Annotated in this window: 50 protein-coding genes, 5 pseudogenes, 2 CRISPR repeat arrays and 1 riboswitch; of the genes and pseudogenes, 17 read left to right on the forward strand and 38 right to left on the reverse strand. The window is 45.7% G+C overall.

Annotation, left to right across the window (positions count from 1 at the left end; genetic code table 11):
* Positions 1-290: 290 nt before the first annotated feature.
* Positions 291-1175: a CRISPR direct-repeat array (repeat unit 30 nt; unit sequence ATTTCAATACATCTCATGTTGTGGTCAAAG).
* 17 nt (positions 1176-1192) lie between these two features.
* A pseudogene (locus ASL14_RS05395) lies at positions 1193-2312 on the reverse strand (IS3 family transposase).
* A 119-nt stretch (positions 2313-2431) separates the two neighbouring features.
* Positions 2432-3582: a CRISPR direct-repeat array (repeat unit 30 nt; unit sequence ATTTCAATACATCTCATGTTGTGGTCAAAG).
* Positions 3583-3900: 318 nt separating this feature from the next.
* Here ASL14_RS05395 and ASL14_RS05400 point away from each other — a divergent pair.
* The 6 genes from ASL14_RS05400 (at position 3901) to ASL14_RS05425 (ending at position 10927) form a co-directional block, all read left to right on the forward strand.
* Positions 3901-4608 (forward strand): response regulator transcription factor, encoded by a 708-nt coding sequence (locus tag ASL14_RS05400; RefSeq protein ID WP_134910736.1) that lies wholly within the window; start codon positions 3901-3903, stop codon positions 4606-4608.
* Position 4609: 1 nt separating this feature from the next.
* Positions 4610-5554, forward strand: a complete 945-nt coding sequence (locus ASL14_RS05405; RefSeq protein ID WP_134910737.1) for a sensor histidine kinase — start codon at positions 4610-4612, stop codon at positions 5552-5554.
* Between the two features lie 94 nt (positions 5555-5648).
* Positions 5649-6572 (forward strand): ABC transporter ATP-binding protein, encoded by a 924-nt coding sequence (locus ASL14_RS05410; RefSeq protein ID WP_044644763.1) that lies wholly within the window; start codon positions 5649-5651, stop codon positions 6570-6572.
* The gene (locus tag ASL14_RS05415; RefSeq protein WP_134910738.1) at positions 6565-7260 is read left to right on the forward strand and encodes an ABC transporter permease; all 696 of its coding nucleotides are present in this window, start codon (positions 6565-6567) and stop codon (positions 7258-7260) included. Before ASL14_RS05410 ends, ASL14_RS05415 begins: the two co-directional genes overlap by 8 nt.
* 123 nt (positions 7261-7383) lie before the next feature.
* Positions 7384-7528: riboswitch (FMN riboswitch) on the forward strand.
* A gap of 172 nt (positions 7529-7700) precedes the next feature.
* A complete protein-coding gene (locus tag ASL14_RS05420; RefSeq protein ID WP_134910739.1) occupies positions 7701-8648 on the forward strand; it encodes a DMT family transporter in 948 nt (315 codons plus the stop codon).
* 239 nt (positions 8649-8887) lie between these two features.
* Positions 8888-10927, forward strand: coding sequence for a methyl-accepting chemotaxis protein (locus ASL14_RS05425; protein WP_134910740.1), 2040 nt, complete (start codon positions 8888-8890; stop codon positions 10925-10927).
* A 112-nt stretch (positions 10928-11039) separates the two neighbouring features.
* Here the strand turns inward: ASL14_RS05425 and ASL14_RS05430 are convergent, their stop codons facing one another.
* Both ASL14_RS05430 and ASL14_RS05435 read right to left on the reverse strand, forming a co-directional pair.
* On the reverse strand, positions 11040-12521 hold the full coding sequence (locus tag ASL14_RS05430; protein WP_134910741.1) for a carboxylesterase/lipase family protein: 1482 nt from the start codon (positions 12519-12521) through the stop codon (positions 11040-11042).
* Between the two features lie 210 nt (positions 12522-12731).
* Positions 12732-13295, reverse strand: coding sequence for a GbsR/MarR family transcriptional regulator (locus ASL14_RS05435; protein WP_134910742.1), 564 nt, complete (start codon positions 13293-13295; stop codon positions 12732-12734).
* A 517-nt stretch (positions 13296-13812) separates the two neighbouring features.
* Between ASL14_RS05435 and ASL14_RS05440 the strand changes: the two genes are divergently transcribed.
* From ASL14_RS05440 to ASL14_RS28770, 3 genes are read left to right on the forward strand one after another with little or no spacing between them, the layout of a single operon-like run.
* Complete coding sequence (locus ASL14_RS05440) at positions 13813-15036, forward strand: quaternary amine ABC transporter ATP-binding protein (protein ID WP_134910743.1); 1224 nt, start codon at positions 13813-13815, stop codon at positions 15034-15036.
* Positions 15011-17101, forward strand: coding sequence for an ABC transporter permease/substrate binding protein (locus tag ASL14_RS05445; protein WP_189338231.1), 2091 nt, complete (start codon positions 15011-15013; stop codon positions 17099-17101). Before ASL14_RS05440 ends, ASL14_RS05445 begins: the two co-directional genes overlap by 26 nt.
* Before the next feature lie 14 nt (positions 17102-17115).
* The gene (locus tag ASL14_RS28770) at positions 17116-17604 is read left to right on the forward strand and encodes a glycine betaine ABC transporter substrate-binding protein (RefSeq protein ID WP_237171612.1); all 489 of its coding nucleotides are present in this window, start codon (positions 17116-17118) and stop codon (positions 17602-17604) included.
* 97 nt (positions 17605-17701) lie between these two features.
* Here the strand turns inward: ASL14_RS28770 and ASL14_RS05450 are convergent.
* The 6 genes and pseudogenes from ASL14_RS05450 to ASL14_RS05475 form a co-directional block, all read right to left on the reverse strand.
* A pseudogene (locus ASL14_RS05450) lies at positions 17702-18924 on the reverse strand (ABC transporter permease).
* A 1-nt stretch (position 18925) separates the two neighbouring features.
* Positions 18926-20290 carry an HlyD family secretion protein gene (locus tag ASL14_RS05455; protein ID WP_134910744.1) on the reverse strand — a complete coding sequence of 455 codons (1365 nt, stop codon included), beginning with the start codon at positions 20288-20290 and terminating at the stop codon, positions 18926-18928.
* A gap of 23 nt (positions 20291-20313) precedes the next feature.
* Positions 20314-20898, reverse strand: coding sequence for a TetR/AcrR family transcriptional regulator (locus ASL14_RS05460; protein WP_134910745.1), 585 nt, complete (start codon positions 20896-20898; stop codon positions 20314-20316).
* A 267-nt stretch (positions 20899-21165) separates the two neighbouring features.
* Entirely contained in the window at positions 21166-22533 is a 1368-nt protein-coding gene (locus ASL14_RS05465) for an ABC transporter substrate-binding protein (protein ID WP_134910746.1), read from the reverse strand.
* A gap of 121 nt (positions 22534-22654) precedes the next feature.
* Entirely contained in the window at positions 22655-23476 is an 822-nt protein-coding gene (locus ASL14_RS05470) for a carbohydrate ABC transporter permease (protein WP_025685222.1), read from the reverse strand.
* Entirely contained in the window at positions 23473-24438 is a 966-nt protein-coding gene (locus tag ASL14_RS05475) for a carbohydrate ABC transporter permease (RefSeq protein WP_134910747.1), read from the reverse strand. The genes ASL14_RS05470 and ASL14_RS05475 overlap by 4 nt, the downstream gene beginning before the upstream one ends.
* Positions 24439-24630: 192 nt before the next feature.
* Here ASL14_RS05475 and ASL14_RS05480 point away from each other — a divergent pair, with 192 nt between their 5' ends.
* Positions 24631-25011 (forward strand): hypothetical protein, encoded by a 381-nt coding sequence (locus ASL14_RS05480; protein ID WP_223264206.1) that lies wholly within the window; start codon positions 24631-24633, stop codon positions 25009-25011.
* 70 nt (positions 25012-25081) lie between these two features.
* Here ASL14_RS05480 and ASL14_RS05485 read toward each other — a convergent pair whose 3' ends face one another.
* The gene (locus ASL14_RS05485; RefSeq protein WP_134910748.1) at positions 25082-25477 is read right to left on the reverse strand and encodes a PH domain-containing protein; all 396 of its coding nucleotides are present in this window, start codon (positions 25475-25477) and stop codon (positions 25082-25084) included.
* Positions 25478-25850: 373 nt separating this feature from the next.
* On the opposite strand from ASL14_RS05485, the gene ASL14_RS05490 reads away from it, so the two are divergent.
* The 3 genes from ASL14_RS05490 to ASL14_RS05500 all read left to right on the forward strand — a co-directional run bounded on the left by ASL14_RS05490 (position 25851) and on the right by ASL14_RS05500 (position 29431).
* Complete coding sequence (locus ASL14_RS05490; protein ID WP_134910749.1) at positions 25851-26642, forward strand: polysaccharide deacetylase family protein; 792 nt, start codon at positions 25851-25853, stop codon at positions 26640-26642.
* 86 nt (positions 26643-26728) lie between these two features.
* Positions 26729-27853 carry an amidase domain-containing protein gene (locus ASL14_RS05495; protein ID WP_134910750.1) on the forward strand — a complete coding sequence of 375 codons (1125 nt, stop codon included), beginning with the start codon at positions 26729-26731 and terminating at the stop codon, positions 27851-27853.
* 117 nt (positions 27854-27970) lie between these two features.
* On the forward strand, positions 27971-29431 hold the full coding sequence (locus ASL14_RS05500; RefSeq protein WP_134914405.1) for an oligosaccharide flippase family protein: 1461 nt from the start codon (positions 27971-27973) through the stop codon (positions 29429-29431).
* Between the two features lie 84 nt (positions 29432-29515).
* Here the strand turns inward: ASL14_RS05500 and ASL14_RS05505 are convergent.
* From ASL14_RS05505 to ASL14_RS05580, 16 genes and pseudogenes are all read right to left on the reverse strand, one after another.
* Positions 29516-29967, reverse strand: a pseudogene (locus ASL14_RS05505) (SRPBCC family protein).
* 167 nt (positions 29968-30134) lie between these two features.
* Positions 30135-31460, reverse strand: coding sequence for a prolyl oligopeptidase family serine peptidase (locus tag ASL14_RS05510; protein WP_134910751.1), 1326 nt, complete (start codon positions 31458-31460; stop codon positions 30135-30137).
* Positions 31461-31557: 97 nt separating this feature from the next.
* A complete protein-coding gene (locus ASL14_RS05515) occupies positions 31558-32442 on the reverse strand; it encodes an AraC family transcriptional regulator (RefSeq protein WP_223264207.1) in 885 nt (294 codons plus the stop codon).
* Between the two features lie 441 nt (positions 32443-32883).
* Positions 32884-33687: a histidinol-phosphatase HisJ family protein gene (locus ASL14_RS05520; protein WP_134910752.1), complete on the reverse strand. Its 804-nt coding sequence runs from the start codon at positions 33685-33687 to the stop codon at positions 32884-32886.
* 18 nt (positions 33688-33705) lie between these two features.
* Positions 33706-34821: an ABC transporter ATP-binding protein gene (locus ASL14_RS05525; protein WP_134910753.1), complete on the reverse strand. Its 1116-nt coding sequence runs from the start codon at positions 34819-34821 to the stop codon at positions 33706-33708.
* On the reverse strand, positions 34818-35414 hold the full coding sequence (locus ASL14_RS05530; protein ID WP_189338233.1) for a carbohydrate ABC transporter permease: 597 nt from the start codon (positions 35412-35414) through the stop codon (positions 34818-34820). The genes ASL14_RS05525 and ASL14_RS05530 overlap by 4 nt, the downstream gene beginning before the upstream one ends.
* Before the next feature lie 243 nt (positions 35415-35657).
* The gene (locus ASL14_RS05535; RefSeq protein ID WP_134910755.1) at positions 35658-36596 is read right to left on the reverse strand and encodes a carbohydrate ABC transporter permease; all 939 of its coding nucleotides are present in this window, start codon (positions 36594-36596) and stop codon (positions 35658-35660) included.
* Positions 36597-36678: 82 nt separating this feature from the next.
* Positions 36679-37851 (reverse strand): extracellular solute-binding protein, encoded by a 1173-nt coding sequence (locus ASL14_RS05540; protein ID WP_189338234.1) that lies wholly within the window; start codon positions 37849-37851, stop codon positions 36679-36681.
* A gap of 344 nt (positions 37852-38195) precedes the next feature.
* Positions 38196-39554, reverse strand: coding sequence for an aspartate aminotransferase family protein (locus ASL14_RS05545; RefSeq protein ID WP_134910757.1), 1359 nt, complete (start codon positions 39552-39554; stop codon positions 38196-38198).
* Positions 39535-40356 (reverse strand): phosphonoacetaldehyde hydrolase, encoded by an 822-nt coding sequence (phnX, locus tag ASL14_RS05550; protein WP_134910758.1) that lies wholly within the window; start codon positions 40354-40356, stop codon positions 39535-39537. Before phnX ends, ASL14_RS05545 begins: the two co-directional genes overlap by 20 nt.
* On the reverse strand, positions 40346-41455 hold the full coding sequence (gene phnW / locus ASL14_RS05555) for a 2-aminoethylphosphonate--pyruvate transaminase (RefSeq protein ID WP_134910759.1): 1110 nt from the start codon (positions 41453-41455) through the stop codon (positions 40346-40348). The genes phnX and phnW overlap by 11 nt, the downstream gene beginning before the upstream one ends.
* A gap of 11 nt (positions 41456-41466) precedes the next feature.
* Complete coding sequence (locus ASL14_RS05560) at positions 41467-41823, reverse strand: CehA/McbA family metallohydrolase domain-containing protein (RefSeq protein ID WP_134910760.1); 357 nt, start codon at positions 41821-41823, stop codon at positions 41467-41469.
* Positions 41790-42425, reverse strand: a complete 636-nt coding sequence (locus ASL14_RS05565; RefSeq protein WP_134910761.1) for a PHP domain-containing protein — start codon at positions 42423-42425, stop codon at positions 41790-41792. Before ASL14_RS05565 ends, ASL14_RS05560 begins: the two co-directional genes overlap by 34 nt.
* A complete protein-coding gene (locus ASL14_RS05570) occupies positions 42422-43402 on the reverse strand; it encodes a CehA/McbA family metallohydrolase (protein ID WP_134910762.1) in 981 nt (326 codons plus the stop codon). The genes ASL14_RS05565 and ASL14_RS05570 overlap by 4 nt, the downstream gene beginning before the upstream one ends.
* A gap of 265 nt (positions 43403-43667) precedes the next feature.
* Positions 43668-44462: a DeoR/GlpR family DNA-binding transcription regulator gene (locus tag ASL14_RS05575; protein ID WP_044647872.1), complete on the reverse strand. Its 795-nt coding sequence runs from the start codon at positions 44460-44462 to the stop codon at positions 43668-43670.
* 60 nt (positions 44463-44522) lie between these two features.
* Complete coding sequence (locus ASL14_RS05580) at positions 44523-45914, reverse strand: MATE family efflux transporter (RefSeq protein WP_134910763.1); 1392 nt, start codon at positions 45912-45914, stop codon at positions 44523-44525.
* 361 nt (positions 45915-46275) lie between these two features.
* On the opposite strand from ASL14_RS05580, the pseudogene ASL14_RS05585 reads away from it, so the two are divergent.
* Positions 46276-46829, forward strand: a pseudogene (locus tag ASL14_RS05585) (helix-turn-helix domain-containing protein); the annotation flags it as partial.
* Between the two features lie 179 nt (positions 46830-47008).
* Here the strand turns inward: ASL14_RS05585 and ASL14_RS05590 are convergent.
* Positions 47009-47485: a hypothetical protein gene (locus ASL14_RS05590; RefSeq protein ID WP_134910765.1), complete on the reverse strand. Its 477-nt coding sequence runs from the start codon at positions 47483-47485 to the stop codon at positions 47009-47011.
* Between the two features lie 125 nt (positions 47486-47610).
* Here ASL14_RS05590 and ASL14_RS05595 point away from each other — a divergent pair, with 125 nt between their 5' ends.
* A complete protein-coding gene (locus ASL14_RS05595; protein WP_134910766.1) occupies positions 47611-47835 on the forward strand; it encodes a hypothetical protein in 225 nt (74 codons plus the stop codon).
* Positions 47836-47856: 21 nt separating this feature from the next.
* Here the strand turns inward: ASL14_RS05595 and ASL14_RS27805 are convergent.
* The 4 genes and pseudogenes from ASL14_RS27805 to ASL14_RS05615 form a co-directional block, all read right to left on the reverse strand.
* A pseudogene (locus ASL14_RS27805) lies at positions 47857-48037 on the reverse strand (hypothetical protein); the annotation flags it as partial.
* 41 nt (positions 48038-48078) lie between these two features.
* Entirely contained in the window at positions 48079-48609 is a 531-nt protein-coding gene (locus tag ASL14_RS29485; protein WP_134910767.1) for an IS3 family transposase, read from the reverse strand.
* Positions 48519-48788: an IS3 family transposase gene (locus tag ASL14_RS28775; protein ID WP_237171614.1), complete on the reverse strand. Its 270-nt coding sequence runs from the start codon at positions 48786-48788 to the stop codon at positions 48519-48521. Before ASL14_RS28775 ends, ASL14_RS29485 begins: the two co-directional genes overlap by 91 nt.
* 128 nt (positions 48789-48916) lie before the next feature.
* Complete coding sequence (locus ASL14_RS05615) at positions 48917-49231, reverse strand: helix-turn-helix domain-containing protein (protein WP_223264208.1); 315 nt, start codon at positions 49229-49231, stop codon at positions 48917-48919.
* Here ASL14_RS05615 and ASL14_RS05620 point away from each other — a divergent pair.
* On the forward strand, positions 49160-49651 hold the full coding sequence (locus tag ASL14_RS05620; RefSeq protein WP_223264209.1) for a tyrosine-type recombinase/integrase: 492 nt from the start codon (positions 49160-49162) through the stop codon (positions 49649-49651). The two genes, ASL14_RS05615 and ASL14_RS05620, sit on opposite strands and share 72 nt — an antisense overlap.
* Before the next feature lie 47 nt (positions 49652-49698).
* Here the strand turns inward: ASL14_RS05620 and groL are convergent, their stop codons facing one another.
* The 7 genes from groL to ASL14_RS05655 all read right to left on the reverse strand — a co-directional run bounded on the left by groL (position 49699) and on the right by ASL14_RS05655 (position 55181).
* The gene (gene groL / locus ASL14_RS05625; RefSeq protein WP_044647879.1) at positions 49699-51330 is read right to left on the reverse strand and encodes a chaperonin GroEL; all 1632 of its coding nucleotides are present in this window, start codon (positions 51328-51330) and stop codon (positions 49699-49701) included.
* A 71-nt stretch (positions 51331-51401) separates the two neighbouring features.
* A complete protein-coding gene (groES, locus tag ASL14_RS05630) occupies positions 51402-51683 on the reverse strand; it encodes a co-chaperone GroES (RefSeq protein ID WP_025685233.1) in 282 nt (93 codons plus the stop codon).
* 402 nt (positions 51684-52085) lie between these two features.
* The gene (gene tatC, locus ASL14_RS05635) at positions 52086-52856 is read right to left on the reverse strand and encodes a twin-arginine translocase subunit TatC (protein ID WP_134910768.1); all 771 of its coding nucleotides are present in this window, start codon (positions 52854-52856) and stop codon (positions 52086-52088) included.
* Positions 52857-52968: 112 nt separating this feature from the next.
* Positions 52969-53220 carry a twin-arginine translocase TatA/TatE family subunit gene (locus ASL14_RS05640; protein WP_134910769.1) on the reverse strand — a complete coding sequence of 84 codons (252 nt, stop codon included), beginning with the start codon at positions 53218-53220 and terminating at the stop codon, positions 52969-52971.
* A 179-nt stretch (positions 53221-53399) separates the two neighbouring features.
* A complete protein-coding gene (locus ASL14_RS05645) occupies positions 53400-53882 on the reverse strand; it encodes a MogA/MoaB family molybdenum cofactor biosynthesis protein (RefSeq protein WP_013309212.1) in 483 nt (160 codons plus the stop codon).
* 113 nt (positions 53883-53995) lie between these two features.
* On the reverse strand, positions 53996-54484 hold the full coding sequence (gene moaC / locus ASL14_RS05650; protein WP_134910770.1) for a cyclic pyranopterin monophosphate synthase MoaC: 489 nt from the start codon (positions 54482-54484) through the stop codon (positions 53996-53998).
* Positions 54485-54503: 19 nt separating this feature from the next.
* Positions 54504-55181, reverse strand: a complete 678-nt coding sequence (locus ASL14_RS05655) for a 5-formyltetrahydrofolate cyclo-ligase (RefSeq protein ID WP_134910771.1) — start codon at positions 55179-55181, stop codon at positions 54504-54506.
* A gap of 273 nt (positions 55182-55454) precedes the next feature.
* Here ASL14_RS05655 and abc-f point away from each other — a divergent pair, with 273 nt between their 5' ends.
* Positions 55455-57413, forward strand: coding sequence for a ribosomal protection-like ABC-F family protein (gene abc-f / locus ASL14_RS05660; protein ID WP_134910772.1), 1959 nt, complete (start codon positions 55455-55457; stop codon positions 57411-57413).
* Positions 57414-57671: the final 258 nt, after the last annotated feature.

A 57671-nucleotide genomic window follows, 5' to 3' on the forward strand; every position in this document is an offset into this window, starting at 1 on the left:
ATATTGTGTAATGTTCAAAAAGGGATGTTTCAAATGCATCTCATGTTGTGATTAAAGGTAAGTTATCAGAGATCATGGTACGCCGCCATGCATATTTCAATACATCACATGTTGAGGTTAAAGTTACGGGCCACATGAGCTTTTATAATCTCACTCAGTAATTTCAATACATCTCATGTTAAGGTTAAAGTAAAAAAGCGAAATGCGAAATATCGCACAATCGCTTATTTCAATACATCATGTTGTAGTTAAAGGCGAAAGGACCATGAGTTAGCCGTTAGTTTCATCGCATTTCAATACATATCATGTTGTGGTCAAAGATTCCGTGGGATCTGTACAAGCAATTAAGTATCTTATTTCAATACATCTCATGTTGTGGTCAAAGACGTTTAAGGACAGCTAGACCACGATGCCCTACGAATTTCAATACATCTCATGTTGTGGTCAAAGACGTTTAAGGACGGCTCGACCACGATGCCCTACGAATTTCAATACATCTCATGTTGTGGTCAAAGACAGGCTTTTCAGGACGCGGGGCTTGTCTATTACAAATTTCAATACATCTCATGTTGTGGTCAAAGATCTTTCGTGGATCAGGCTACCGCCCGCTGTTCCATATTTCAATACATCTCATGTTGTGGTCAAAGTAAGTGTGGGTTCGATAGACACTCTGTAGCATTGTTATTTCAATACATCTCATGTTGTGGTCAAAGTTCGTTGAATTTGCGGTATGGTGGTAAGACCCTTGTATTTCAATACATCTCATGTTGTGGTCAAAGTTATTTGTCGGACACTTTGTAAATAGAATAACGCCAATTTCAATACATCTCATGTTGTGGTCAAAGGCGTGCCGATCAGCAGGAAATGATAGCCCATGGTGAATTTCAATACATCTCATGTTGTGGTCAAAGGACGGTTTCATCCAGTACCAGCAATTCGGAAAGGAAATTTCAATACATCTCATGTTGTGGTCAAAGCGAAAACGTGCAAGATTGTCAGCGCCTGGCTGCGCTATTTCAATACATCTCATGTTGTGGTCAAAGTCATCCAGCCATCGTTTTGGCGCCTGCTGTTGGTAAATTTCAATACATCTCATGTTGTGGTCAAAGTAGAACAGGGCTGGAGGTTATTGAAGAAGTTTTCTATTTCAATACATCTCATGTTGTGGTCAAAGTGGATTGTCAACAGTAAATCAAACAACTTTTTTAAGGGCTGTAAGGCGATACTGAATAGGCGTCATATAGCCTAAAGTTCCATGAATACGATGTTTGTTAAACCAGTTGACATAATCATATAATTCCAGTTCCAGATGACGAAGGCTCTGAAAGTTCATCTGGTTCACGAACTCTGTTTTCATGATTTTATAAGTGGCTTCGGCCACGGCATTGTCATACGGACAGCCTTTCTTACTCAGTGATCGACCGATTTCAAATGTCTCTAAAAGCTCATCCATCTTTTGATTTTTAAACTCGCTCCCACGGTCGGTATGAAACCACTGAATCTGACTCAGATCGCCTTTCACGGTCGCAAAGGCGCGGGAAACCAGTGCTGCATCCTTATGGGGACCAACACTATGGCCAATAATTTCTCGATTGAACAGATCGAGGAGCACACAAATATAGTGCCACTCGTTCCGGACTTTGACATAGGTTAGATCACTGACCACCACACGTTTGCTTTCCGTTTGATTGAACTCGCGGTTCAGTATATTAGCTGGAGCCGCTTCATTACAAGCGGTTTTATGGGGCTTATATTGTGCCACCGTGTAGGTGGAAACGAGCCCTTGCTCTTTCATGATGCGGCCAATGCGACGTCTGGAGACGATCAACCCACGCTCATGGAGCTTCACTTTGATCTTGCGTGTGCCGTAGGCTTTTCGATTCTTGTGAAAATATCCACAATAGCTTCGGTGACATCGTCTTCAGTGGCTCGTTCTTGGGCATCATAATAAAATGTACTTCTTGCGATTTGCAGGACGTCACACATTGCTGATACCGAGTATTTATCACGATTATTCTGGATGATAGCTACTTTCGTCCCATGATCAGCGCGGCTTGCTTTAAAATATCCACTTCCATTTTCAGACGCTGGTTCTCTTTTTGCAAAGCGATCAGCTCATTTTCTTCTGATGAGCGATTGTCCTTCTCTTTGAAGGAACCCGTCGCCTGAGCTTGTTTGATCCAGCGATCTAAAGCTGAGGCTGTGAGGCCATATTCCTCCACAAGGGCTGCTCTGGATTTCCCATTTTCATAGAGTCCCACCATTTGTTTTTTGAATTCTGCTGTAAAGGTACGTCGTTGTTGTTTTGGCATTGTAGAGATTCGCTCCTTAACATGATAGGTTTATTCTACAAGCCCTTATTTTTTCTGTCCAACTTAGTGTAGCCGATCCAAAGGCAAGTCTAAAGCGAGGGAGATGGTTAGTCAATAGTATTTCAATACATCTCATGTTGTGGTCAAAGATACATTTGATAAGCCTGTTGATCTCACTAATTATAATTTCAATACATCTCATGTTGTGGTCAAAGAGACGCTTTCTCTAAAAACGGCACCATCATTACCCAATTTCAATACATCTCATGTTGTGGTCAAAGTTGGACGACCTGACCGAAGAACAGGCACAGGCTGAAATATTTCAATACATCTCATGTTGTGGTCAAAGCTACAACTTCAACCGGGCCATGATGAACCTCGGACGATTTCAATACATCTCATGTTGTGGTCAAAGGGCGCATAACTTTAAAGCGCACCGTGACCTGTCTGTATTTCAATACATCTCATGTTGTGGTCAAAGTGGATACTCGGACGACTGGGGAAGCTTCACGCTGTCATTTCAATACATCTCATGTTGTGGTCAAAGGCAGAAGAATTAGAACTAATTTCACCAGCTATCTGCATTTCAATACATCTCATGTTGTGGTCAAAGCTGAGCAGATCGGTATTCCTTATAGCACTTACGCCAATTTCAATACATCTCATGTTGTGGTCAAAGAGTCGCACCGTGCCCGGCTCTCCAGCATTTCATAACATTTCAATACATCTCATGTTGTGGTCAAAGTTTTATGCCGGAGGACACCATTCACATACACACCGAATTTCAATACATCTCATGTTGTGGTCAAAGCAGTACGCAATATGTCAGTAGCAAAGCCGTGACTTATTTCAATACATCTCATGTTGTGGTCAAAGTTCTGTGTGGGCGTTTGATGAATGAGAGGGCTAATATTTCAATACATCTCATGTTGTGGTCAAAGGTGCGATTAAACAAGGAGCGGCAGCGGCTTTGTTGGATTTCAATACATCTCATGTTGTGGTCAAAGGTTCTTCTTTTGCTGCGCGATAGGTACTCTCTGCAATTTCAATACATCTCATGTTGTGGTCAAAGTTGACACGAGTAATGAATTTCTTTTGTGGGATTGTTATTTCAATACATCTCATGTTGTGGTCAAAGTGCTCACTAAGATGCCGCTTAATGGCTACGATCCGAATTTCAATACATCTCATGTTGTGGTCAAAGACCTGTATTATCCGGTAAGTCTCAGACTAAATCTGTATTTCAATACATCTCATGTTGTGGTCAAAGGGCTAGTAGAATCAAGATTTTCAGTTTTGACAATGTGCTTATTTTACTACAGCCACAAGGGTTTCGCAATTTTTTCCCAACCGTAGTCAACTTCTCACCTGTCATATAAAAAACGGCTGTAGACCTTGCTGCTCTTAGGGTTTCCCACTTTTCATTATTTTGGAGGTTGGGAAAAAACAGCCCTTTAACCCTCCTTCGAAAATTCCCCTATTCCAATTCGTTGGATATTTTTTATGGAAATTCACTCCACTGCTCTATATAATTCAGGTACAGTTCGTCACACGAGCTTAATCTAAAAATTAGGGGTGTTCCACACCTATGAACCCACACATACTACTCATTGAAGACGATACTTCCATTGCCGAAATGCTGCACAAAGCGCTCACCAAGGAAGGCTACACATTAACCACCGCCTATGACGGGGAAGAAGGGCTGCTTGCCTTTGAACGTCACACCTACGATCTGGTATTGGTGGATCTGATGATGCCGAAGGTCGATGGTATGGAGGTCATCCGTCGAATCCGTACCCACAGCGCCGTGCCGATTCTGATTATGTCAGCCAAGGACAGCGACGTGGATAAAGCGCTTGGACTGGGCTTCGGGGCAGACGATTATATCGCCAAGCCTTTTTCGATGGTAGAAATGACCGCACGGATACAGTCTGCCATCCGCAGAGCCACTACCTATGCACGCCAGCAACAGCAGGAAGAACAGCCGAAAGCACAAGTCCTGACCTACGGAAATCTGCGCATTGATTTTGATCATTTTATGGTCACCCGCAACGGAATCCAAATTCAGTTAACAGCTAAGGAATCTGATATTCTGAAGCTATTTGTCACCCATCCAAACCGTGTATTTACCAAAGCGCAATTATACGGGTTTATCTGGAAAGAAGACTATATGGGCGACGAGAACGTGATTAACGTCCATATTCGCCGCCTGCGTGAGAAAATCGAAGAAGATCCCTCACATCCTGTCCACATTAAAACGCTATGGGGCATTGGCTACAAATGGGAGAATGGCTGATATGAACATCGAAAACATTTCTGAATGGATCGTCGTCCTCATCCTGTCCGTCGTTATTGTATGGCTCTGGCGGGAACGGGTGGCCCAAAAGCGCAAAATAAAGGATATCCGAAACGCACTGGAACGAATTGTAACCGTTAATCATGCGGAAAAGCTGCTATATGTCACAGGTGATACCGAGTTGCAAAGGCTCATGACGGAAATTAACCGTTTGCTGGACTTGAATTTGAGAGTGTCTGTGGATTACAACCGAAGCCAAATCGCCATGCGCAAAATGATTTCAAACATTTCCCACGACCTTAAGACCCCGCTTACGGTGGTGCTCGGGTATGCCGAGATGCTGGATGCCGATCCGCATATTTTGCCGGAAGAACGTGCAAAGCTGTTATCCAGGATTCATCAGAAGACAAGCGAAGCGATTGAGCTGATCGGAAGCTTTTTTAGCTTGGCGAAGCTGGAGGCTAATGATACGGACATTCCGTTGACCCGGCTGGAGGTGGGAGAGCTGTGCAGACGCAGCATTTTGCAGTTTTATGATCTGCTGACAGCTCAGGGTTTTGCTGTGCATATTGATATCCCGGAGCACCCCATTCATGCCTTGGGGAACGAAGGAGCGATTGGGCGGGTGCTGAACAATCTGATCTCGAATGCGATTCGCTACGGTGCCGATGGTCGGACACTGGGACTGACTCTAACGGAACAGCAGGACACGGTGCGTATAGAGGTATGGGATCGGGGGCAAGGCATACAGGAGCCTGAGCAGGACAAGGTTTTTGAACGTATGTACACGCTTGAGGATTCCCGCAATAAGGCGATACAGGGCAGCGGGCTGGGTCTTACGATTGCCAAACGTCTGGTTGAGACGATGAACGGAGAGATTCATTTGAGCAGCATACCTTATGAGCGGACGGTCTTCTCTTTTACATTGAAAAAAATCAACTATTAATCGAACTTAATAATTTTGTAAGAAACGGGAAAGAAAAATGAACATTTCACCCTTTATGCTTGAATTATCAACAGTATACGAAGGGAGAACACCCATGACTTACATATTACGGACGCATCAACTGACCAAGGCCCTGAAGGGCAACGAAATTGTAGCGGGGGTCAGCATGAATGTGCGCCAGGGGGAAACTTATGGCTTTCTCGGTCCCAATGGGGCGGGCAAGACAACGATTATGAAAATGATTACGAACCTGCTCAAGCCGACCTCGGGTGAGATTGAATTGTTCGGTGAAAAATTAACGCCAAAGTCGTACCACCTGCTCGGACGGATGGGCTCGATTATTGAATACCCGATTTTTTATGACAGGCTGACCGCCCGGCAAAATCTCGAACTTCATTGTGAATATATGGGCTATTATAACAAGCAGGCTGTTCGGGATGCACTGGAGCTGGTGAACCTGCGAAACGCAGATGACAAGCCGGTAAAGGATTTCTCACTGGGGATGAAGCAGCGTCTCGGGATCGCCCGAGCGATTGCGACCAAGCCGGAGCTGCTGATTTTGGACGAACCCATTAATGGATTGGACCCGGTGGGGATCAAGGAAATCCGCCAATTGTTCCACATGCTGTGCAAGGAATATGGTATGACGATCCTTGTGTCCAGCCACATTTTAGTGGAAATTGAGCAAATTGCCGATACGGTGGGTGTGATTAATCACGGTCGACTGATTGAGGAAGTGTCGATGGAACAGGTGCGGGAAACCAATACGGAATACATCGAATTTACGACCAATGACTGCAAAAAAGCGGCCTACGTCCTCTCCCATCACCTGAATCTGACGAATATCCGAGTGCTAAACGATCAGAATATACGCATTTACGATACAAGTGTACCCCAGAAGCAAATTACGAAAACGCTCATTTTAAATGAGGTAGAGGTGGATTCCATCCACCAAAAAAATAGTACGCTGGAAGACTACTTCGTGCGGCTGTTACATGGAGGTGAACTCCATGCTTAAACTGATGCAACTGGAGCTGAAAAAGTTTCATTTGGCGGGATACATCCGTTCGGCGCTGATTGCCAACGCATGTATTTTAGGCCTGTTCATCATTATTGCGCTAGACAGCCAAAGTGAAGGAGTGCCCGAATTTACACGGTACGCTGAGCTTTTGGACCTCCTGGACTATATGGTCAGAGCCACATTTATTATTTTTGCCTCCGTCCTGCTGTGCCGCTTTATTGTGAGCGAATTTAAGTCCAAGTCGATTAACATCTTGTTCATGTACCCGATTGACCGCAAAAAGCTGATGGTCGCCAAACTCTTGATCGTGTTGCTGTTTACGTTCCTGTCCATTATTTTATCGGAAATCATCATTACGGCAGCTATTCATCTATTAAATCAGTTCGTCGTTATTGTACCGGATAAGCTTAGCCTCACTATACTAGGACAGCAATCAGTACGGACACTGATCAATGCGGTTGCAGCAAGCTTTATGGGGCTGGTTCCGCTGTACATGGGGATGCGAAAATACTCGATACCTACCACCATTGTGAGCTCGATCCTGATCGTAGCCCTGCTGTTTTCGAATAATAACGGCGCTACACTTAGCTCCATTGCGCTTGTGCAGATCGGGTTCGCCGCGCTGGGGATGCTCGTAGCTTATGCGGCCATCCGTCGTATCGAGTACAAAGATATTACCTCGTAATATGTAATTTTGTAAAACGCTTTCAAAAAATAAATGAAAACCTTTGTTCAATGTAACACATATTTTTCACTGGACTTCATTCTAAAACAGGTATATCCTATAGGAGAAATTAAAAAACGGAATAAGGATCTTCGGGGTAGGGTGTGATTCCCAACCGGCGGTATGGCTCATGGAGCTAAGCCCGCGACTCTGTATCTGGCAACAAGATACGGACTGATTTGGTGAGATGCCAAAGCCGACGGTAAAGTCCGGATGGAAGAAGATCGAAGCATGAACATGCCGCAAAGTGAATGAATGCTGTGTTATTGGTTTTGCAGCAACTTCATTTAACTTGCATAAAGCGGCAAGTTTATTTGATCAACCCCCGTCTTGCATGGCCTATCGCCATGGACGGGGGTTTTTGTGCCACCGGTCCTGTATTCGCAAGGAGCTAATTGAGTATGAGTCAATCATCAACTGTACTAACATCCAAAGGTTTTGATCGTAGCTCCCACATGAAAAGCGGTTTTTGGCTAGTCGCGATTGGAGCGGCCTTGTGGGGCGCGGACCCGCTGTTTCGTATTATTTTGCTCAAATCATTTACCTCTACACAAATTGTGCTGATGGAGCATGTGCTGCTCTTTATCTCCCTGGCACCAGTGCTGTGGAAGCATCGCGAGGAGCTTAAAGCGGTACGGCTTCGTCAGATTTTGGCCATCTTGTTCGTCTCGTGGGGCGGCTCGGCTCTGGCCAGCGTGATTTTCACAATGGCACTTAGCAACGGTGATCTTAACGCTGTGCTGCTGCTCCAAAAGCTTCAGCCGTTGGTCGCTATTATTCTGGCCCGCGTTATATTGAAGGAAATGCTGCCGCGTAATTTTGGAATATTAATTGTCGTGGCTCTGTTTGGGACGTATCTTCTTACCTTCGGCTGGTCGCTCCCCTTCGGACATGTTCATGATTTCATCCACGTCGGCAGTCTGCTTGCACTAGGAGCAGCGGTCCTGTGGGGCGGTTCGACAGTAATGGGAAGCTACTTGCTTCGTTCGATGAAATATGAGACGGTGACCTCCCTGCGCTTCATGGTGGCTCTCCCTCTGCTGATCGTTCTCACCTCTGTGGAGCATGCACCCTGGAATATGCCTGCTGGCACATGGGCGGGCGCAGCAGTGATTATCAATCTGTTGCTGCAGGCGCTGCTCCCCGGTCTTCTCAGCCTGTTACTGTATTACAAGGGCCTCAGTACGACCAAGGCGTCTTATGCCACGATGGCAGAACTAAGCTTCCCGATGGTCGGCGTTGTAATTAACTGGATCGCTTTCCAGCAGATCGTTACGGTAGCGCAATTGACTGGCTTTATGCTTATCTGGATTACACTCTTTATGATTTCTCGTCAGCAAAAAAACTAACAGGTACAATGTCTGTTACTTACTCCCCCAAGCCAAATCGAGAAGATGCTTTGCATCTCCGATTTGGCTTTTTATGTATAAGTATTAATATTTAACATACTACTTTAGAACTATTTTTAAATAAAAGCGTGTAAAACTAGCAACTATTCCTCGTTTCCCAAAGATTACATCTATAAAATCCTTTGGCTTTTGTCGAATAAAACAATGTAGTGATCATTAGACACAGAGGAGCAAGAACTATGACTAAAGCAAAACAAACGGTTCCATGGTGGAGCAGGTTTCTCAAACAGTTCTATTTAATGCGGACAAAATTGATTGTATCTTTTTTGGCGGTTCTATTGATTCCAAGTGTTCTTATTGGATACTTTTCGTATCAGGGGGCCAAAACCCAGCTTAGCCAGCAGATGGGCAGCTCAATTGATTTCAACCTGTTTTTATTTCGCAGCAACATTAATCAATATGTATCACCTTTAATAAAAGATTTAAATGTATTAGCTACTGAGGTTCAATCCAATACCCTGAATTCCAAGAATGAAGAAATTCAGGCTAAATTTGATGTGATCTTGAAAGCTCATCCCGAGCTGGATGGGGTACTTCTTGGTAATACAAAAGGAGAATATGTTCGTTCACCAAAGAAAGAATCAACGGATTATGATCCCCGTGAAAAAAAATGGTATTCAAATGCGATAGGGTTAAACGGGGAAACAATCATTAGTGCTCCGTCAGTCAGTGCTTCCTCGGGTAATTTAGTGGTCACGTTGTCCAGAAGCTTACCAGATGGTCAAGGAGCTATAGCAATGAACTTGAGTCTGGATAGACTAAGCGAAAGCTTGAAGGAGGTTACGATCGGCAATCGTGGCGGACTGTTTGTGGTTGATGCGAACAGTACAGTTGTGGCGGGTGCTGGAGTAGCCTTTAAGAATACGGGAAAAAAACCGGCAGACTCCATTAAAGGACTACCCGTTATTACCAAGTTAAATGAAGGGGAAATCCAATCATCATCCGCAACGAAAGAAATTCGATTTATGAACAGAGATATGCAATCATTTACACTCGTTGATCCTCTTACGGGATGGAACGTCATCGCCTTGGCAGATCAGGAGGATTATAGCGATTCGGTAGCTCCCATTTTGAGACAAAGCCTAATCGTTATCGCCATATCCACACTGGTTGCTGCTATCATTATTATCCTGATGATTCGCTCGTTCCTGATTCCACTGGGCAAGCTTCAAAATGGAACGCGCGAGGTTCGTGACGGCAACCTTACCGCACGGGTCAATCTGTCCGGCAAGGATGAATTCAGCGAGCTGGCGCAAAATTTTGACCAGATGACACATGCACTGCATACGATGGTTTCCGAGGTCAACCAAACGTCGTCCCGACTCGCGTCCTCCTCCCTGATGATCAAGGAAAGCACGGAGCAAACGACGGAATCCGTACAGCATGTAGCGGAAACGGTTATGGAATCCGCCGAAAATGCGACTACCAGCGCAGAGGCATCCGAGCAAACGGCCAATGCCGTTGAGGAAATGGCCAAGGGCGTCAGCACCATTGCGGAATCGGCGAGCTCCATCGTAGATTCAGCAGGACAGACTGAGCATGACGTAGCCAAAGGCAGCCAAATGATCGGTAGCGTACGCACACAGATGGACCGTATTTTGGAAGCTGTGACCCAAACCGCCAGCCTGATGGATGAGCTGTCACAGCTCTCTGACGATGCGAAGCAGATGAATAGCGCGATTGCTGCCATTGCCAAGCAGACCAACCTGTTGTCGCTGAACGCGTCAATCGAAGCCTCCAGAGCAGGCGAAGCCGGGCGTGGATTCGCTGTGGTAGCCGTGGAGGTTCGCAAGCTGTCGGAGCAATCCAAGGAAAGCGCGGATTCCATCAGCCAGATCATTACACAGATGCTGGATCTGATCCAGCGTTCCACGGCTACGATGAACGGTAATGTCCGTAACCAGGTGGGCGAGGGACTGCGTATTAGCCAAGATGCAGAAGGTGCCTTCACGAATATTGAGCGCTCCACATCTCATATTGTGGAACAGATTCAAAGCGTATCCGCAGCCGCTGAACAAATTTCGGCCAGTACGGAGGAAGTTTCGGCTACTGTTACCCATCTGGCAAGCCTGTCCCGCAATTCGGCGGATAGCTCACAGACGACCTCCGCAGCCGTTCAGGAGCAAATGGCGGCGATGGAAGAAATCGCTTCTTCCTCTCAGGAGCTGTCCAATATGGCGCAGGATTTGCAAGAGCTGGTTAAGCGATTCAAGATTTAGTGCCTGCAATACATCTGCACCTGTTCAACCTAAAAAAGCCTTCATCCGTATACAAAATACGGGCGAAGGCTTTTAATATGTTAGGGCATTAGACGATATCTCAATACTTGGATCAAATACTCATCTGTCCGGTCAACTGGCGGCGTCTTTCCCCTTCCGGGTCATGCTGAACTGAGATGCCTTGATGAAAAATGGTCGTAGCACGCGATTCCCTGTCGTATACCGGCCACTCCCTTTCCGACAGCACAGGCTTCCCATCACGTGCAAAAGCAACCCATGCCTGCTGCATATCTTGAGCCAGCTTCTGCATCGACGGTTGAATCTCTAATCCAAACTTACCTAGCAGTTCCAGATTATCGAAAACAAACGCAATTTCCGCGCCGTGAACCGCTTGTCCGAATACTGGATGCCCCGGCAGCGTCCAGTCAAAACGGTACATCCACACCGGGGCATGTACCGCTTGTGCAACCGCCAGAGCCAGCGCAGGCCGCCAGAAGAACAGATCGGTCAGCATCTGCGCTTGCCCCTCAATCGTAACAGGGAATGGTTCCGTCAAATCGCCAACATCTGACATGCCCGTCATTATTTCCAATGCCTGACTCGCCGTCGACTTGTTCATCAGATGGGATTCCTTACGAATAAAGTAAGCACCCTCATGCAAATTCGTTCCGATCAGAACGGATACCTGCTTGGCTGATCCTTTGGCAATCGCAGATAAAGGTACGTCAGGCAAGGTCACACCGTCCACAACGGGTTGATAGAGCATTGCCAGTCCCGGGCCGATCATTTCATGCGTCTTGGCCATGGCAAGCATGAGCGTCTCCGTCGGCAGTGTAAACAATCGTTCCGGATGCAGGGTGTCCACCCCCAACTGCTGGAGATATGCAGCCGTGACTTGCTCCGCCTGTGAAGTCGGCAGCACCTGCGATGCTCCGCTTTGTAAAATAGCACGCTGGAACAGGCCCTCTGCGGCTGGCATAGCCAATAACGCGGCAATGCTCATAGCTCCCGCTGATTCACCGAACACCGTCACCTCGTCCGGGTTACCGCCAAATGCGGCGATATGGTCCCTAACCCATTCCAAGGCAGCAATCTGATCCAGCAGCCCCGCATTAGAGGTCAGTCCGTCTCCCCGTGGAGTCAGGTGCAAAAAGCCCAACGGCCCGAGCCGATAATTGAGCGTAACGACGACAACATCGCCATTTTCTGCCATCCGTGCCCCATCATATAATGGAATAATTCCCGACCCGGTTACAAAGGCTCCGCCGTGAATCCACACCATCACGGGTCGTCCCTTTGCAGGTGCCTCCGAAGCAGGCGTCCAGACGTTCAGGTACAAGCAGTCCTCCGACTGCTCAGGCGGTTCCACCAGATTCCCGGTCATACTCTCAGCAGATGGCATAGGCTGCGGACAGATCGGCCCAAAGCGCGTTGCATCTCGTACCTCTTCCCAAGGCTTCAAAGGCTGAGGCGCGTGAAAACGCAGTTCCCCCACAGGAGGCTGTGCATATGGAATGCCCTTCCATACATGATATCCATTCACCGTTTCCCCACGAAGCTGACCCAGGCGGGTATGTATTGTAATACTTTCCATATATGAAGCCTCCTTTAACCTGTATGTTCAGTATTAAATATTCAACACAGCATTATATCAATCATTTCATATTTCTATTATACCCTTTGCGCAGGCCCAAACCAAAAATCGAACAAAGCTAATCCAAAATTAACAAAGCCACACACAAAAAAATGCCGGGAACGCTTTCTACGCTCCGGCATTTTTATGGAAACAAAAGATGATAAGCGATTAATCACGAACCTCTTCCTTCGGGATCAGCTTGTATATTTCTTCGCTTTCCATCGAATCAATCAGTCGGTCCAGCCACTTGTAATAAGCCACAGCCTGCTTCATTTTCAAACGATCCTGCTGGAGAACAGCCTTAAATTCCTCATATTCCCCATCCCGCTCCAGCAATCTGTCCAGCTCCTCAATGGCCTTGCGCAGCACCAGCAAATTCGTTTCAACCGCTTTTCTCCATTTAATAGCAAAGAAGTCTGTGAACGTTTGATGCCAGTCATATTCGACTTCATACAAATCCTTGCGTGAGCCTTTGCTCCACACCTTGTTGACCATTTTCAAATCCAGCAGTGTTCGGACACCGGTACTCATGCTCGTTTTGCTCATTTCCATTTCACGGCCCATTTCGTCCAGCGTCATCGGTTTATCCGCAAAAAAAAGCAAACCGTACAAATGCCCCGCAGACAGGGTGATCCCATACAAGTCCATATTTTTACCTATAGCTTCTATGACACGTTTGCGAATTTTTTGCAGCGAAGCCTGCTGCTCATCACCTAACTGGTACAAGCTCATGCTTGCAACCTCCTAATTTTAGAGCATTTTGCCTAAGATCGTATGAACGACTTTTACCCGTAACCGATTGGCTTTGACGCAACACATGAAATCTTTCAATTAAAAATGAAATGTTTCAAAAACAAAGCTTCTGTCTATATTACAACAGCATGGGTCGTTCAAAATCACAATTCGCAAAATTGCTAATGATAGTAAACTTTTAAAATTATGGATATACATAAATCTTTTGCTTATGATTATATTTCATTGTCTATTTTAAAAAAAGAGCTATCGGTTGTAAAGTTCCGAATGTTTGAGCATTCTATAGAACGAAGGAGCATATGGCAGGAAACTTTGTACAGTTTTTTCCGTACGTACTTTACGAACAGTTTTTTTGTTTGAAATGTAAGCAATGCTTCTGTTACAATTAATTTTGTCATTAACCATTTAGGATGTTCAAAATGTTGATTTTTATACTCATTCCTTAATGTAACACGGGGTTAATATCAAGCAAAGTATAGAAAGAAGAGGTGTATGTATGACGATTTTGGAAGTCAAAAATGTCAGCAAACTCTTTGGTCCTCACGCAGAGCAAGGTGTTCCGCTCCTGGAGCAAGGCTGGGGCAAGGAAAAGTTGGCCAAAGAAAAACAGATTACTGTTGGTGTCAACAAGGCCAACATGGAAATTAAGCAAGGTGAAATTTTCGTTATTATGGGCCTTTCGGGCAGTGGCAAGTCCACTTTAGTACGAATGCTAAATCGCTTGATTGAACCTACCTCCGGTGAAATTCTGGTACACGGCAAGGATCTCCGCAAGATGAACAAAGAACAACTCCGCGAAGTTCGCCGTAAAACCATCAGTATGGTTTTTCAAAAATTCGCCCTGTTCCCACATCGGACTGTATTGGAAAATGTAGAATACGGCCTTGAAATTCAAAAGGTAGAAAAAACGAAACGCCAGGAAAAGGCACAGCAAGCGCTGGAACTGGTCGGCCTTAAAAACTGGGGCGATAAAATGCCCGATGAACTGAGTGGCGGTATGCAGCAGCGGGTCGGTCTGGCACGGGCGCTGGCTAATGACCCTGAAGTGCTTTTGATGGATGAAGCATTCAGCGCACTGGACCCCCTCATTCGCCGTGACATGCAGGATGAGCTGCTGGAGCTTCAAGATAAAATGAAGAAAACGATTGTGTTTATTACCCATGACCTGGATGAAGCGCTGCGGATCGGTGACCGGATTGCATTGATGCGGGACGGATCGGTCGTGCAGATCGGTACACCGGAAGAAATTATGATCCAACCGGCTAACTCTTATGTAGCCCGCTTCGTCGAGGACGTGGATCTGTCCAAGGTATTGACGGCTGCTCATGTTATGCTTCGTCCAGAAACGATCACAATGGATCGCGGTCCGCGTGTTGCTCTGGAATTGATGCGCGAACGCGGGATTTCCAATCTGTTCGTCATTGATCGTACCAAGAAGCTGTTGGGCGTTATCAATGCAGAAGATGCTGTCCATGCGCTGCGCAATAATTTGAAGATTGAAGATATTCTCATGACGGACGGACCGCAAGTTGCTGCGGAAACGTTCATTAATGATTTGTTCGAAATTACAAGCTCGGCCAAGGTCCCTCTGGCTGTGGTCGATGACAAACAGAAGCTGTTGGGTGTTATCGTCCGTGGAGCTTTGCTGGGCGCACTTGGCGGAGATGTAACCACCACGAAGGAGGTGAATGCCCTTGATTCCGAAACTGCCAATCGCTGAGTGGATTCAAAGCATTGTAGACTGGATGGGTATTCATCTGGCTGGATTGTTTAATGTTATCTCTTCTGTTATTGAAGCTGTTGTAGGCTTTTTCTCTGGGCTGTTCATGCTTCCGCACCCTCTCGTGTTCATCGTGATCATCGGGATTATCGCGTTTATGATCGGCCGGGTTCAGCTTACGCTGTTTACCGTCATCGGCTTCCTGCTAGTTGACAATCTCGGCTATTGGAGCGAAACGATGAATACGCTCGGACTGGTCATCACATCCGCACTCGTATCCATTGTCATCGGGATTCCAATCGGGATCTGGTGTGCATATAGCAAAACGGCATCACGCATTATTACGCCTTTGCTTGATTTTATGCAGACGATGCCCGCGTTCGTGTACCTGCTCCCTGCGGTTACCTTTTTCAGCCTTGGTGTTGTACCGGGCGTAATCGCATCTGTTATCTTCGCGATCCCTCCAACCATTCGCATGACGAATTTGGGGATTATGCAAGTGTCGGGTGAATTGGTCGAAGCCTCCGACGCATTCGGTTCAACCTCGGCGCAAAAGCTGTTCAAAGTACAACTGCCGCTGGCTATGCCAACCTTGATGGCTGGTATTAACCAGACGATTATGCTGTCACTGTCTATGGTTGTTATTGCTTCTATGATCGGTGCGGAAGGTATTGGTGCCGTAGTATACCGTGCCGTGACACAGCTCCAAATTGGTAAAGGTTTTGAGGCCGGATTGGCTGTCGTTGTTCTGGCTATCGTGCTTGACCGTTTCACGCAGAACCTGTTCAAACCAACGAAAAGAGGCAAAAGCCGCGTATCTACCAAACAAAAGGTATGGATTACCTCTGCGGTTACGGCTGTCATTCTGATCGCTGGCGCATCGCAATATTTTGTTGGATCGAATCATTCTGCATCTGGCAAAGGAAACGCTGCTGCCAACCCGGTTGGCGAAGAAGTCGGCTATAAAATTATCGGAATTGATGCCGGGGCAGGTATTATGAAATCAACTGCCAAGGCGTTAAAGGATTACAATTTGTCCGACTGGAAGCTGGTAGAAGGTTCCGGTGCAGCGATGACTGCAACACTGGACAAAGCCATAAAAGCGAAAAAACCGATCATTATTACAGGTTGGACGCCGCACTGGATGTTCAACAAGTATGATCTCAAATATTTGGAAGACCCTAAAAAATCTTATGGTGAGGCCGAAGGTATTCATACGATTGCCCGTAAAGGACTGCAACAGGATGCTCCTATTGCTTACGAGTTTCTAAAACGGTTCAAATGGACACCGGAAGACATGGGTGAAATGATGGTTGCTATTCAAGGCGGAACCAGCCCTGAGCAAGCTGCCAAGGATTGGGCGGAGAAACATGCCGACAAGGTTCAGAAATGGACCCAAGGACTGCAACCTGTTAATGGTGACACCTTCAAGCTGAGTTATGTGGCTTGGGATTCTGAAATTGCCAGCACGAATTTGCTGAAATATATTTTGGAAAACAAACTAGGTTACAAAGTAACCGCACTGCAAGTGGAAGCAGGTCCTATGTGGACAGGTGTCGCTAGTGGTGATGTAGATGCTTCACCTGCTGCATGGCTGCCGTTAACCCATGCGGATTACTGGGCTAAATACAAGGATAAGCTCGACGATCTTGGGGCTAATATGAGCGGAGTTAAAACCGGATTGGTCGTTCCAGCTTACATGGATGTTAAATCGATTACTGATTTGCAGGATAACGGAGCCGAAGCGGCTCCGGCTTCCGCCACAACTGAGGACTTTGGCAAAGAGGTCGGCTATCGCATTGTCGGTACCGACCCTGGAGCCGGACTAATGAAGCTGACCGCTAAAGCTATTAGTGACTATGGCTTATCCGACTGGAAGTTGCTTGAAAGCTCTGGAGCTGCTATGACCGCTACACTGGATAAAGCCATCAAAGCCAAGCAACCTATCGTCGTAACTGGTTGGACCCCTCACTGGATGTTTAACAAATATGATTTGAAATACTTGAAAGATCCTAAAAAAACGGCGATAAGGAAGAAATTCATACGATCGCTCGCAAAGGTTTGAAGCAGGATGCTCCTGTGGCTTATGAATTTCTAAGCCGATTTAAGTGGACTGCTGAAGATATGGGTGAAGTTATGATCGCGATTCAGGACGGTACTGCCCCACAGCAGGCTGCCAAGAACTGGGCTGATAAACATCCTGACAAGGTACGGGAATGGATCAAGGGCCTACAGCCCGTCAACGGTGATCCTTTGAAGCTGAGCTACGCTGCTTGGGATTCTGAAATTGCCAGTACGAACGTATTGAAATATGTATTAGAACAAAAATTGGGCTATAAAGTAACAGCCCTGCAAGTGGAAATCGGCCCGATGTGGACTGGCGTGGCCGGCGGAAGTGTAGATGCTACCGCTGCCGCTTGGCTTCCATTGACGCATGCTGACTATTGGGCTCAATACAAGGATAAGGTGGATGACATCGGAACCAGCATGACCGGCGTTATGTCCGGGCTTGTCGTTCCATCCTATGTCCCGATTGATTCTATCGAGGATCTTAAACCGCCGCAATAATATTTTTCCCGCTTTTAAACCATACGAATAAGCAAAAGGCAGATCAGGGTTTACTCCTGATCTGCCTTTTTTTTGATATCCATATTTAAAGTTGCTCTCAGCCTTTTAGCGTGAATCCTTCTTGAGCGGGCACATCGACATGCTGCCCTGTCGTCTGGTGCTGTCTAAAGAATAACGGATAGATCGCGAAGGACACCAGCAGACTCACACAACCAATGACGCCTAGAGCAATCATATCTTTGAAGATGTATGTGATATCCAGTCCTTTGAGCGTGATGTTCCGTACAGCATCCAGGTAATACGTCAGTGGCAATATTTCAGCAAGCCCCCGCAAGAAGCCGGGCATTGCTTCCAGCGGCCACGTATAGCCTGACAGCATAAAGGAAGGAACGGCAATCAACATGAGGGTTTGGGTCGCATCCACTCTGGTCTTGGAAAAGAGACTAAACAGGAACCCTAAACCACACAAGGCAAAGTTAAAGGCCAGCGACACCAGAATCAGCGGCAGCACCTGCCCCCTGAACGGGATATCAAAGCATAGGGCGCTAATACTGAATACAGTCAGCACATTAAAGGCTCCCGCCACATAATACGGTGTCAGCTTGGCAATCGCGAGACGCCAAGGGGTATTTTTCCAAGCGGCAAATCTTCCCCAAGTCCCTGCCTCCTTATCCCGCGTACAGGACAACGCAATACCGAGCAGCAAGCACTGCTGGAGAGCCGCAGAAATGACCCCTAACGGCATGAACAGCTTGTAATCATATACCGGGTTGAACAGCACTCTGGACCGGAACGGGATGGTACTCAGCGTCGAGGCGGCCTGATCGGCGTTCATTCCCTTTTGCTTCATGGAATTGACCGATACCCCGGCGCTCACGCTACTAATGACCTGATTGGCAATTCGGCTGGCGCTGTTGGAATACATCATGTTACTTCCGTCAATCAGGGTCAGCACAGGCGGGTTCTCCCATGCTTAAGCCGGGTGGTGAAATTGTCGGGAATGACGATGCCGACCTTGGCTTCCCCAGTTTCCACCTGACGAACCACATCCTCCTGATTGGTGGCCTGCCGTGTAACGGCAAACGAATCTGTCGCATCGAACGCCTGAATGATCTGGCGACTGAGCTGTGAATTGTCTCCGTCATACACCGTGACAGGCATCTCGGTAATCCGCTGATGAGAATACAGGAAGCCAAACAAGATGGTATACACAATCGGTGTAATCAGCAGAATAGCCATAAAGCGTCGATCCCGGAAGATGCTCAGCCATTCCTCACGAAATACATCGCGGATACGAAGTCTTTCCTGTTGATCCTGCATATTACTGCGCCCCTTTGCCTGTAAACAGAACCGTGGAGCCTGTCGGAACCGAAGCCGCAAGATCCGGCAATGCTATTTTAACGCCAAAGGAACGTACATCCTTATCACCGGAGCTTTGGCTCGGTTTTTGAATAGCGAAGTCGGCAGCCGATTCCAGCAAAATAACTTTACCTTTCAGTTCCTTGCCGCCCGACAGCAGTTTAACTTGCACAGCGTCCCCTGGCTGGAGACCATTCAAGGACGTTTCCGGCACATAGAATTTAGCCCAACGCTGCGTCGAAGTTTCAATCGTATAGACCGGGAAGCCTGCACTGGCCATTTCGCCCAAGCTGAGCGATTTGGATTTTACAATGCCGTCCTCAGATGCGCGTAGCGTGGTGTAGCTTAAGTAGGTCTGAGCTTCCTGAAGGGCAGCTTCTGCCTGAGCTACCTGTGCATTGGCACCTGCAACCGCCGACTGTGCCTGCTCTACCGTGGATTGCGCCGCCTTCACAGCAGATTGCGCCTGTTCTACCGAAGCCTGTGCGGCTTTGACATCCTCCTGCTGTAAAGTAACCTTGCCCGCTCCTGCCTGTGCTTCCTTCACCGCAGCCAATGCCTGACGGTATTGTGCTTCAGCCGCCGTGATTTCTTCCTTGCGGCTTCCCTCGCGTACCATATTCAGTTGCTGGGATGCTGAATTGTACTTGGCTTCCGCCTGTTGATGGTCCAGCGTCGCTTGATCCAGTGAGGCTTGGGTTGCTGCCCCGGCTTCTTGAAGCTTTTTGGCACGCTCCAGATTTTTAGTGGTCAAATCCAGCGTTTCCTTGGCAGCCTTCACACTCACTTGTGCTTGCTCCAGCTCTTGCGGTCTTGCGCCGCTCTTGAGGGCATCCAGCTTCGCTTTGGCCGCAGCCGCAGCCGCTTGTGCCTGTTCGATCTGGCTGGATGAAGCCTGTGCAGTCACGCCGACTGCTGTGGTACCTTGGCTCTTTTTGGCCTGAGCTGCACTCACGGTAGCCTGTGCCTGCCCCACTCCCGCTTGAGCCTGCAATACGCCAGCCTTCGCTTTGGACACATTACTCTGGGCTGCCAGCAATGCCGCCTGTGCCTGTTTCACCTTGTCTTCCAGCTCACGGCTTTCCAGATGGGCTAACACCTGCCCTTTTTTCACCTTGTCGCCCTCACTCACGAGCATCTGATCAATACGTCCCGCCATCTTAAAGCTGGCATTGAGCGTATCCGATTCTACATAAGCTGTCGGAATGGAAGAAGACTGATCCGCAGACAGGCTACTGCCACCCTTTTGAAAAGCGGTCAGAGCATAAATCCCTATGGCGATTAAAACAATAAGTACGGCGTAAATCGTATATTTTTTAGCTTTCATGTTCTCATCACTCCATCTGTCTATTAATGATGTATACCCAGCGCATTACAAACAAAAATTTCAATACTCTCCCGAACTTCCTGAAGGTTCATCGTTTCGCCCCAAACCATTGAGCGCATCGGTGCAAAAATGTAAATACCAAATAAGCAATTTGCCGTCGTTTTCGCATCAAGCTTACTCGAAATTTTTCCGTAAAACTTACCGGAGTCGATCTCCGCTTCCATAAAATCAAAATAGTCAGCCAATACCTGCCTGATATTAAAATGCTGCTCCTGCGAAACCCATCCCTTGCTAACTAGCAAACGACAAAAATCCGGCTCTCTTCCAATAAACTCAACGTGTACTTGAATCAGCTTGTGAATCCTCGTTTCTACCTGATCCTTCGGAACCTGAGACATGGTTTCACGGATATCCTGAACAAAGCGCTCCATCCCCATCTTCAAAATATAAATGTACAGATCTTGTTTATTTTTGAAGTTGTAATAAAGGGTCCCTTTAGCAATGCCGCATACCTTGGCGATTTCCTCCATATTGGTTTCATTGAAGCCACGTTCGGAAAAAGCCTTAAGCGCACCGTTAAAAATAATTTCCTTCGTCTGGTTTTTCATGCTTCCTCCTTTTTTGAACTGACCGTCCAGTACAAAAATTATACGTTTATTATAAGCCCATTTTTAGTTATCCAGCAATAGGAAATGTACAAAATAAACAATTTTAGACAGTTCGTCTAAACGGACGTTCTAAAAACGGGAGAATTCAGACATACAAAAAACAGACCGAACAAGTGAGGGGGTCACTTATTCGGTCCGTTATTTTATAAAATCGGCTGGTAAAGGGGTCGCGTATTAAGTTTACCAGCCGCTTTTAAGGGAAGGCGATTATTTTTTTACCGTTTGATTGTATTGCGCAATTTTGCCTGTAATCTCCTGTGCGGCTTGATCCAATGCCTGTTTTGGCTGTTGCTGTCCGCTCAGGACGGCCTCGATTGCACCCTCCACGATTTGACGCGCTTCCGGGAATACGCCCATCACTGCGCCTTGTGTTGCAGTGGATTGCGCCGATGCATGCAATTGGTCAACAGCGGTTTGGAATTGCGGGTATTTCACCATGTTGTCCTTGAGTACCTGCTCGTTATAAGCTGCTTTGGTGATCGGGAAGTATCCCGTGTTCACGCTCCATTGTGCCTGTACAGCCGGGGAAGCAACGAATTTAATGAACTCCCACGCTGCCTTTTGCTGGGCTTCAGGCTTGTTGTTCATGATGTACAAGCTCGCACCGCCTACAACCACGCCGCCTTCTTTAGCTTCATTCGCTCTTGGCAGAAAGCCAGTACCTACCTCGAATTTATCGCCAACCTGCTCCACAATATTACGCAGCGAAGCGGTGGAATCCAGTGTCATGGCAATTTGTCCTGCAGAAAAAGCCTTCGCAGTATCATCGGAGTTACGTCCCAGGTTGGATACAACCTTTTCGTCGATCATTTTCTTCCACCAAGTCAGGGTTTTCACGCCTGCATCCGAATTCAGCAGCGATTCCGTTGCCGCCTGATTGCGTCCGTTGCCATTATTCACATAATCCGCATTCTGATTGGCAAACAACTGCTCCATAAACCAGCCGTAGATGGCGATGGATGCACCGGATTTTCCGTCCTTGCTCAAGGCTTTGGCAGCCTTTTCAAATTCATCATATGTTTTCGGAGGATTAGCCGGGTCAAGTCCCGCCGCTTTAAAAGCATCCTTGTTATAGTACAAGATTGGATTCGATGTATTAAATGGCATTGCATTCAGCTTACCGTCAATGGTGTAATACCGCGTAATATTGGGCTCAAGCTGCGAAAGATCGAACTTGTCTACATCAATAAATTGTTGTACAGGAGTAATCATCTTGGAGTCAATCATGAATTTACTGCCGATTTCATACACCTGAATGATGTCCGGGCCGCTATCGGAACCCAGTGATGCTTTTAGCTTGTTCAAGCTGTCATCATATTTGCCCTGGTATACCGGCTCTACCTGAATGTCCTTGTGGCTGGCGTTAAAGTCAGCGGCGATTTGCTTGATCGCTTTTTCACCGTTACCGGACATGGAATGCCACCAAGTCAGCTTCACCGGAGAACCTGCTGCTGCTCCCGCATCACTACCGTTGCCTGGCTTCTCAGCCGCCGTGTTATTGCTACAGCCTGCTGCAACAACGATTGCAGTGAGGATAAGCAAGGTCAAAGCACTTTTCAGACGAAAAAATCTCATAATCTCTCTTCTCTCCCTTTGATTAAATGATTCTCGCATACAGATTTTCTTGCAATATACTTTGGTGATAATGCTCTGTATATAGGCTGCTTGCGCAGGTGTTACTGTACTTGTGGGTTGTTTAGCCTTTAAGCGCACCCGCTGCCATCCCGCGTACCAACTGCTTCAGACCAAAGATCAGCAGAAGCAGAGACGGTAAAATGACAAGGGCCGTACCCGCGAATACAAGATTCCATGAGGTAGATTCCTGAAATTCGAGCATGGAAATTCCGATCTGTACCGTACGCATATTCTCGCTGTTCGTGATCAACAACGGCCACAAGTACGAATTGTACATATTCAGGAACGAATACACAGCCAATGTTCCGAGCGCCGGGCGCGATAGCGGAAGCACATGGAACAGGAAGTAGCGGACATGTCCGCACCCGTCCATACGAGCCGCCTCGAACAATTCCTTGGGAAGCTGGAGAAAAAATTGCCGCAGCAGGAACGTTCCGAATGCCGTCGCCAGAAACGGAACCGTCAGCCCTTGATAGGTATCCAGCCAATTCCAGCTACGTACAGTTAGATAGTTCGGAATAATGGTCACTTCCCACGGGATCATCATGGTAGCGACAAACATGCTGAATATGAAGTTCTTCCCCTTGAATTCCATTTTGGCAAAGGCATATGCCGCCAAGCTGGCTGTAATCAACTGACCGATCATCGTCAAGCCCGAAATGAGAAAGGTGTTACCGATGAATGCAGCAATCGGAACGATTTCAAACACCTCGGTAAAATTGGCCATATGAAAGGAATGCGGGAAAAAGCTTGGTGGATAGGCACTCGCTTCCTCTGGCGACATAACAGCCATAAAAAATGTATAAATGACCGGATATAAAATCAAAGCAGCCGCAATCGTAAGCAGCACATACAGCAGCGTTGAATTAAGATGTCGTTTCATTGGTAATGCACCTTTCTTTCCACCCATTTGAACTGGATCATCGTAAGCAACAGAATGACGACAAACAGTACAATCGCCTGTGCGCTGCCCGTTCCGAAGCGGAAATTAACGAAGGCTTCCTGATAAATGGAATACACGAACACATTCGTGCTGTTCACCGGACCGCCCTTGGTCAAAATGTTAATTTGAGCAAAGGACTGGAAAGCTCCAATGATGGATACTACGGTTACAAAGAAAATCGTTGGCGACAGCAGCGGCATGGAAATACGCCAAAACGTCACCAGCGGGCCTGCCCCGTCCATTTTGGCACTCTCATACATGTCATCTGGAATCCCTTGAAGTCCACTTGATAAAATAATGTAATTAAAGCCGAGATTCATCCAGATGGTCATGATCGCTACGGAGAACAATGCCCAATCCGGGCTGGTCAGCCACGGAACCGGATTGATATGTAACAGGGAAAGCACATAATTGAACATCCCCAATGTCGGATGAAACAGAAATTTCCAGATGACCGCAGATGAACCGACCGACAACACCATCGGTAACGAAAAAGCGAACTGGAAGATGCGCATCCCTCGCATCTTGCTATGTGTGAGTGCAGCCAGCACCAGCGCCAGTAGAATGCCTAGAGGCACCGTCAGCAGTGCAAACAGGAGAGTAACCTTGATTCCTTGCAGGAATTGACCTGAGCTGAAAAGCGTAGCAAAGTTGTCTAACCCAACATAAGCTGCAACATTTCCTGCCGGATCTGTAGAGTGCAAGCTGAGATAGACCGACTTGATCATCGGGTAAAACATAAATAAAGCAAACAAAATAAGTGATGGAGCCAAAAACGTATACGCCAGCGCGTTTTCGCGCAGTCTCTGAATTTTTAGCGAACCCGTGCGTATGCGGGCTTTAGACGAAGCCTGTTGCTGGCCCCTCGTCCCGAGTCCCAAAGATTTGTTAAGCTCACCCAAAACGGAGCGCCCCTTTCTTTTCAAACCAACCTCAGTAAGTGTATCGTTTCGATGTAAAGGGAACATCAAGCGGGCTGGAGCAAAATGTTAATGTTTCATGCCTTTGTAAAACCTGTCCCACCTAGGTACCTGCACAATGGCACAGACTCCGCATACGATACATCATTATATGAGTATGGAGGTCAGAGGCGAATGCCGTACAACACCGTCAACCCCCAAACCTTATATCAGGCGAGACCGGAATTACAAACAGAACTCAAAAGGGCCCACGATCATCTGCATCACCAATTGGGTCCTTACGTCAATCACACCGTCCGCGTTCAAACGGTGGATCATCATGTGCATGAAGGAAGGATCGTTCACATCGACCGGGATCACTTGTATTTGAGCGTTCCTCACCCGTACCACGCTCCTGCTCCAGGCACCCACGGTACCATGCCACGCTCCGCATCGTTCCTATACCTACAGAAACGTCGTTCTGCCGCTGGTGCTGTACAATCTGCTGGTGGTGACACTGCTGAGCTAACGCTCGATCCATTCCGTCCCAAAACCAAAAAACCTCCACCTTCGTGAACAGCCGACTATCGGCTTATTACGAAGGTGGAGGTTTTACGTATTTATTTTACATTTTATAAACGAATGATTACATATGAAATGCATGATTACTTACATCTATACCCGATTCTTGACCCAGGGCAGCTATAAAATGCTCCAACGCATCTGCTTCCGGCAGGTACTTAAATACTTCACGTGCATTCCGATTCATCAAAATAATATGTTCACTGGAACCCGGATCCAGCACATTCTTTTCCAGCCTGGTCGATGAAATATGGTGATAATTGATAAACTTAAGCCATGGAATGCCAAAAGTGGAAGAATAAAAAATCAGTCGTTTGGATGTCACCGCCAATATTCCGCAACATGTCGTGTCCTGTAGGCTTTGTGGCACATCGTGCGTACACCAAATACATGACCGGATGTGTTCGCCCGCCTCTAAGGTTTCGCTAATGGCTCGCAGCTCTTCTTCCTTTGTTTTCATCCCGTCTCATCTCCTGTTCGAAGCTAAGGAACGAGTCGCTTATATGATGATCTCTGATGAGCTTCTGCGGCTTGTCCCGTCAACCTCATTCATTTTCAGCCAGATTAAGACTTTCACGAATCAGACAAAGACCTACCTCAACTGCTCATTGAAACAAGGATGGATATGTACAATTTAACATGGCTATGGGCAGTAATCAACAAGCAAGCTACCACTCTTTCGGAGCATCATTTCAGTGTCAGAGCTACGCTGGAAGCTGTGTTGGACAGGAATAGGAGTGAATTGAAGGAGGTGATTTTCGGGAACGAGGAATGGTATACGCTCCTTCTTGGTAAGCTAATGTGAGAAAACGTCAGAACGGAGAAGAAGCCTGATGAAATATAACCGATTACTGTCTGCAAGTATCGCTGTTTCCTTGTTCTGTGCCAGCCTATGCCCCACACCCTATACCAATACTGCACAAGCCGCATTGTACGCCTCCCCTGCTCCTACAAAGGGAAGAGCCTATTATGAAGAACGGGGCGACATTGTATGGGAAGTTCCTACCCAACGCAAGGTGATTGCCCTTACATTCGACGACGGACCAGATGAAAGCAAAACGCCCGCCATTCTGAATTTGCTCAAGCAATATGACGCCAAGGCGACTTTTTTTGTCGTTGGCAGCCGCGTAGAAAAACTCCCTGACATTGTGAAGCGGGAACGAAGAGAAGGCCATGAGATTGGAAACCATACCTTCCATCATCCATCCTTTCAGCATATTTCCCGTAACAAAGCTCTTTCCGAGTTGGACCAAGGCCAGGCGAGCATCGTTCAAGCTACCGGTTCGGGAACCCATCTTTTTCGTCCGCCCGGCGGTTCATACACCGATACACTCGTGAAGATATCCAAAGAAGAAGGACAGAAAATGATTTTATGGTCCTGGCATCAGGACACCCTGGATTGGCGAAAACCCGGTGTACACCGGATCGTTAACAAGGTGCTTCGCAATGCCCGCAACGGCGACATCGTCCTCATGCACGATTATGTATATAAAAGTACACAAACCGTTGAAGCCTTAAAAATCATTTTGCCTGAGCTGAAAAAAAGAGGCTTTACCTTCGTCACCATATCTGAATTGCTTGCCAATCGCGAGACACCCGAAGAACTGATTGAGGTTAATAGGTAAAGAGTCTGAAAGCAAAAGCTACTAGTTACCGAAGCCTGAAATTCGGTGGCGCGAGCGGGAAAATGAATTAGGGAGAATGAATAAATGTGCTTAGGATCGCAAAATTGCAACTGCTGTGCATAATCTTAATATGGATACCCGCTTACAGCTTCTCTTTAGTTCGTGCAGAAGCCGAGCCAGCTAAACAAGATGAGGTTATCCCATTTCTTCAAGAGCTGTTTGATGACCGTACCCGGTTGTTGATGGATCAGGATAAAACGCATATCGAGGACCATTATTTATTAAAGGATAAACGAAGCAACTACGTGTACCTTCATGAAATGAACAGAGCGGAATATATTCAGGAATGGGCCAAGCATCGAAAAATGAAATTCATGAATGCAGAAAGCTCCATTCGGATAGCCCGTGCCGAAGTGTTGGGCGATACGGCAAAGGTGTCACTTGTTCAGTCCTTGAAACTGAGTTATGAATATATCGACAGCTATCCCGGTCAGCATGATTTTGGAATTGGAACACGTCATGGCATTACACTGAGAAAAAAAGATAGCCGTTGGTACGTAGAACGTGAATGGTATACAGACCCTCTGGAAGAAAATTCAAAAGAGATTGAAAAGTCCCATTTAAGCTTTATTCCTCATAAAGATCCGGTGCCATCAGAGAAAGTTACTCATAAGTACAACAGAGCCCGCGCCGTTGAATATGCTAACAAGTATGCAGGAATAACATGGGGAGCAGGAAATCGTCAGCGATATAATCAAAAATACCTGGATTATAACTCCAAAGGGGGCGACTGTACCAACTTCTCCTCCCAAGTTATCGGGGACAAGGAGGAAGGCGGAGGGCTGCCTATGAAATCTGGGTGGCATTACTTGTATGGCAACGGTGGAAGCCAAGCCTGGGTTCAAACGGACGCTTTTAAAAATTTTCTGATACGCTCCGGCTATGGAAGAATTATAGGACAAGGAAGCTTCTCCGATATTGTGCATTCGGTGAATGATCGGCAGCAGCACCTTAACAGACCACAGTTGCTGCCAGGTGATTTGATTGCTTACGTATTAAAAGGAGATGTAGACCACTTCTCCGTTGTTGTCGGGTTTGATCAGGCTGGCTATCCTTTAGTCAACTCCCATACGGCAGACCGTTTCAGGGTGCCCTTTGACTTGGGATGGGATAGAAGCACCCAGTATTTGTTGATTCATATACAAGATTAAGCATCTTGAAACCGTTACAATTGTTCATATCCCGGAGGTTGCTGTCATAGGAATAAAGTGGACAGCTTCCAATGGGGTGAAAAAAATTTGAAATTGCCTCTTATATTAAGACAAACCATGATAAGAGCTAATGCAATGATCGTCGTGAAAGCCATAGGCTTGGTCGGAAAAGTATTTATGACACGGCTTGTTGGAGCTGAAGGAATGGGCCTCTACCAGCTAGCCTACTCCTTCTATAGCTTAATATTGATGATTATTTCCGGGGGATTGCCGACAGCTTTGGGTATGTTTACAGCCAAGCATACGGCAAGAGGCTGGCGGTTGTTCAAAATTTTTTCAGTGTTCATGATCCTCACGGGATTGGTATGCAGTGTACTAACCTTTTGGTTCTCAACACCGATCGCTAATTTGCTCGGCTATCCACAGCTCGACTTTGTGATTCGATGCCTCTCCCCTGCTATACTGGCCGTTCCCTTGCTAAGTCTGCTGCGCGGATATTTGCAAGGGCTTGAAAGGTACACTGCGATTGCCCTTTCGGAAATCATAGAGCAAACCGCCCGGATCGGTACTTTAATGTTGCTGGTGCCACTATTTATTCAATCCGGCATCGAGTTTGCTGTAGGCGGAGCGGTACTGGGAACTTTTACAGGCGCATTGTTATCCTTTGCTGTGCTTACTGCTTTTTTTATACATAACCGTCCCTCTGTAGCTTTATCCCCCCCATCAAGTCGAGCAGATTTACCTTTAGTGGTACAAGCTTCCTTTGCTATTGCGCTTACACGCTTGCTCATCCCTGCGTCCGATTTTATGGATGCGATCATCATCCCCCAACGATTACAGGTTGCCGGGGTTTCTTCCAAGGAAGCAGCGGAAATGTTCGGTATTGTCACTGGTATCGGCCTTGTCGTCGCTTATATGCCTACTTTGATTACAGGTGCATTAACACATACGCTCACTATGAAAATAACTGCGGATTGGCAAAATAAGAAATATAATGCATTCTACAAAAAAAGCCACACCGCCATTCAGGTAGCATGGGTCTGGGGATTAGCCTCAGGTTTTTTCATTTTTGAATATGCCCCAGAAATCTCCCTATTTGTTTTTGGTATACAAAATGCCGAAATCCCCATTAAATCGTTGGCTATGTTACCACTACTCGTCGGATTGCGGGAAATTACAACAAGCATCTTATGGGCACAAAATCGAAAGAAAACTCCCTTTATTGGCCTTTGCACAGGTGTACTTGCCAATTTCATTATTCTTTACTCCATAGTTGCCATTCCCGAGTTCGGGTATACCGGCATGTCCCTGGGAATCATAACACTGGAGCTGATCGCAACAGGCTGGAATTTCAAAACGCTAAAGCTCTTCCAACGAGCCAAATCCCGTGCAGGCATTGTGCTATTAGTGGATATTCTCGTTTTTGAAGCCATTCTTATCGTGGTTACGCTGTGTTCCAAGGCGTTATCCTCATTGGGCTGGCCGGAGACGGTTCATATTATTGTGGAGGCATTTCATTACTGCTTTTGGTGTGCTCTGTATTTGAAAGTACGATTAAAGAGCGTTTTCGAAGATTAGCTGTAAAAAGGAAATCAAGTAAAAAGGCCTCCCACAAGTTTATTGAACTCGTGAGAAGCCTTTTTTCTATTTCAATGCTAGCATTTAGCTATTTGTCACCATTCTTTTGTCGAGCTGCTCAAGTACAATCGGCCATGCCTGTTCATGTTGGTTCCTTGAATTCTCGTCTGGAAAACCTGCGTGCGTTAAGCGAAGTTGTGTACCATTGCCGCTAAGTTCAAGCTCAACGGTGAGCACCGTTTCAGCCCCCTTAGTCCCCCTTCCCCGGTAACCCAGGTCAGTTCGATCAGGCGATCCTGCTCAAGTCTTAGAAATCTCCCGTAATGTGGATGGCGATTCCCTTCAAAATGCGTTTCAAAAAAGAAGACCGTGTTCACCTTTCCCTCCATGAATACCGTCCCTGGGGCTGCAAACCAACGGTCAAACTGCTTCGTCCACGCTTGATACAACACATGAGGCGACGCCTCCATTTTTCGCTCAACTGTTAGATTATGCGGTCTTTGTGAAAGATCTGGCAAAGAAATAGATAGTGTCATTTCATCTTCAATCCCTTCAGTCAAACAGCATATAGATTTTCTCTACATCATTATAACCATAAATTAGAGGTATTTACCAAAAGCGCTCCTCCCTCAACATCTCTCTATCAAAAAGCCCCGGTCTATATAAAGCGGGGCTTTGCCATTTTACTTCATAGCTATACTTTTCAGTCCAATGATTTGGAGGCCAGCCATGCCATCATCGTTGTTTTCTTTCCGTTAATCACCTTCGATACTTCGTTGTTATACACGTAAATCCAGGACCAATGGCCATTGTATTCATACGGTGTTTTGTCGCTCTTCTTGTACAAACCAGAAGTATCCACTACGTTATCAAATAATGACATATGAACATCCTTCGCTCCGGCATTCACTAAACGGTTGTAGGTCGGAATCATATAATCGTTGGGCGGTACTATGGTGTCGGTTTTGGCAGCCACAAACCAGATCGGCAGATCCTTCATTTCGCTAATTTGTTCATCGGTTATAAGACTATCCTTCAAGGCTTCACACACGACCATAGCTGCTGCAAAATAGTCTTTATAATCACGGATCATCAGCATAGTCATATAACCGCCGTTGGAGTCTCCGCCAATGTAGATTCGATCTGTATCAATATCTTTGTTCTTGGCCACGTAATCCTTAATTAAGGACATCAATGCTTGCTCATATTTGGAGCTTCCGTCTCCAAAGCCTGTAAAACCATCCATCCAGTAGGTTGGAGTCTGAGGCGCCAACACATAAGCCCCACCAAAATAGGATTGAATATCCTTAGAAGCAAAATTCGCTGCTTTATTGCCGGAAATCGGAATGGTTGGATCTGTGCCTCCCTCTCCCATACCGTGCAGCCAGATCACTAGAGGGTTTTTCACTTTGTCTTTTGCCGGCGTATAGTCCGCATAGGTTAAAGTAACCCCGTCAAAAGAAGCTTTTCCAGTTTTAAATTGGTCAACAAGCTTACGTATCTCACCTGTGGAAGTATCAATCTTCAAGCCGGAAATCGTTCCTGATTTGGTTTTAATAGCTTTTTGCTGCGTGATCGTGTATTTGTTATCATTCCATCCGTTAAACCCGGAACCTGCATCATAATGAATAGCGGAGCCTAATGTTATGGTTGGGCCGATCTCCATTTCCAACACAACGTAGTTTCCGGTTTTCTTTACAGGGTTGCCGCTTTTGTCCGATACATAGGCCTTGATGACCTTCCGGTTGCCTTTCTCAATAAAGGGATTTACCAGCCTGCTATCGCTTCTTTCTACATGCACCTTAAATGTATCCTTTGTTATCGCATCTTTAGGTACCGGCTTATCCAGGTTAACAATGATCTTCGTAATGGTTGCTCCCCAATCCTTAACTTCTGCAACCGTCCGATATGAGGTAGACTGTATCTTTGCATCCTTGGCCCATGCACCAGAACTGAAAGCAAGGGTCGTACCAACAACCAGAGTTAATAACATAGTTGTTTTAGCAACCTTTCTAAACCGTTTAAACATAATGTCTTACCCCCCAGGTCCATTTATAAAACGCTTACATTATTTATTTTAATGATTTCTTTTATTTGCATCCCGCCTTTTATTAACCTAATTAAGGTCAATTACTGACTCCTGGCCCCAGCATACCTCTTGTTCTCTTTCGATATTGATGTGGTGTAACCTGATAAACCTTCTTAAATACCCTGGCAAAAGATTTCTCGTTCGGAAACCCGTGCTCCAGCGCAATTTGGATGACGGAATGATCCGTATTCATAAGAACACGAAAAGATCTCTCCAGACGGATGGCATTGATATATTGAAATAGGGTCATGCCTACATGCTTGACAAAAAAACGGGACAAATATTCTGGAGATAACCCAAAAACCTGGGCTATGGAATCCAGGGATAAGCTTTGATCGTAATTCTCTTGGATATAATCAGTTATCAACGTCAGCCGTTCCAAATATTTATTGGAATTAAAGCCACGGATAGATTCGTTGTCAATTTTAAAATGCATTAATAAAAGATACACCAGCTTATAAGATAGCGACGTTAAATGGATATGTGCTAAAGGGTCATTATGCTGGTTGAGGTAAGTTGCAAATAATGTGTTTAGCAAATCACGCAGCTCCGCAAATTGCTGAAATCTCTGCTCGTTGGTTTCAAAAATAGATATACAGTCAAATGAAACGGGATTACTGCTGTTAACATTTTCTCTAATAAATCCAGAAGGAATCAGAACGGTTATAGCCTCTCTTCCTTTTCCCTTAGCCACAGAAAAGGAATGAATAGCATTCGAATTGATGAGTACAATATCTCCTTCTTTGGAGCTATAATTCGCACCATCAATGTAAATATTGTCGATTCTTCCTGAAAGCACATAGGATATTTCTACGCTGTCGTGCCAATGCCTAGGTATGTATGCTGGTTCATTTGAGGAATGAACTATAATTTTTAACGGAAAACGATTGTCTGTCTGGACCAGCTCATATTTGTACTCCAAGTTTGTCGCTCCTCTCAGATGTGAACATAATAAATAGAAGAAAATGGCTTCAGCAGAGTGCCGAAACCACTTGTATTTAACCTTCCTCTCTCTATAAACAAAAAACCTAAGTATAACAAAATACAAGATCCTTAGATCTTAACATTTTGTTCCTTAGGTTTTGCCTGCGTAACAGTAACAATCCTAATGCTATTCATTTAAGTAAGCTAAGTATATAGTGGGTTAAAATTTATGTCAACGCTTTCATTTTGATTTTTAGTGTTTTAAGTCCACCGATATACCACTGCATTCAAACCACCTCAAAATAGAACATTCGCTCTTATTATATGCAAACATACGTTCTGTATTGAACACATAAAAAACGCTGGTGCTAATTGCCAGAGTTCTCCTGTCCATCTTAACAACAACCACTGCCATTAACATTGACAGTGGTTATCATTACTATATAGACACCAAATATGGTGCTCTTCCCTTAAATTGCACAACCTCACGAATACCTACACTATGGAGCATCTCTATTGCTTCCGCAAAGCCTTGCTCAACATCCCCTACTTGATGTGCATCCGAACCAATGGATACCGCTCTGCCGCCTAAATTCACATACATGTCGAGAATATACGGATGAGGGTGAATCCAGCCTTGTCGATATAGTCCTGTCGTATTCAGCTCAAGAACCTTTTCCTTCTCGATGATTAGCTTCAAAATATCATACAAAACAGGTTTGCAAGCCACAATATCTTCTTCATCAACTGGATAAGTCGTATATCTCGTAACATAATCCAAATGGGCAACGATATCATAATTATCCATCTGGTCGACAGCCTCTCTTACCTGCATAAAATAGTGTTTAAGCCTTTGCTGGATAGGCAGATCATGATAAGCCTTTTCGGAAAAGTCAAGGTAACCATCATTATGCGCAGAAAGCAAAATGACGTCAAACTCGCGCTGAGCCAAATATTCGTTTATGACGTCTTTATAGTCGCTTCGAAAGCCAACCTCGATGCCTTTGCGAATCTCCATAGGATAACGCAGTAATAGCTCTTCCACTTCTCTATGGTAGCTCTTCCAGTCAATATGAACATCCTGCTTGAAATATTTGCAATCATACTCTAAATGGTCTGTCGTAACGATAGCAGGCTTCCCCAGTGCGAGCGCATATCGCACAAGCTCCTCCAGCGTTGAGTTGGAGTCAGGCGAATAGGAGGAATGCACATGCTGATCGATTAAGAAATTGGGTATTGTCATCCTTTACTCCTTCTATTTCTATTGAAACTGCAAAAGATTGCGCCCTTCGTCTGTCATATCGAATAGATGGAATTTATTTGGCCTGATGCCGATCGAGACCGTCTCGCGCTCCTTTAGCAGTTTCTCGTTATCGGTCAGTAAACGAATCATAATATCGGACTGTCCAGCTGGATCCGTCATTTTAACTAATTGCCCATTACCTAAATGCTCAATAAGATCAATTTCTAGCATAATAGATGCTTCATGGGGCTGCTCCGGAAAGAACAAATCATGAGGACGTACGCCCAGCTTAACCGCTTTCCCTATGTGCTGCTCCCCAACCCTGCGCGCCGGAGGGATTTCCAATTCGAACAGTTTCGTCTTCACCCACTGCCGGTTCTCTCTCAGCTCCACTGTTCCGTCAATCAAATTCATAGGCGGATTGCCTAGAAAGCTTGCGACGAACAGGTTAGACGGATGATGGAATAGTTCATTCGGGGGTGCGTATTGCTGAATTTTTCCGCCGTTCAGAATAGCTACCCGATCAGAGATGGCTAAAGCTTCCTCTTGGTCATGCGTGACAATAATAGTCGTTACTCCTAATTTGCGTTGGATTTTCCGAATTTCATCTCGTACATCCAATTTTAATCGCGCATCTAAATTGGACATCGGCTCATCCAGTAGTAAAATTTCCGGGTCCTTAGACAATGCTCGCGCCATGGCGACACGCTGCTGCTGGCCGCCTGATAGCTGCGAAGGCTTGCGATCGAGCAGATGATCGATTTGCAAAATTTTACTCGTTTGCAGAGCACGCTCGTACGCATCCTTCTTAGACATTTTCCGCTCGCGAAGCGGAAACGCGATGTTGTCACGAACCGTCAAATGAGGATAAAGCGCATAGGACTGGAACACCATACCAATATTTCGATCCTTCGGCTCCACATGATTGACAAGCTTATCCTTAAAATAAATTTCCCCGGAAGTTGGCTTCAGTAACCCAGCCAGCATCATAAGTGTAGTCGTTTTCCCGCAGCCTGAAGGACCTAGCAGCGCAACAAATTCACCTTTTGCAATTTCAAGATTCAACCCGTCAACTGCACGGCTTTCGTTTTGCTTACCATCATAGTTTTTCACGATATTTACAAGAGAAATCATACCTGCTTTGCTCCTCCCAAATTGACCTTCAGGAATACTTTTTGAGTAAAGATATAGAACACAACTAGCGGAATCGTGTAAAACAAACCAATCGCCGTGATCAATCCATAGTTCATAATGACATTTTCCTTCGTTACCAGACGAGACAGATAGCCAGCCAGCGTCAGCATATTGTCATCGAATATGAAAAGCTTGAATAGAAACCATTCGCCGTAGGCGCCTAAGAAGGCGAACACTGCAATCGCCCCGATGCCTGGCAATACATACGGAACGAGCACCTTCATGAGGGCTCTAAATCTCGTACATCCATCGACCATAGCCGCCCATTCCAAGTCCCACGGTACCTCGTCGAAGAAACCTTTCATAATATACACTCTGCCTGGCAATGATCCTGATATCGCAACGAGAATAACGCCTAAGTATGTGTTCACCAGATTCATTTGAACAAGGATGAAAAAGGTAGCGATAATGAGCGTAATGCCTGGAAATGAGCGCATTAGGAACAGGAACTTCATTGCGCCCAGCTTTCCTTTGAAATCGAGCCTGGAGAATGCATATGCGGCAGGTACGGCAATAAAAATTTCAATCACCACAATAAGAAACGAATAGACTAATGTATTTAGAACAATAGGCCAAATCGCCGGCAGGTTAACCCCCGCATACTCGACAGGTTCTTTGACAAATTGAAGTTCTCCAGTGAAAATTGGCCTGTCGTGCTATTAAAGGTTGCCGAGAGAAAATACCATATAATCATTCCAACGATAGGCATGGTGAATAACAGCAGATATGTGTGCACGAGCAGCTTTTTTACAGTAGTTGTCGACATCTTGGCCCTCCTAATCTTCAATGCGTGATGGCTTGATCATTTCATCGAAATCAAACAGCCTCAGCAGCCATAATGTCAAAATAAGCGAGATCAGAACTACCACAAGAGAAAGAGCGGCACCGTAGCCATAATATTTTAAATTAAAGGCCTGCTGATACGCATATAAAGATAACGTTGTCGTGTCTCGCATAGGCCCGCCATTGGTCAGTAGCAAGATGAAGAAATAGGAGGACACAAAACCGATAAGGTCGGATATCGTAATATACATTAACGGCCATTTTAATGAAGGAAGGATAATTTTAGTGATGACCGATTTTTCACTTGCTCCATCTACTTTGGCAGCCTTATACAAATCTTCAGGTATGGAGCTAATTGCAGCCGATAACAGAATCATGCCGCCTGAAGTTGTAGATACAATGGTAGCAATGATCACGACAGCCATAGCGATTTTCGTAAACCACGAAATGGGATCGCCATCTGGCTGGAATAAGAGCAGAACCTTATTGATAAACCCCTCATCCGTAGGATCAAATAAATATTTCCAGAACGTAACATATACAACAGCAGGAATGATGCTCGGAATTAACCATAGGACACGATAAATGACTGCCGTAAATTTACCCTTCAAGAAGTATTGGGTCGCAATCGATATAAATAAACCAAAGAACAAAGAGAACACGAGCGTAATAACTGCAAATATGAAAGTGTTCCATAAAATTTGAGGCATGCTGTAATCGGAAAATATTCGCTTGAAATTATCCAAACCAACAAAGTTGATTTTCATTGAAGCATTCAAATCCGTGAAGGACATGATAATGGTCGCAATAGCCGGAAGAATAAAAAAGACTAGCACCAGAAGAGCAAAGGGCATAATGAATAAATATGGGTACACTTTCTTGGTAAAAGGCTTCTTGTAAGCCGTCTTGGTCAAAGCCACTGGGATCTCCATAATGAGATCTGCACCTGCTTCCTATAAAGAAAATATACAGAAAAGGTGCTCATGCAAGCAGAGCACCTTTTCTGTATCATCGTTATTCTACAATGAGACTGTCCGCTGGTACATTTTGTTGTACATCCTTTTTGAATAGCTCATAGGCTTGAGATGCTGTTCGACCTTTTGTCAGAATAGCATCAATTCCAAGCGTAAAAGATTTCATATAGACCGCATAATCCATTTGAGCCGGGCGAGTTTTCGTAAAATCGATTAAATAAGCATGATCTTTGTAGAAGCTCATTTTTTGGAAGCGAGGATCCTCCTGTGCTGCCGCCGTTACAGGCAGCTTGCCGCTCTTAAGCGTATGATTAATCTGCAGATCTGCATCCAGCACATGCTCAATCAGCCTTTGAACATAAGGCATCTTTTCATCATCCACATTAGCTCCTACATAGATCATCGCAGGATTGCTGTAGGATACAGGCTTTCCTCCCTGCTGAACTGACGGAACCGGAATCCAGATGGCATTTTCCTTAAACCATTTTTCATAGCCAGCCAAGTCATCATCCATGCCAAGTTGCTTACGCATGACTTGATAAAATTCAGTACGGGCAAATTCAGCGAATAACTGGCCTTTAATGAACAGCTCCGCAGCCTTGTCCGTATCAATATCAGCAATCCCCTCCGTGACTACGCCGCGTTGCAGCGCGTCATACCAAAACTCATAGACCTTCTGCGTATTTGGCGACAGCACCATCTTGTTCTGTTCCGCATTATAATTGAAGTTGCCGAATGTATAATTCCAGCCCTCAAATCGGGTATCTTCAACTCCAAAGCCTACCTTAACCAGCTTTTGCTTAACAGCCGCATCTGCAAGATCAACAAGCTCGCCGAATGTAAAACTGCCGGCATCAACGCGAGCCTTCAGCTCATCGATTTGTGCGGCTGTCCAGCCCAAGCCTTCCAGTGCCTTTCGGCTAATGAATACGGGAGAAGCGTCCATATCCTGAATAACGCCATAGTAGTGGTTTTGGTACTTCATAATGTTATCGTAGGATTTTGGCATGTTTTTGAACACATCGGATGTCCCAACCCAATCCACATCGCGGATTAGACCGGCGTTCAACTGCCACCCAATATCTACGCTGGAGTTAATAAACACATCTGCTACTTTTTTAGCTTGCGCTTGCAAAATCAGCTCATCATCGCCAACGCCAGGCCACCAGTCTATTTTGATCTGCACATTTTCCGACTTCAATTCTTCGTTCAAACGCTTTTCTGCTTCTATAAAATTGTCCTTACGCGCTCCCATGTGTTCTCACGAACGGAGATCACGACCTCTTTCATATTCCCATCATTGCTAGAAGACTCTGTAACCGAACCAGAATTTGAGCCTGTACTACATCCCGCTAACAATGTAATACTTGTAAGTACACTAACTAATCCAAGTGCAAGCCTCTTCATGCTTCTAAACCCTCCTCGTTTTCCAGCTATCACTGGCATAACTAAACTATAACGGAGAATTGTAAAAACCGTGTCAATTACACATCAATTATTTGTTTTATTTTATTTTTAATTGTATTCATGTTGTTTTCAAGAGTTATTAATCTGTTTTCATTTTGTGAATACTTGCTCCAGCGATTGATCCAATATCAAAATAGCTTCCTCCATTTGTGTAATACTGGTAATTAGTGGGGGAACAAGCGTAATGACATTTCCGCTGGATACCTTGAAGCTTAGTCCTCGGGACAAGCATTCATAGAGAACTTTCTCAGTGCCTGTCACTTCCTTCTCTTTTGTCTCGCGATCAGATACGAGTTCTATTGCCGCAAGCATGCCTTTAACCCGAACATCACCTATTACGGCATACTTCTTCTGCAATTCCCCAAGATGAAAAAGCAGCCATTTCTCCATACTTTGCGCATGGTCAAGCAGGTTTTCCTTTTCGATGTATTCAATGGTAGCCAAAGCTGCCGCACAGCCTACAGCGCTTTTCTCATGGGTATAATGTCCGAGTGAAATATCGCCCGCAATATCCAAATGCTCTCTCGCAACGATGCCCGCCATCGGAAAAATCCCGCCTCCAAAACCTTTACCAATGACGACGATATCTGGAACAATATCAAAATGCTCGTGAACGAACATTTTGCCTGTACGACCTAATGCCGTCGGTATTTCATCCAATATGAGCAACACGCCATAATCGTCGCAGATTTGACGAAGTCGTTGCATATAGGCAACGTTAGGAATCTGTACATCCGTGCTTCGAATAGGCTCAAGAATGACAGCGCACACATCAACTTCTCGTTCCAACATATAGGATAGGTAGTCCAGATTTTTGGCAGCAGCCGTTTCTCCTTCACCAAAAATTGAACGATAGCTGTTATAAGGCATCATATGCTCTGTTCCAGTCATCAACGGTCCAATCCCACTCCTGAATACAGCTTCGCCACCAACTGATATTGTATCCAGGCTTGCGCCATGAAAGGAATCCCACGTCGAAATGGTTTTGTGCTTACCGGTTGCTCTGCGTGCAAGCTTTAGTGCTATTCCAATAGCACTTGTACCTCCGGGTGCAAATAGCACCTTGTTCAAATCTCCTGGTGCAAGCTCGGTCAGCTTCTGTGCCAGATCAATCGCAACCTGGCTCGTATAACGGCGGGGCAGAAATGGCAGCTGCTGCATCTGTTTAATGATGGCATTCATTACATGCTCATTTTTGTAACCCACCTGATGAACGCTATTTCCATGAAAGTCCATTACTCTGCGTCCATCCACATCCTCAATGTATATTCCCTCTGCACTTACAATGGCATTTAAACATGGCGTGGACATCGACTGATGAAGAAAGAGCTTGCTATCCTGGTCCAAGACAGCAAGCGTCTCTTCACTTAGATGCTCATCTTGCCAAGCTTGACGTTCATCCGTTCCATTGATATCTCCTTCTATACGACTATTGATGCGGATTGGCATAAGGCAGCTCCTTATTCATCAAACGTTCATTGATTTGCTCAATCATCGCAGGCAACTGTGACATGTCCTCAATAACGCCATGCGCTCCTGCTTCCATATAGTTCTTACGCACACCAGCAATAATCTGACGTTCTTCCTCTGGAGACAAATGCTCTACCTCAGCTTCCGTAAGACCAAGCATAGAGCTGCCTTTCACGATACCAATCGCCCACACGCCTGCACTATTTGCCTCTTGAATATCAGATATCGTATCTCCGACCTTAACCACTTGTGCATGATGACCCAGACCAAGCTGCTTCATATTTTCATAGATCATATACGGATAAGGTCTGCCTTTATCCATAACCAGGTCAGGAGTTACCCAATGATCAGGTTCGTAGCCATATTCCTTGGCAGCCTTTTCCACAATGGAAAGCATGGTGGAAGTATAGCCTGTCGTTGCTCCAATTTTTAAGCCTTGCTGCTTCAACTGCTGTATGGTCTCTACAACATATGGATTGGGCTTTCCGTATTGCGGGAGAATAGCCAGTAGCTTAGGCTCGAATCGATCATGCAGCTCATCAATGTCTGCCTCCGTATAACTACGGTCAAATTTCTCCTGAAAAGCGGCTTCTATTCTTGGCATTTGCAACAACGTTTGAATGTGATCCCACTTCAGTTGCCCCATTGGAACCCGAACCTCTTCCATCGTTAACGGAATATCTATTTCCTCAAAAATATCCAAAAACACCTGCACCGGTGCAAAGCAACCATAATCAACTGTGGTTCCCGCCCAATCTAAAATAATGCCTTCAATTCTCATATTTCATCTCTCCAACATAACGTAATATTTGTTCACTTAACTTCTTCATATCCTCGGCATGCACGTCACCTATATTCCCGATTCGAAATACATTAGCATCTGTTAATTTGCCAGGGTAAATGACAAAACCAGCCGACTTCAAGAAGTTATAAAAATGTTCAAATGCAAAAGGAATATGTGTTGGATACAAGAAGGTTGTAATAATGGGAGACTGTAGCTCCCTTGGCAAGTAGGCCGTAAAGCCAGCTTGAGTCAACCCTTCCACGACGATTTGCTGGTTGGTCCGATATCGCGCATGACGGGCTTCCACGCCGCCCTCTTCATCTAGCTCCTTTAGCGCCTGCGCAAACGCGTGCACGACATGCGTTGGCGAAGTAAAGCGCCATTTGCCAGCATCCTTCTCCATCGTCTCCCACTGGTCATACAAATCAAGCGATAACGACCGCGCTTTTCCTTTGCATTTTATGAGCTCATCCCTTTTACATAGAATAAAGCTAAAGCCTGGGACACCCTGAATGCATTTATTTGCGCTGCTGATGATAAAGTCGATTTGCAACTGTTCTACTTCAATCGGAATGCCTCCGAAGCTACTCATGGCATCAATTATTGCTATTCGATTATTCCGCTTAATCACATCCATCACCGCTTCAAGCGGATTCAGAATGCCTGTGGTCGTCTCACAATGGACCATGGCCACATGTGTAATAGCTTTATCCTCAACCAGTTTCCTCTCCACTGCTTGTGGATCTACCTGCGTATTAGCTTCAAATATAAGAGATAGATGGGGAATTTTAAGCACCTTTGCGATTTCCTCGATGCGCTTCCCATACGCGCCATTTTGCAAAATTAACAGCTTCCCGTTACTTGGAATGACCGATCCAATTGTCGCTTCAATCCCGAAGGTACCACTGCCTTGCATGAACAGAGCTGTGTAGTGCTCCTTCGATGCACAGCCAACCTCTAATAGTTGCAGACGAATCTGCTCGACAATCGCCTTATACTCATGATCCCAAGTGCACCAATCCTTTAGCATCGCCTCTTTGACCGTTGACGTTGTCGATAAAGGACCCGGCGTTAATAATAAATATGGGTTACTCATAGCTCCTCCAATCATTGCAACTCAGACTTGGGATAGATCGGATTGCTCCACGCTACTCTGCCCGATGTATCTACACATTCCACGCGCACATATTGCTCATTATTTTGAATGAGATATTCGGCTTCGGTGATGCATTGGCCCGTCGGATCCATTTCAGCCAAGCCATTGTCCGGGAAAGTAATAAAACGAATGCTTCGTACAGGAGAGCATTTGACTTTAAACCTGTCGTTCTCAATGCGAAGATCATGGATCATGGGACCATTGGAGCTATAATAATGACCTGCTTTTATGGCCTCGATAATCGCCTGTTGCTCTAATTGATCGGTCTCTACAGCTATCCAACCTCCATAAAATTCGGATACCACCATATCAGTCGGCCCCCGTGAGCATCGTCTGCGGCGATTGCGTTTACCTGCTTGCCTCGCTTGAGAACATATTCCCAGTAGGATACACCATAACCTACCGCCTCTTGGATTTCGGATTGGTGATTATAGATTTCGATCGCTGTATAGCCCTCAAGTTTATGCAAATCCTCTTCCCGATTTTTAGACCATTCGGGATGATTCATAATGACAAGATTTCCTTTGCTCCTCATTTCATCAATCAATTGCTGAATGGTATCCAAGCTCTCATAATCCGGCTTTGCATGTTCCTCATCATGCTGAAAAGTCTTCTCTGCCAACAATGAGCGATCCAAAAGTCCATGCAGATGATACTGCTGACCGGTCGTATTACGTTCCATCTCGCAAGCCATTTCATAGCCGTCCAGCATAATAAACGTTTCCGTGTCATACGCATCGCTATGAAAATAGATCTCATGGTCACTCAAGCACATAAAATCATAGCCCTTAGAGCGATAGGCTTCTATCATTTGCTCTACGGTATACTCGCCATCACTGCGAAAAGAGTGTGCATGAATGTTTCCTTTATACTTTTGACAGACAGCATCCAAAAGAACAGCATCTCTCATTGTTGTTCCTCCTCCTCCAAATCTCCCACAAAGATCGGATTAGACCAAGCTACTCTGCCCTTCTCGTCCACACATTCGACCCGAATATATTGCATGTCCTTCTGAATCATCATGCTTCCAGAGGTCATCAGCTCACCTGTCTCGTATTGCACGAGGAACGGCCCGCGTTGTGGAAATGCTTTAAACATAATATATTGGCAGGGCGAACACTCGACGTTGACGAACCCATCCTCCACACGATAATCCAGGATCTCAGGTCCAGAACTGGAATAAAACTGTCCCTTCTTTAGTGCATCTATAATCCCTTGCTGCGAAAGCTCCTCCGCCTCGACAGAAACCCAGCCGCCCCCAAACTCAGCAATTTTGCTGTTTGGGTCATGATTGTGCGAGTCATCAGCAGCGATCCCAAACACACGCTTGCCATTTTGAAGCGCATGATCCCAGTAGGCCGCTCCATAAGACGAACTTGGCGTCCATTCCGTGGCATGATTGTATATTTCAATCGCAAAAAATCCATCGTACTGAACCATATCCTCGAAACGTGTCAAATGCCATTCCGGGTGATTGAAAATGACGAGATTTCCATGAGCCTTCATTTCATCAATTAGCTTCTGCGGAGATTGTGATCCCTCCCAAGGAATGGGAATCTCAAACGATTGCAAATGATGAAATTGTTCCTTCTCCGACTCTATTGTCGGATCACCCAGCACTCCAAAGTGGTAGCCAGAGTCTTTATCCGGCACGTGATTCAAACCTCCTCTTTCCATGCCTGGCAGCACGATGAAAGAATCCGTATCATATTCAGCCGTACGAACGAATACATCATGATCCGTTATACTGATAAAGTCGTAGCCCTTATCCTTGAACGCAACGACAACATCCAGCGCCTCTTGCGATCCATCTGACCATGTCGTGTGTAAGTGCAAATTTCCTTTGTACTTCCTTTTGCTTTTGTCTAAATACACTGCGTCTTTCATCGTCACCACTCCTGTTTTTATCATCATCAGATTGACTAGGAACCTGCTGAAGCACAAAATTATGAACACAAATAAAAAAATGTTTTTAATTGCTTTTATTTTTATTTATGTTGTTTTTATCATTCTACTGCTAAAAAATAATCAATACAATGCAATCCCAAATATTTAACATAGAGATTACAAATTTAACACAACAACAAACAACACAAAAAAAGCTAGTAGAGAAGGAATTCCCTCTCTACTAGCTTTACGCCTGAATCAAGCCTCACGTATATGATTCACTCGGCATCATCCATTTTGTATTGGAGTCTTCCAACTGCGCCTTCCATTCTGATGGAGGCTCCAGTTCCGAAATAACCACATCGACATTCTCGAAGTCGCATATCTTAACCATCGATCGTTTGTTCCATTTTGATGAATCCGCCAGAACAATGGACGTTTCCGACTGCTGAATCCATTTGCGAGTTAACGTTGCTTTTTCATAGTCATAGCTTGTAAATCCATGCTCCATCGATAAGGCATCTACAGTTACAAATGCCTTATTCACAAAAAAATCCGACATATTTGCTTCTGCAATAGCACCTGATACACGGAGATGCTTCACGCTCACTTCGCCGCCAAGCATAATAATTCGGCCATCGAATTGCTCTCGTTTCTTGAGCTCGATCAAGGACATCATGGCAGAGATCGAGCTCGTTAGAACGGTAACCTGCTGCTTCTGAGATAGATACGGGATAATCTGAAGCGGTGTCGTGCCTTCATCTATAAAGATAACGTCATGATCATCAATTAGTGTAAAAGCAAGATATCCAATTTTCTCCTTCGCCTCTTGGTTAATACAGGCTCTTTCAAACAATGCTGGCTCTACCTCTACCTTCAGCTTGATCGCACCGCCATACACCTTCTTGAGCTTATTCTCCTTCTCCAGCTCATCCAAATCTCTACGAATCGTTTCTGTTGTAACCTCGAACATGCGTGCCAGGTCGCCCGCAATGACCTTCCCATGTTCGTTCAGCAAGTTCATAATACTTAGCTTTCTTTCTTCACCCGCAAGAGACATTGCAAATCCTCCTATTCTTCCTCGCTACTATTCCCACGTATTTAGACACTCACTTGGACATTATAAAGATAACGCCGAGGAAGGCGTCTCAGGGACATTCTTAATCAAATTCCGCATCCATTTCTGGGAGCGATAACGTTTATACCCTATGAAGGCCTTGCTCATCTCTTCACACAAAAATAATGCATACACCCACTCCGGCGGCAGACGGAGCACATATGCCCCAACAAATACTGCCGGTAATGCAATGGCCCATGTTGTAATTAAAATCATGCTCATCGTAAACAAATTATCTCCACCTGCTCTAAACATACCGACAATCCATACATTATTCAAGAAAAATGCGGTCATTGCCACAGCCTGCAGCAGAAGAATATTTCCTAAAGAAGCGTGAACCTCCCCACTTAAGTAAGGAAAAATAAAGGACACAAACGGCGAAACCATCATCATGACAGCACTAACGATTATACCCGTAATGACCGAAATCCGAGTAAATCTGCGAGCATAATCCAGCGCCTGCTCCTGCTTGTCCTGTCCCAGCTTTTGTCCGATCATCACTTTTGCCGCGTAGGCAAATCCGTGAATCCCCATCATAAAATATCCTTGTAGCGTATTTGCAAGCTGGAATGTAGTCAATGCCGCGATGCTTAATGAACCAAAAGCTACGGCATACAGCATATTTCCGATCGACCACATGCCTTCGTGAAACACTAGTGGGGTTATCGTTTTCACCACCTGCTTGCGCAGTATCAGAGGTAAACTGAACAGCTCTTGAAATCGAATATTTAAATAATACGATTTGCTATAAATGAAAACAAACAAAAACAGAAGACTCGTACCTGAAGCTATCAACGTTCCCCATGCCGCTCCTGCAACACCCAGGTTGGGTAAACCCAACTTCCCGTAAATCAGCCCATAGTCGAGTGTAATATTAATCGCCATCGCACATAGACCGACATATAAAGTTATCTTAACCTTCCCTATGGATCCCAGCGCCTGAGCATAAGCATCTCTAATCGCACTGATCAGAAAAACAAAAGCCATAATCGTGAGGTATTGAATACCAAGCTGCAGTATTTCAATATCCTTAATAAATAGAGAAAGAATCGGCTCCTTCCAGATCCACACAACAACAAACGCCAGAAGACTGATGCAGATTCCCGTCAACAGCATAAAACCGAATGTTGCTCGCATAAGCGTATGCTGCTGTTTTCCGTGGTACTGGGTCATATAAGCAGTCATCCCATAGACTGCAGTAAGGATCATCGATAAAATGAAGCTGATTCTGCCTATTGCAGCGGTGACAGCAACTGCCCCATCTCCCAAGCTGGTCACCATTAGCATATTCACTAGCGAAAATGAATTAGCAACAAGCATTTGTAGCACAGAAGGAATAACTAATCCTTTCATCTCCCGAGTAAACCCAGACTTTCCGATCGTACTCTCTCCCAAGCATATCCCTCATTCACATTCAAATTGTACGATACCTAGCATGTTTTTCACTTCGTTCTGTTTGTTTAACTATAGTCTTCTTGTTGTTTTAGTTGCTTTTATGTTGCCTAACTCATCATACATATTGCTTGTCATTTAGTCAATGCATGAGGGCGAGAGATCATGACCTTTACCAATCCTTCAATTTCCATCGCAAAATGCCCACCAATCAAAAATAAACTCCACAAACTCACCAAACATGGTTTGATAGTTTCAATGTTCTTCTGCGTTGTATTTTTGAACCGTCTGTCATCAAAAAAATCCTGATAAGCAAATTTCAATAACTTAGACACCATCTAACATTGGAGGTGCAGTTTTTGTAATGGCTAAAGTGACCACACAAGAAAAAATACAAGCGGTAAAAAGGTATCTTGAAGGGAAGGAAGGACAGAAAAGCATAGCGAGGAGTATAGGAGTATCGCATAGTATACTCCTAACATGGATTCGACAGTACGAACATCATGGAGAACAGGGTTTTGAAAATGGCTATACAACTTATTCCGTGGAAGATAAACTAAAGGTGCTTCATTATATAAACGAACATGGGACATCTATCCGAGAAGCAGCTGCGATTTTCAATATACCAACACATTCTCTGGTACTACGTTGGAAGAATCAACTAGAGACAGAAGGTGTAGATGCCCTCAAATCAAAGAAAAAGGGGCGTCCATCCATGAAAGAAGAATCCAAGAAACCTACTCCAGTTGAAGGCTTTATCGAGGCGTTACAAGCGGAAATAGAACGTTTGCGCATGGAGAATGCCTACTTAAAAAAGTTGAATGCCTTAGTTCAAAGCAAGGAAAAATCACAAAGCAAGACAAAGTGAAAGTCATTTTTGAACTAAGGCTGAATTACCCCGTTACGGCTCTGCTTCAACCTCCTCATTTTGTATCATATTCCATATTATACCACATACATCATCTATTGAGAGATCTTTTTTTGGTTTATGCGCCACACACTCCGGTCAAAAATAAAAAAAACTCTGCCAACCAATTAGGTTAGCAGAGCTTTTAGTTTAAGGAAAATCTACACCATTCATCTTATTGTTGAATAACCTATAAAAGCAACATTAGAGCCTTAGTAACCCACCAAGCAGCAGTTTCATTTCCGGTAACTTGCAAAGCACCTGCATATATTGCATCTTCAATAGCTCCAGTAAAGTTATCAACAACACCAAGAATCTGTAAGAATCCCTCTACTCCAATGAAAGCTTTCACTGAAGCCGGAAGCTTATCATATCCTGCTTTTAAAGCTTTTACTGCCCAGCTCAATTTCCCTTGTGTTTGATACTCTCCACGGTCTTCTTTATTTTGGATGGCTTTAATAAAATCATTTTTTTCCTGCTCAGACAAATTGAAATATTCGGCGATACCTTCGATATCTTGTAATTCAGATTCACTAAGAGAATCCTTAGCACTACTAGAAACACTACTAGAGTCTGTAGAAGGCAATGCGTACATTGAGGCTGGTACCGCAATCACACCTGATAGTAAAGTTGCGGCCATTAGTGAGGTTATCCATACTTTTTTCATCACTTCAACTCCTCATTGTTTTTTATATGCATTTACCATTGATGTAATAGTTACTCTATTTATGGTAAACTATAGTTGATTTTATGACAAGTTCTATTTTGATTAATTATTTTTTCAGGAGGTATTTGGTGAAAAACATTTGGAGATTTATCATCGCGCTGCTCATCGGCAACATTATCGGGAATCTAACATACGGAAGGTTAGAATTTTTTCAATACAACACAGGAACTGGATTTTTCACATTAGAAAACCTCATTAAGTTTATTATCGACTATGGTCTGGCTGTGATTATTGCATTAATCATATACATCTTGATTGGAAAAGTTTTTACGAGAAGTGATCAGGAATAAACCAAAAGGACTCCTTACTGGTTATAAACCAGCGGAGTCCTTTTTCACATCTACTCTAAATTCAAATTGCTTACGATACAAGTAAAGATCCGTTAATCTTAACTGCATCAGGCGAAAACTTTTCTACGGGGCCTCCATAGTCTACAACTTCCACCATATCATCACCCAATGGCTGGACAACATATACTCTTACCTGGCTTAACCCTGGTCAAGACCCCATTTTATAGACACTGAAAAAAGCCCCTAGGCTATAAGCTGCTTCCGATACTCTTTCGGAGGCAGCTTATTTAACTTTCGTTGTGGTCGACATTGGTTGTAAAATCGAATATATTCTTCTATTCTCCTTTGTGCCTCATCCATATTTCGGATAACATATGGGTAGAGCCCTTCCGTTTTGAGATACGAGAAGAAGCTCTCCATCGAGGCATTATCATAACAATTGCCTCGGCGAGACATGCTGATTCGGGCGCCAACCTTTGGCAGCATGTCATGGTACGCATGGGACGTGTACTGGAATCCCTGGTCGCTGTGAACGATGAGGCCAGTCACGTCTTTTTGCTGTTTCCAGGCTTGTCGAAACGTCTGTAAAACCCGTTCGTTATCATTTCTATGGCTCATCTGGTACGCGATAATTTCGTTATTGAACAAGTCTTTAATCGCAGACAGATATAGCCAGCAATCACCTACACGATATTGCGTGATATCTGTGACCCATTTTTGATTAGGTTTGTCCGCCTTAAATCCTGTTTTAGCAGATTTTTCGCCACACGACATTCTGTAGAAGAAGCATAGTTGCAGCGATGCTTCCGACGAATTTGTGAGCGGATTCCCAAGACCTGCATGAGCCGGAGTACCTTTTTATGGTTCATCCAGACGCCATGATCGTGCTGCAAAAATAGTTGGATTTGCCGGTAGCCGTAGACCCCGTTATACTGCTCATACACTTTCTTCACAAGTGCTTTCGCGTCCCGATCTCGATCTGCATCTCTCCGTTTTAAGAAGGCGTAATATCCACTTCTAGAGACCTTAAATAGCTTACAGAGTTCGCTAACTGGATACTCTTTAGCGGCCTTCTCAATCGTTACATACTTGTGCGCCTCATCTCCTGCATCCAGATTTCCAAACACTTTTTTAGCATTTCGTTTTCCCGTTTTAACTTTTGGACGTACCTGTCCTGGTCCATATATTCCTTCCGTCGTCCTCGCTGGTCCATAAGTCCGAATTCACCGAGTTTCTTGTACTTCTGCATCCATTCTTTCAACCGATGTCGATCTGCAATCCCGAACTTCTCCATGAGTTTACGATATGTCCAACCTTCTTCGATATGAAGCCGTATGGCCTCTACTTTGGTTTCAAACGTATACTCTTTAAACTTCTGTCCTTTTTTCGCTGGCATAAAAATGCACCCCCTAGAAATTCATCGGATAAACCAGGGGTTTATTCCAATGTCTATTCTAAGGGGTGCACTTCATATCACGATCAGGGTTTTATATTCGCGAGAGTCGGCAAATTTGCTGGGTATCCTCAAGTTATAAAAATGGTTGAACTCAGGATGAAGGGACTTTTAAAACTAGCCGGACTTAATCCTGATCTCACCCCGCACTCACTTCGCCATACCCATACGTCACTATTAGCTGAAGCCGAAGCCACTCTCGAACAAATCATGCAGCGGCTAGGACATGCGAACGACGAGATAACGCGCAGAATATACCTTCATATAACTAAGCTAAAAAGAAAAGAGGCTGCTCAAAAGTTCAGCGAACTAATGAGAGCCTCAAAAAATCTGATCAGAGTTAACAATTTGTTAACAAATTAACATACCGATCACCTAAACCCTTGCTACAACAAGGGTTTTTGGCATTCTTACATCATGCCGCCCATTCCACCCATGCCGCCCATGTCAGGAACGCCAGCAGCGCCTGCAGGTTCTGGTTTGTCAGCAATAACCGCTTCGGTAGTCAGGAACATAGCTGCTACGGAAGCAGCGTTTTGCAGTGCGTAACGAGTTACTTTTGCAGGGTCAACGATACCAGCGTCGATCATGTTTACCCAGTCGCCAGTAGCTGCGTTAAAGCCTACGCCAACTTTTTCGCGTTTCAGACGCTCAACGATTACGGAGCCTTCTTCACCCGCGTTAGCAGCGATCGTGCGGATTGGAGCTTCCAGAGCGCGCAATACGATGTTCACGCCTGTTTGCTCGTCGCCTTGCAGTTCAACGGCTGCAACAGCGCTGTATACGTTCAGGAGCGCTACACCACCACCGGATACGATACCTTCTTCAACCGCAGCACGGGTTGCGTTCAGGGCATCTTCGATGCGCAGTTTGCGTTCTTTCAATTCTGTTTCAGTAGCCGCACCAACTTTGATAACTGCTACGCCACCGGACAATTTAGCCAGACGCTCTTGCAGTTTCTCTTTGTCGAACTCGGAAGTCGTTTCTTCCAGTTGTGTACGGATTTGGCTAACACGAGCGTCGATGTCGGCTTTGTTACCAGCGCCGTCAACCACAATCGTATTTTCTTTTGTAATACGCACTTGACGTGCTGTACCCAGTTGGTCTACGGAAGCAGTTTTCAGGTCCAGACCCAGTTCTTCCGTAATTACTTGACCGCCTGTCAGGGCAGCGATATCTTGCAGCATTGCTTTGCGACGGTCACCAAAGCCAGGAGCTTTAACAGCTACAGCGTTGAATGTACCACGCAGTTTGTTGACAACGAGCATAGCCAGCGCTTCGCCTTCGATGTCTTCAGCGATCAGCACGAGCGGCTTGCCTTGTTGTACGATTTTCTCAAGCAAAGGCAAAATTTCTTGTGTGTTCGTGATTTTTTTGTCTGTGATCAGGATATACGGATTGTCCAGCACAGCTTCCATTTTGTCCGTATCTGTAATCATGTACGGGGAAATGTAGCCACGGTCAAACTGCATACCTTCAACCACTTCCAGCTCAGTTGCAAAACCGCGGGATTCTTCAACCGTGATCACACCGTCTTTACCCACTTTTTCCATAGCTTCAGCGATCAGTTCGCCTACTTCGTCGTCAGCAGCGGAAATACCGGCTACTTGTGCAATGGATTGTTTGCTTTCGATTGGCTTGGAGATCGCTTGCAGTTCAGCAACAGCTGCTTTAACCGCTTTGTCGATCCCTTTACGGATACCGATTGGGCTTGCGCCAGCAGTTACGTTTTTCAAACCTTCTGTGATGAGGGCTTGAGCCAAAACAGTAGCGGTTGTCGTACCGTCACCAGCTACATCGTTGGTTTTGGTTGCTACTTCTTTAACCAGTTGAGCGCCCATGTTTTCGAACGCGTCTTCCAGCTCGATTTCTTTTGCAATCGTTACACCGTCATTTGTGATGAGCGGGCTACCGAATTTTTTCTCCAGTACAACGTTACGGCCTTTCGGTCCGAGTGTTACTTTAACAGCGTTAGCCAATGCATCTACCCCACGAAGCATGGAGCGACGAGCGTCTTCACTAAATTTAATGTCTTTTGCCATTTGCGATAAACCTCCCATGGATTATGAATGATTTGTTCGATTCCTATATTCAGGTCTTGTCCGGATTCCGGTTAACCAATGATCGCGTGGATATCGCTTTCTTTCATAATCAAATATTCTTTACCTTCATATTTGATTTCCGTTCCAGCGTATTTAGAGAAGATTACACGGTCGCCTTCTTTTACTTCCAGAGGAATGCGGGCACCGTCTTTCAATGCGCCTGCGCCAACCGCGATAATTTTGCCTTCTTGCGGCTTTTCCTTAGCAGAGTCAGGAAGTACGATTCCAAAGGAAGTCGTTTGTTCTTGCTCAATTGCTTCCACCAATACGCGTTCACCCAAAGGTTTGATCATGAAAAAATAGCCTCCTTATTAAGTGTTTTATTCCGTTATACGGTTGTTATGTTGTATGTATTAGCACTCGACACTCGTCAGTGCTAACAACCAACTTTATGATACTCAACTTGAGATTGAATTTCAAGTCCCTGATGTATTTTTTATGGGAATTTTTATGGCCGACCCTTCTCGATTATATCCATCTGTCCTAAAAATAACCGTTATCTCAGGCTAATGGTTATTTTTAGGGCAGCTATGCTGCTATTTTTTATGATCTGTTTTCAAGACAGCTAAGCTGCTGCTTTTCATGATCTACAAATGGTTATGATCTGCCAATCCCTGATCTTCATGGTCTGCAAGTTGCCATGTAGCTCCAGAACCCGAAGATACCGTTTTGCACGGAAACTCGGGTTCTACCTGTTACCGCTCCGGTGCTACACGCAGTTGTGCCTCCCGTTCTTCATCTGCACGCAGTTGCCTGCGGTACACCACTGTCGACATGTACACACTCACTTCATACAGCACCAGTAACGGGATCGCCACCAGAAAGTCAGAGATAAAATCCGGGGGAGTTATAACGACAGCAACAAAGACAAGCAGAAAATAAGAAATTTTCCGCCATTTGCGAAGCCTCATCGGAGTGAGTACCCGAATCCCCGTCAGGAACATGATGAGTAGCGGCAATTCAAACAACAGAGCCACAGGCAACACAATATTAAACATAAAGGTGAAGTATTGAGCGATACCGTACGTTTCATGCAGTCCCATGCTTTTGGTGACAGACGACGTAAACTGAATCGCCATCGGGAAAACAATAAAATATGCAAAAGCTGCACCGAGCACGAACAACAGCAGCACATAAGGCACATACCGCAAAGTTGCATTTCGTTCTTGCGGTCGCAAGCCGGGGCTAACAAACTTCCACAACTGGTAGCATGCAAACGGCAGCGCCACCGCAATCCCGATCAACATGGCGATCTTCATGTAGATCCCTATTCCGTCCCAGAAGGAAAATGCATTCAACTGAAAAGCCTGCGCCGAACCAGAGCGAATAAGCCAGTCATAGACGGGACCAGCGGCGAACAAACCACCAGCCAGTGCCAGAACAAATACAATCAGCACATAAATAATTCTGCGCCGTAGCTCGCCCAGATGCTCCATTAGCGGCATTTCATGCTCTGGTTGGGTCAAACTCGCTCCTCCTTTCTGGATCGTACGCAGCTGCGCCTCCTAAAAAATAAAGCCCTTCCCTGGAGAAGAGGCTCTTCTTGAAATTGTAAAAGGCATCAAAAATGAAACTAACCTAAGATAACCGTTTATCCTCGGGCTGGGGCCGCACTTCTGAAGCGGACGTCTGGGATGCTTTGACCGCACTATCCTTACTGTCTTTGTGTTCAGTCCGTTGGTCTTCAGACAAAATGTCACGTGCTCCGTTTTTAAACTCACGGAATGTACGCCCCACAGCGCGACCCAGCTCAGGCAGCTTGTTCGGGCCGAATAGCAGCAACGCCAGAATGATTAACAAAATATAACCCGGTGCTCCAATATTAGGCATGTGTGGTAACCCTCCTTATGTTAACGGGCAAAATTACAAACAAGAACCAGCATCTGGTGCACAGACGCAGAAACAACCATGGAGACCATGCTTGTCCGTTGTATGTTTCTTGTATAGCTAGTCCGCATACAGTCATGTAAATTCTTACGGATATCATACCACACTCGACGTGCTGCCTTCTACCGGAACTGGCCTGTCACCATGAGAAGCGCCTCTGGCAACTGATCCATAATAGCCGCCAAATTTTCATGCACGCCCTTGGGCGTTCCCGGCAAATTCACGATCAGCGTACGCCCCCGGATCCCTACGATTCCACGAAAAAGCATGGCCGCCGGATTTTTCTGCATCACAATCATACGCATCGCTTCCGCCATGCCGGGCACTTCCCGTTCCACGACCCGCCGAGTCGCCTCGGGTGTCACATCACGGATTGCCAACTCGGTTCCACCCGTCGTCAGTACCAGGTCTGCATGAAAATAATCGGTCATTTCGATTAAAGCCGCAATAATTTCATCCGGTTCATCGGGAACGATCCGGTACTCCACAATCTCTCCGCCCAGCTCTTCTTCGATGAGTTCCCGGATGACCTGTGCGCTTGTATCCTCACGCTCTCCTCTCGCCCCTTTATCACTGGCTGTTAGGATCGCCGTTTTCCACACCATAAGATCACCCTTCTCCTATCATGAAAGAATACTTTCTCTTCAGAAAATCAGAAACAGCCACGCTGCATCTTCCATCACATCACAGTACCCTCTCGGCGACATGTATGTCTATGTCAAGGTTCCCGGTGGTCCTCCCTTTGGAAATCCCCATGCTTGCCACCTGTTTTCGATTGCAGCATGGTAGGGCCGATGATCATATCTTTTTGCAGCGCCTTACACATATCATACACGGTTAACGCTGCGGCTGAAGCCGCTGTCAAAGCTTCCATTTCCACACCTGTCTTGCCCTCGGTCTTCACTTCAACTTCAATGTGAAGCACATCATGTCCATTATCAGAAAACGTAATGTTCACGCCTGTCAGAGCCAGCGGATGACACATCGGAATCCAGTCCGACGTTTTTTTCGCGCCTTGAATCCCGGCGACCTGGGCCACAGCAAGTACATCACCCTTACCGATCCTACCCTCTTTCACAGCCGTGAGCGTAGCGGGATTCATCGTAATCCGCGACACGGCGACTGCTGTACGAACCGTGGACGCTTTGCCCGAAATATCCACCATGCGAGCTCGTCCCTGTTCATTAAAATGAGTAAAGGAATCCACGACTCCCTCACAGCTCCTTTCACATGCCAAACTTCACTTCATTCGTCGTTTGTTTTTCTGATTTTGCAATATCGCAATGTATGGGACCTTCCGGGGTAAAAAGCACATCCACCCTCAAATCCCCCGGCTCCATGGGTACCTGCTCCTGCAATTGTCCCGGCAGCAGCAGCGAAACATAAAGCGGACCTGCATTACCGTTATCACGCTTCTGCGCCTCTACCTGTACGGTGAAACGATCATAGTAACCTCCGCCGTAGCCGATTCTGCCCCCATGACGATCAAAGGCCAGTCCCGGCACGACAACCCAGTCGATTTCCGACCACATTTCAGGCGCCCATTTTTCGCATGTGGGCGCAGGCTCAGGAATGTTCCAAATGCCGGGCACGATATCGTCGTGCTGACCCATCTGCCTCAGCTCCATGGTCCGGGTTACCGGGTCCACTCTCGGAGCCAGCACACGGTCTCCGCGTGACCAGCAATGCTCAATAAAGGGAGTCGTCGAAATCTCGCTGCCAAAAGAAAGATAGCTAAATACCGTCAGTCTATCTCTGTTTCTGTCTATTCTAAGCTGCTCCCATGCCTCAATTGCATGCCGACAGGTCACAGCCGATGCCTCCTGCCGCGTCAACGGGTCCATAGAGTCCCGCGCCTCCCGTTGCTGCAAGCGCAGCGCGTTCTTCACACTATAGACATCCAAAGAATATCCATCCTCCCGCACAATCGTCGATAATGCTTTAAAACGTTACTATTGGTCCAATTGTCAGTAAGTCTTGTACCTTGCAAGCTTTTTTCATTTTTTTCAGTTCTCGTTTAAGTTTATCATTGTTTATACAAATTGACTACACGCGGCTCTAGGGTTTACAGGGTGATAGCAGTGCATTAGTGGGTATTTTCATGTAAACTGGAAGGAAGACACCCTGCGGAGGAAGCGGGGAAAACTGCGCATAATGTAATGGAGGAACGATACGCGATGCTATTGCAAGTAACCGGAATTACAAAATCCTATGGAATTGAGCCCGTTCTGGACGGGATTAACCTTCAAATATTGGAACGTGAACGCATTGGACTGGTAGGTGTGAATGGAGCGGGCAAATCGACATTGCTCAAAATCATCGCTGGTGAAATATCATACGACAGTGGACAAATTTTTAAAGCGAAGGAGACCAGCATTGGTTATTTGGCGCAAAATAGCGGCTTGAATTCCGACCGATCCATCTGGGCGGAAATGATGCTCGTATTCACTCCGCTAATCGAAGCAGAACGGGAACTACGGCAGATGGAGCAGGAAATCGCCGACCCCGCCAATGCGCAGAACGAGAAGCGCTATGCAGATCTGCTGGAAAGATATGCGAGAAGGTCGGACTGGTTCAAGGATCACGGCGGATATGAAATGGAGACCCGGATTCGCAGTGTGCTTCATGGCATGGGCTTTGGCTCGTTTGCACCGGAGACGCCTGTATCCACACTGAGCGGCGGACAGAAAACACGTCTTGCTCTGGCCCGTATCCTGCTGCTCGCCCCGGATGTACTCATGCTGGATGAGCCGACCAACTATCTGGATATTCAAACGCTGACCTGGCTGGAAGACTATTTGCGTGGCTATTCCGGCTCGCTGCTGGTCGTATCCCATGACCGTTATTTTCTCGACAGACTGGTGACCACCATTATTGAAATCGAGCGACATCGTTCGACCCGGTATACAGGTAACTACAGTCGATATATGGAGCTGAAAGCTGCCGAGTACGAAACCAATCTCAAGCACTATGAGAAGCAGCAAGGGGAAATTGCCCGTCTGGAGGCATTCGTACAACGCAATATCGTGCGGGCTTCCACGACCAAACGCGCCCAGAGCCGCCGCAAGCAGCTGGATAAAATGGATCGAATGGATCGGCCGATGGGGGATCTGAAAAAAGCCCATTTTTCCTTTGAAACAGCTTATATGTCAGGGAAGGAAGTGCTAGAGGTACGCGACCTCTCCGTAGCCTACGAAGGTAATAAACCGCTATTTCAGCATGCATCCTTCGACTTAAAACGCGGCGATACCGTTGCGCTGATTGGTCCGAACGGAATTGGAAAATCGACGCTGCTCAAATGCCTCACCGGAACGTTAAAGCCTGCTGCCGGGTCGATTCACTGGGGCACAAAAATCAAAATCGGCCTGTATGATCAGGAGCAAACGAACCTGAACCCGGCCAATACAGTGCTGGAGGAGCTATGGAGCGAATACCCCCATATGGAGGAAGCGCGGATCCGCACAGTGCTGGGTAACTTCCTGTTCAGCGGTGACGATGTGCTCAAAAAGGTAGCCACATTAAGCGGCGGTGAAAAAGCCCGCGTCTCTCTCGCCAAGCTGATGCTGCGCGAAGCCAATGTACTGATTCTTGATGAGCCTACCAACCATCTCGACCTGTTCAGTAGAGAAGTGCTGGAGGCAGCCCTAATCGACTATGATGGCACGCTGTTGTTCATCTCCCATGACCGTTATTTCCTTAACAAAATGGCGGAACGTGTCATTGAGCTTCATCCTGAAGGAATAGAACATTTCCTAGGGAATTATGATGACTATGTAGACAAAAAGCAGGAGCTGGAGGAAATCGCGCAGGAAGCGCAGGAGTCCAGTCAGGCAACACGCAGCAAAGCATCATCTGTATCCGCAACGGACGAGACAACACCCAAAACAGGTGCAGCAGCCTATGCCGCAGACAAACAGGCCAAGAGTGAGGAACGCAGTCGCCTGCGCAAGCTGGAGACACTGGAAAATCAAATCAAAGAGCTGGAAGAACAGATTACCGGGCTGGAGGAACAAATGACTCTGCCAGAGGTTTATCAGGATTACACGGCGCTTCAGGAGATTCAGGCACAGCTTGACGCACGCAAGCAGGAATTGGCAGCAACCTACGCTTCATGGGAGGAACTGTTAGAAGAATAAGGCATGCTTCAAAATATGGACTTAAAAATTTCACATTTGCCCCATCCGTCTTTTTATACACAAAGATATCCACAGAATATGTGCATGGAATGTATTGAAAAATGGCCTTTGGGGCCATTTTTTTATTGATAAAAAGCCATTTTCATATGAAAACCAAATTCATCCACCATTTTATCCACATTATCCACAGATTTCACAAAACCTAAAGATGCAAAATGTCCCCTGTTCTTGCATCCTAAAAAAGTCTTAAGCTGCTTG

The organism is Paenibacillus sp. IHB B 3084, assembly GCF_001447315.1.
Lineage (GTDB): Bacteria > Bacillota > Bacilli > Paenibacillales > Paenibacillaceae > Paenibacillus.

Excerpts from the sequence above, each read along its gene's own strand:
- ASL14_RS05405 (WP_134910737.1), top strand. The coding sequence starts at position 4,610 with ATGAACATCGAAAACATTTCTGAATGGATCGTCGTCCTCATCCTGTCC.
- ASL14_RS05480 (WP_223264206.1), top strand. The coding sequence starts at position 24,631 with ATGCCGTACAACACCGTCAACCCCCAAACCTTATATCAGGCGAGACCG.
- ASL14_RS05560 (WP_134910760.1), bottom strand. The coding sequence starts at position 41,823 with ATGGTGGTATCCGAATTTTATGGAGGTTGGATAGCTGTAGAGACCGAT.
- groL (WP_044647879.1), bottom strand. The coding sequence starts at position 51,330 with ATGGCAAAAGACATTAAATTTAGTGAAGACGCTCGTCGCTCCATGCTT.
- phnW (WP_134910759.1), bottom strand. The coding sequence starts at position 41,455 with ATGAGTAACCCATATTTATTATTAACGCCGGGTCCTTTATCGACAACG.
- ASL14_RS05470 (WP_025685222.1), bottom strand. The coding sequence starts at position 23,476 with ATGAAACGACATCTTAATTCAACGCTGCTGTATGTGCTGCTTACGATT.
- ASL14_RS05440 (WP_134910743.1), top strand. The coding sequence starts at position 13,813 with ATGACGATTTTGGAAGTCAAAAATGTCAGCAAACTCTTTGGTCCTCAC.
- ASL14_RS05485 (WP_134910748.1), bottom strand. The coding sequence starts at position 25,477 with ATGAAAACAAAGGAAGAAGAGCTGCGAGCCATTAGCGAAACCTTAGAG.
- ASL14_RS05575 (WP_044647872.1), bottom strand. The coding sequence starts at position 44,462 with ATGTCTCTTGCGGGTGAAGAAAGAAAGCTAAGTATTATGAACTTGCTG.
- ASL14_RS05430 (WP_134910741.1), bottom strand. The coding sequence starts at position 12,521 with ATGGAAAGTATTACAATACATACCCGCCTGGGTCAGCTTCGTGGGGAA.
- ASL14_RS05455 (WP_134910744.1), bottom strand. The coding sequence starts at position 20,290 with ATGAAAGCTAAAAAATATACGATTTACGCCGTACTTATTGTTTTAATC.
- ASL14_RS05510 (WP_134910751.1), bottom strand. The coding sequence starts at position 31,460 with ATGTTTAAACGGTTTAGAAAGGTTGCTAAAACAACTATGTTATTAACT.
- ASL14_RS29485 (WP_134910767.1), bottom strand. The coding sequence starts at position 48,609 with ATGTCGTGTGGCGAAAAATCTGCTAAAACAGGATTTAAGGCGGACAAA.
- ASL14_RS05490 (WP_134910749.1), top strand. The coding sequence starts at position 25,851 with ATGAAATATAACCGATTACTGTCTGCAAGTATCGCTGTTTCCTTGTTC.
- ASL14_RS05570 (WP_134910762.1), bottom strand. The coding sequence starts at position 43,402 with ATGAAAGACGCAGTGTATTTAGACAAAAGCAAAAGGAAGTACAAAGGA.
- ASL14_RS05435 (WP_134910742.1), bottom strand. The coding sequence starts at position 13,295 with ATGAGCTTGTACCAGTTAGGTGATGAGCAGCAGGCTTCGCTGCAAAAA.
- ASL14_RS05465 (WP_134910746.1), bottom strand. The coding sequence starts at position 22,533 with ATGAGATTTTTTCGTCTGAAAAGTGCTTTGACCTTGCTTATCCTCACT.
- abc-f (WP_134910772.1), top strand. The coding sequence starts at position 55,455 with ATGCTATTGCAAGTAACCGGAATTACAAAATCCTATGGAATTGAGCCC.
- ASL14_RS05535 (WP_134910755.1), bottom strand. The coding sequence starts at position 36,596 with ATGGAGATCCCAGTGGCTTTGACCAAGACGGCTTACAAGAAGCCTTTT.
- ASL14_RS05410 (WP_044644763.1), top strand. The coding sequence starts at position 5,649 with ATGACTTACATATTACGGACGCATCAACTGACCAAGGCCCTGAAGGGC.
- ASL14_RS05590 (WP_134910765.1), bottom strand. The coding sequence starts at position 47,485 with ATGAAAAAAGTATGGATAACCTCACTAATGGCCGCAACTTTACTATCA.
- ASL14_RS05400 (WP_134910736.1), top strand. The coding sequence starts at position 3,901 with ATGAACCCACACATACTACTCATTGAAGACGATACTTCCATTGCCGAA.
- ASL14_RS05620 (WP_223264209.1), top strand. The coding sequence starts at position 49,160 with ATGAAGCCGTATGGCCTCTACTTTGGTTTCAAACGTATACTCTTTAAA.
- ASL14_RS05420 (WP_134910739.1), top strand. The coding sequence starts at position 7,701 with ATGAGTCAATCATCAACTGTACTAACATCCAAAGGTTTTGATCGTAGC.
- ASL14_RS05640 (WP_134910769.1), bottom strand. The coding sequence starts at position 53,220 with ATGCCTAATATTGGAGCACCGGGTTATATTTTGTTAATCATTCTGGCG.
- ASL14_RS05525 (WP_134910753.1), bottom strand. The coding sequence starts at position 34,821 with ATGATTTCTCTTGTAAATATCGTGAAAAACTATGATGGTAAGCAAAAC.
- ASL14_RS05645 (WP_013309212.1), bottom strand. The coding sequence starts at position 53,882 with ATGGTGTGGAAAACGGCGATCCTAACAGCCAGTGATAAAGGGGCGAGA.
- ASL14_RS05565 (WP_134910761.1), bottom strand. The coding sequence starts at position 42,425 with ATGAGAGATGCTGTTCTTTTGGATGCTGTCTGTCAAAAGTATAAAGGA.
- groES (WP_025685233.1), bottom strand. The coding sequence starts at position 51,683 with ATGATCAAACCTTTGGGTGAACGCGTATTGGTGGAAGCAATTGAGCAA.
- ASL14_RS05460 (WP_134910745.1), bottom strand. The coding sequence starts at position 20,898 with ATGAAAAACCAGACGAAGGAAATTATTTTTAACGGTGCGCTTAAGGCT.
- ASL14_RS05500 (WP_134914405.1), top strand. The coding sequence starts at position 27,971 with ATGATAAGAGCTAATGCAATGATCGTCGTGAAAGCCATAGGCTTGGTC.
- phnX (WP_134910758.1), bottom strand. The coding sequence starts at position 40,356 with ATGAGAATTGAAGGCATTATTTTAGATTGGGCGGGAACCACAGTTGAT.
- ASL14_RS05415 (WP_134910738.1), top strand. The coding sequence starts at position 6,565 with ATGCTTAAACTGATGCAACTGGAGCTGAAAAAGTTTCATTTGGCGGGA.
- ASL14_RS05615 (WP_223264208.1), bottom strand. The coding sequence starts at position 49,231 with ATGCCAGCGAAAAAAGGACAGAAGTTTAAAGAGTATACGTTTGAAACC.
- ASL14_RS05425 (WP_134910740.1), top strand. The coding sequence starts at position 8,888 with ATGACTAAAGCAAAACAAACGGTTCCATGGTGGAGCAGGTTTCTCAAA.
- ASL14_RS05520 (WP_134910752.1), bottom strand. The coding sequence starts at position 33,687 with ATGACAATACCCAATTTCTTAATCGATCAGCATGTGCATTCCTCCTAT.
- ASL14_RS05545 (WP_134910757.1), bottom strand. The coding sequence starts at position 39,554 with ATGCCAATCCGCATCAATAGTCGTATAGAAGGAGATATCAATGGAACG.